This is a genomic window from Ligilactobacillus salivarius DSM 20555 = ATCC 11741, from assembly GCF_001435955.1.
Classification (GTDB): domain Bacteria; phylum Bacillota; class Bacilli; order Lactobacillales; family Lactobacillaceae; genus Ligilactobacillus; species Ligilactobacillus salivarius.
This window is the reverse complement of the sequence record NZ_AYYT01000008.1, coordinates 1-57,671: the sequence shown is the minus strand read 5'-3', so window position 1 is coordinate 57,671 and position 57,671 is coordinate 1. Positions and strand designations below refer to the sequence as shown.

The window sequence follows — 57,671 nt, the reverse complement described above, 5'->3', positions numbered from 1 at the left end:
ATGATGGTTCGTGTTTACATTGCTCAAAAACGTAAGTTACAAGTTGGGGATAAGATGGCTGGACGTCACGGTAATAAAGGTACTGTTTCTGTTGTTATTCCAGAAGAAGATATGCCATTTATGCCTGATGGTACTCCAATCGATATCATGCTTTCTCCAATGGGTGTGCCTTCCCGTATGAACATCGGACAAGTTTTGGATCTTCACTTAGGTATGGCTGCTCGTAAATTAGGTATTCACGTAGCTTCACCAGTTTTCGATGGTGCTCGTGATGAAGATATTTGGAGTGCATTACAAGAAGCTGGATTACCTGGCGATGGTAAGACTGTTTTATATGATGGACGTACAGGTGAAGCATTCGATAACCGTATAGCAGTTGGTGTTATGTACTACCTTAAACTTGCACATATGGTTGACGATAAGATTCATGCTCGTTCAATTGGACCTTACTCATTAGTTACACAACAACCACTTGGTGGTAAGGCACAATTTGGTGGACAACGTTTTGGTGAAATGGAAGTTTGGGCATTAGAAGCTTATGGTGCTGCTTACACATTGCAAGAAATTTTGACTTACAAATCTGACGATGTTGTTGGACGTGTTAAGACTTATGAAGCTATCGTTAAGGGCGAACCAATTCCAAAACCAGGTGTTCCTGAATCATTCCGTGTTCTTGTTAAAGAATTACAAGCATTAGGTATGGATATGAAAGTTCTTGATGCTGATAAGAATGAAATTGAATTACGTGATATGGATGACGAAGACGATGATATTGTTAACGTTGATGCATTGAAGAAATTCGCAAAGGAACAAGAAGAAAAGAAAGCTAAAGAAGCAGAACAAGAAACTGCTGAAAAAGAAGAAACTAAGACAGAATAGACAATTATAAGAAAGGGAGGTCGGTCCTTTGATCGATGTCAATAAATTCGATAGTATGCAGATCGGTCTTGCTTCTTCCGATAAGATCCGTAGCTGGTCTTATGGTGAAGTAAAGAAACCTGAAACTATTAACTACCGTACATTGAAACCAGAAAAAGATGGCTTGTTTGATGAACGTATTTTTGGACCTACTAAGGACTGGGAATGTGCCTGTGGTAAGTACAAACGTATCCGTTATAAAGGTGTTGTTTGTGATCGCTGTGGGGTTGAAGTTACTCGTTCAAAAGTACGTCGTGAACGTATGGGTCATATCGAATTAGCAGCTCCTGTTACACATATTTGGTACTTTAAGGGTATTCCAAGTCGTATGGGTCTTGTCTTAGATATGAGTCCACGTGCATTGGAAGAAATTATCTACTTTGCATCTTATGTAGTTACAGATGCAGGTGATACAGCACTTGAAAAGAAACAACTCTTAACTGAAGGCGAATATCGTGAAAAACGTGAAGAATATGGTGATGGCTTTAAGGCAGCAATGGGTGCTGAAGCTATTAGAACTTTACTAAGAGATGTAGATCTTGAAAAAGAATGTGCTGAATTAAAAGAAGAATTACGCGAAGCTACAGGTCAAAAACGTACTCGTGCAGTTCGTCGCTTAGATATTTTAGAAGCATTTTTGAACTCTGGAAATCGTCCTGATTGGATGGTTATGGATGCAATCCCAGTTATTCCACCTGATCTTCGTCCAATGGTTCAATTAGAAGGTGGACGCTTTGCAACTTCTGACTTGAATGATTTATATCGTCGAGTTATCAACCGTAACAATCGTTTGAAGCGTTTATTAGATTTGAATGCTCCTGGAATTATTGTTCAAAACGAAAAGCGTATGTTGCAAGAAGCTGTTGATGCTTTAATTGATAACGGTCGTCGTGGTCGCCCAGTTACTGGTCCTGGTAACCGTCCACTTAAGTCATTGTCACACATGCTGAAAGGTAAGCAAGGTCGTTTCCGTCAAAACTTACTTGGTAAGCGTGTTGACTATTCTGGTCGTTCAGTTATTGATGTAGGTCCTAAGTTGAAGTTAAACCAAATGGGTATTCCTCATGAAATGGCTTTGGAATTGTTCAAACCATTCATGATGAGAGAATTGGTTAAGCGTGAAATGGCATCTAACATTAAGAATGCTAAGCGTAAGATTGAACGCCGCGATGAAGATATTTGGGATGTTTTAGATGATGTTATCAAGGAACACCCAGTTCTACTAAACCGTGCCCCTACGCTTCACCGTTTAGGTATCCAAGCTTTCGAACCAGTATTGGTTAACGGTAAAGCTATGCGTCTCCATCCATTGGCTTGTGAAGCTTACAACGCCGACTTTGACGGGGACCAAATGGCTATTCACGTTCCTTTATCAGATGAAGCTCAAGCTGAAGCTCGTTTATTGATGTTAGCTGCTCATCATATCTTGGCTCCAAAAGATGGTAAACCAATCATTTCACCATCTCAAGATATGACAATCGGTAATTACTACATCACACTTGAAGAAGCTGGTCGTGAAGGCGAAGGTATGGTATTTAAGGATGTTAACGAAGTAAGAACAGCTTACCAAAACGGGTATGTACATTTGCATACAAGAATTGGTTTGCAAGCCTCTTCATTAGCTAAGTTAGGTACACCATTTACTGATTGGCAAAAAGAACGTATTTTAATAACTACAGCTGGTAAAGCAATCTTTAATGAAATTCTACCTGCTGATTTCCCATTCTTAAACGAGCCTACACAAGAAAACTTAACAGGAATGACTCCTGATAAGTACTTTGTAGAACCAGGAACAGATATTAAGGAATTCATTAAGAATCAACCTTTAGTAGGACCATTTAAATCTGGATTCTTATCAGATATTATCGCTCAAGTTTATAAAGAGTATAAAGTAACTGCAACTGCAGAATTACTTGACCGCATGAAAGATTTAGGTTATTACGAATCTACTAAATCAGGTTTAACTGTTGGTATCGCTGACGTTACTGTTTTGAAAGAAAAGCCAGAAATTATTGAACAAGCACACAAGAATGTTGCAACTGTTGCTAAGCAATTCCGTCGTGGTTTGATTACAGATGAAGAACGCTACAATCGTGTTATCTCTATCTGGAACAAAGCAAAAGATGATATTCAAGCTAAATTGGTTGAAAATATGGATCCATCTAACCCAATTCAAATGATGAGTGATTCAGGTGCTCGTGGTAATATTTCTAACTTTACACAGTTATCTGGTATGCGTGGTTTGATGGCTGCTCCTAACGGTAAGACAATGGAATTACCTGTTATTTCAAACTTCCGTGAAGGACTTTCTGTTTTGGAAATGTTCTTGTCCTCTCACGGTGCTCGTAAAGGTATGACGGATACAGCTTTGAAGACTGCTAACTCTGGTTACTTGACTCGTCGTTTAGTAGACGTTGCTCAAGATGTTATCATTCGTGAAGAAGACTGTCATACAGATAGAGGTTTGGATGTTACTGCTATTACTGAAGGTAATGAAATGATTGAACCATTATATGATCGTATTTTGGGTCGTTATACTATGAAAGAAGTTAAAGATCCTAATACTGGTGAAATTATTGTTCCTGCTAATGTATTAGTAGAAGAATCCGAAGCTCGTAAGATTGTTGATGCTGGTGTACAAAAAGTTACTATTCGTTCTGCATTCACATGTAACACACGTCACGGTGTTTGTGAACGTTGTTATGGACGTAACTTAGCTACTGGTGATGAAGTTGAAGTTGGTGAAGCGGTAGGTACCGTTGCAGCTCAATCAATTGGTGAACCAGGTACACAGTTAACAATGAGAAACTTCCACCAAGGTGGGGTTGCTGGTGGCGACGATATTACTCAAGGTCTTCCTCGTGTTCAAGAATTATTTGAAGCACGTAATCCTAAAGGCCGTGCAGTAATTACAGAAGTTACTGGTGTTGTTGATACAGTTGAAGAAAATCCTGCTGAACGTACAAAAGAAGTTACTGTTAAAGGTGAAACAGATACTAGAACATATAGCTTGCCATTTACTTCCGTTCTTAAAGTTAAGGAAGGCGATCAAGTTCATCGTGGTGATGCATTGACTGTAGGTTCTATTGATCCTAAGGAACTTATCAAGGTTCGTGATGTTTTATCTACAGAAAACTACATTTTACGTGAAGTTCAAAAAGTATACCGTATGCAAGGTGTAGATATTTCAGATAAGCATATTGAAATCATGACTCGTCAAATGTTACGTAAAGTACGTATTATGGATCCAGGTGATACAGATATGCTTCCAGGAACTCTATTGGATATTAGCCAATTCAAAGATCGCAATACAAGTGCAATCATTGAAGGTAGAATTCCTGCTACTGCACGTCCAGTTCTTCTTGGTATTACTAAAGCTGCTCTTGAAACAAACAGTTTCTTATCTGCTGCTTCATTCCAAGAAACAACACGTGTATTGACAGATGCTGCAATTCGCGGTAAGAACGATCCACTTGTTGGTTTGAAAGAAAATGTTATTATTGGTAAGACAATTCCTGCAGGTACAGGTATGAAGAAGTATCATGATATCGAACCAGAAGTTGTTAATAGCGATGTAACAGATGGTGTTTATTCAATCTCTGAATTAGAAGAAAAGATTAATGAACAACAAAATAATGTTGAATCTTCAAACTAGAATATAGAAGTAAAAAAATCAGGTAGTTTTTCTACCTGATTTTTTTTATATTATTGGAATTTTAAATATATTTGTTGCATAAAAAATAATTAAAATACTCAAACTTAAATATGGAATAAAGGGGTGAGAAGCAGAAAAATCCCTTTTGATTAAATATGAAATAATTCCTAAAATACATGATAAAAGAATTACTACTAGAGTATTGTAAAATCCTAGTAATAAAAAACTAAAAACAATCAAGATAGTATCTGCAGTACCAAATTTATTTAGAAGATTACAACTGATTAAAATAATTGTGAAAAGAATGATTATGAGGAAATTAGCTTTTAGATTAGTAATTACGGTATGAAATCTAAAAATGAGCAATATTAATCCTCCATATTCAAGAGTAATTGAATCAACGCTCAATGTGTAATAATCTTCTAAAGAGATTAAAGTAAGCCAGACTACTAGTAATGATGTAAAAATTAAATTAGTATTCGCTATTATGATCGTATTAAAAATAAATATGACACCAATAGCTAATTCAATAACAGTACTACTTAAAGGAATTTTTTGCTTACAGAAATGACATTTTCCTTTTTGAAGTATAAAACCAATAATAGGTATCAATTGCCAATGCTGCAAAGTTTGTGAGCAGTTATCGCAGAAAGACCTAGGATATATAATGCTTATTCCTAATTTATATCGGTAAGCAACGCACGAAATAAATGAACCTAAGCAAGTTCCTAATATAAATAATAGAAAAAATATGTAAAGCATAATAATTTCACCTCTTAATTATAAATTACGCTGAAAATAAATAAAATTAGCACAAAAAATATAAAAATTAAATTGACATCAGTGTATTAAGCGTGATATTCTATTAAAGGTGCTTTATGTGAACAGTTCTCTTGAGTTATCTCAAGATCGTGCTGGCTGTGAGCAGGTTAGCACATTTATTCTGACGTACATTGAGGCGTTATTTTTTTAAACTCAAAAAAGAAACTCCTGGATGTGTGTACTTAATTAATATTCTTAAAATAAGGAAGGAGGAAGCTTTAGAGATGCCTACAATTAACCAATTAATTCGTAAAGGTCGTAAATCTAAAGGTTCAAAATCTAATTCCCCAGCTTTAAACTTTGGGTACAATAGTTATAAGAAAGTACAAACAAACAACTCAGCTCCACAAAAACGTGGTGTTGCAACTCGTGTTGGTACAATGACACCTAAGAAGCCTAACTCAGCTTTACGTAAGTATGCTCGTGTTCGTTTATCTAACTTAATTGAAGTTACAGCTTATATTCCGGGTATCGGACACAACTTACAAGAACATAGTGTTGTTCTTATTCGTGGTGGTCGTGTAAAAGACTTACCTGGTGTTCGTTACCATATCGTTCGTGGTGCTTTAGATACAGCAGGTGTTGAAGGCCGTATGCAAAGCCGTTCTAAGTACGGTGCTAAGAAGCCTAAGAAATAATTTTAGTAACTAGTATTTGAGGAGGTTATTTTAAATGCCAAGAAAAGGTGCCGTTGCAAAACGCGAAGTGCTCCCAGATCCAATTTATAACTCAAAATTGGTTACTCGCTTAATCAACCGTTTGATGTTAGATGGTAAGCGTGGGACTGCATCAAAGATTTTATACCAAGCATTTGATATTATTAAGGAACAAACAGGAAATGAACCATTGGATGTTTTTGAAGAAGCAATGAAGAACATCATGCCTGTACTTGAAGTTAAGGCACGTCGTGTTGGTGGTTCTAACTACCAAGTTCCTATTGAAGTTCGTCCAGATCGTCGTACAACTTTAGGTTTACGTTGGTTAGTTCAATACTCACGTCTTCGTGGTGAACACACAATGTCCGAACGTTTAGCTAAAGAAATCATGGACGCAGCAAACAATACAGGTGCAGCTGTTAAGAAACGTGAAGATACACATAAGATGGCTGACGCTAACCGTGCATTCGCACATTATCGCTGGTAATTTTCACAAATGGCTGTTATATGGTTTGTTTAGTAAAGCCTATAATAGTCATTTTTTTGAAGGTTTACTTATTAATTCGATTAGTTATAATTTTTAATTTTGGAAGGAGAGAAATTCTCAATGGCAAACAAACGTGAATTCCCATTGGAAAAAACACGTAATATCGGTATTGTTGCTCATATCGACGCTGGTAAGACAACAACAACTGAACGTATCTTGTACTACACAGGTAAGATTCACAAAATTGGTGAAACACACGATGGTGCTTCCCAAATGGACTGGATGGAACAAGAACAAGAACGTGGTATTACAATCACATCTGCTGCTACAACAGCTCAATGGAAAGAAAACCGTATTAACATTATCGATACCCCAGGACACGTTGACTTTACAGTTGAAGTAGAACGTTCATTACGTGTTCTTGATGGTGCGGTAGTTGTTTTAGATGCTCAATCTGGTGTAGAACCACAAACAGAAAACGTTTGGCGTCAAGCTACAACATACGGTGTTCCTCGTATTGTTTTTGTTAACAAGATGGATAAGATTGGTGCTAACTTTGATTACTCTGTAAGCACAATTAAAGATCGTTTACAAGCAAATCCATTGCCTGTACAAATGCCTATCGGTGCAGAAGATAGCTTTGAAGGTGTTATCGACTTAATCGAAATGAAGGCTGATTTGTATGATGAAGACGAATTAGGTTCAAAATGGGATACAGTTGATGTTCCAGATGAATACAAAGAAGATGCACAAGCTCGTCGTGATGAAATGATCGAAGCTTTAGCTGACGTTAATGAAGATATCATGGACAAGTATCTTGAAGGTGAAGAAATCAGCAACGATGAAATTCGTGCTGCAATTCGTCAAGCTACATTGAACTTAGACGTATTCCCTGTATTTGCAGGTTCTGCTTTCAAGAACAAAGGTGTTCAAATGATGTTAGATGGTGTTAATGATTACTTACCATCTCCATTAGATGTTAAGCCATACAAGGCAACAGATCCTGAAACAGGTGAAGAAATTGAATTGAAAGCTGACGACTCTGCTCCATTCGCAGGTTTAGCATTTAAGATTGCTACAGACCCATTCGTAGGTCGTTTAACATTCTTCCGTGTTTACCGTGGTACTCTTGAAGCTGGTTCATACGTATTGAACGCTACAAAGGGTAAACGTGAACGTGTAGGTCGTTTACTACAAATGCACTCTAACCACCGTAACGAAATTCCAGAAGTATTCTCTGGTGATATCGCTGCTGCTATTGGTTTGAAGAACACAACAACAGGTGACTCCTTAACAGATCCTAAGACACCATTGATTCTTGAATCTATGGAATTCCCAGATCCAGTTATCCAAGTTTCTGTTGAACCTAAATCAAAAGCAGACCAAGATAAGATGGACGTTGCTTTACAAAAACTTGCTGAAGAAGATCCTACATTCAAGGCTGAAACAAACCCTGAAACAGGTGAAACATTGATCGCCGGAATGGGTGAATTGCACTTGGATATCATCGTTGATCGTATGAAGCGTGAATTTAACGTTGAAGCTACTGTTGGTGAACCTCAAGTTGCTTACCGTGAAACATTTACAAAACAAGTATCTGCACAAGGTAAGTTTGTTCGTCAATCTGGTGGTAAAGGTCAATACGGTGACGTTTGGATTGAATTTACACCAAACGAAGAAGGTAAAGGTTTCGAATTCGAAGATGCTATCGTTGGTGGTGTAGTTCCTCGTGAATACATCCCTTCAGTAGAACAAGGTTTGAAGGAAGCTATGCAAAACGGTGTATTAGCTGGTTACCCATTAATCGATGTTAAGGCTAAGTTATATGATGGTAGTTACCACGATGTTGACTCCAGTGAAGCTGCATTTAAGGTTGCTGCATCCTTAGCATTACGTAACGCTGCTCCTAAGGGTGGTGCTGTAATTCTTGAACCAATTATGAAGGTTGAAGTAATTGCACCAGAAGATAACTTGGGTGATGTTATGGGTCATGTTACGGCTCGTCGTGGACGTGTTGAAGGTATGGAAGCACGTGGTAACGCACAAGTTGTTAACGCATTTGTTCCATTAGCTGAAATGTTCGGTTACGCAACTGTATTACGTTCCGCAACACAAGGTCGTGGTACATTTACAATGACAATGGATCACTACGAACCAGTTCCAAAGAGCATCCAAGATGAAATTATTAAGAAAAATGGCGGTAACGCTGAATAATTCTTAGTAAATTAAGATAAAGAACTCAGACGAAGTCTGGGTTCTTTTTTTTTACATATAGGGTAAAATAAGATGTAGATATATTATAGAATGGAGGGATTTTCATGGATGAAAATATACTTAAATTAAAAAAATTAGTTTCAGAGAGTAGTAATATTGTCTTTTTTGGTGGAGCAGGAGTATCTACTGAAAGTGGAATTCCAGATTTTAGAAGTGAACAAGGAATTTATAATACAGTAAAGAATTTTGGTTATCCTCCAGAGCAAATTTTATCGCATTCATTTTTTATGAAAAATCCAGAAAAATTTTATGATTTTTATCGTTCTACTATGATATATGAAAGTGCTAAGCCTAATTTAGCACATTTAGGATTAGCTAAATTAGAGAAACAAGGTAAGTTAAAAGCCATCGTTACTCAAAACATAGATGGACTACATCAATTAGCAGGGAGTAAGACTGTTTACGAATTGCATGGATCAATTCATAGAAATTATTGCATGAAATGTGGCAAATTTTACCCATTAAGTACAATTACAGAAAGTAAGGGTGTACCACAATGTAAAGAGTGTGGTGGGATAATCAAACCAGATGTTGTTTTATATGAAGAAGGATTAGATGAAGAAATTATCAATAATAGTATTAAAGCAATAAAAAAAGCTGATATGTTAATTGTAGGTGGAACTTCTCTAAATGTTTATCCAGCTGCAAGTTTTGTTAATTATTATGATGGGAATAAACTAATTTTAATAAATAAAAGTAAGACACCTTATGATAAATATGCAGATTTATTAATCCATGATAGTATAGGAAAAGTTTTTAATGAAATAATAGAGTAAAGTTGAGAGGTAGTAGAATGTACAATTTTGATAAGGTGGCAAAGTTTCAAAATTCACTTAAGTGGCATGTTAATAATAGCGAATTACCAATGACACTTGGTGATATGGATTTTGAAGTAGCACCTGAAATAATTACTGAATTACACAAAAGAATAGAAAATAAGAATTTTGGATACGAATATATTCCGTACGAATATTATGTAAGTGTAGCTAAATGGTATAAAGAAATGCATAATTGTACCCTTGATATTTCCTGGATGTCTTTTTCTCAAGGAGTAGTAGCTACTTTATCAGCTATCATTACTAATTTAATGAATGAAGATAGTGTAATAACAGTTTTAACTCCAGGATTTGATAAATTTAAGAAAGTTGGAGAAGGAAAACAAAAAGTATTAGTAAGTGAACTTATTTATGATAAAGAAAAGCGCAATTATGGCATTAATTGGCTAGATTTAGAAGATAAATTAAAAAAGACTAATCTCTTTGTTCTTTGTAATCCGCATAGTCCAGTTGGGAAAATATGGTCTCAAAAAGATTTGGAAAAGATACTAAAACTAAGTTTAAAGTATGATTTTAAAATTTTTAGTGATGAGATTCATGGAGAAATAACATTTGATAAGAAATATACTCCATTATTTAGTTTAGACGAAAAGTTATTAAAGAATACGATTATAGCAGTTTCACCAAGTAAAGCATTTAATATTGCTGGAATTCAAACTGCAACAATAATAACGCCAAATAAAGAGTTGAAAGAGCAAGTAGATAACGCAATAAAAAGTTTCCATCTTAATGAAGCTAATAGTTTAGCAGTTCCGGCAACAATTGCAGCATATACAGAAGGAAAAGATTGGCTTGAAGAATTGAAAGATTATCTAAGAGAAAATCGAAATTTCATTGAACGTTTTTTAGAGCATAATGTTCCAGATGTGAAACCAAGTTTAAATGAAGCATCATACTTTCTTTGGTTGGATATATCATCATTAAATGTTGATGCACAAGAATTAACGGAATTTATTCGTAAAAAGACAGGTTTAATTTTAACTGCTGGAGATAAATTTGATGGAAATGGTAAACAATTCTTACGCATGAATATAGCAACTTCAACGGATTTAATTGAAGATGCATTGAGGAGATTGCAGCGAGCTATTGTACTATTTAAGCGGAAAGATGACGATTTAATGAACTTGATACTAAATAAATAATTAGGTTGTTACTTTAATAATTATTTAAGACATACTTCAAAAAAATATCAAGAATATTTATAGAAAACTTCAGTTGCGATAGCGCTTAACTTTGATACAATAGTATTATAAATCGTACACTATAATCTAAGTAGTGTACCTAAGGAGATAGAAAATGAAAATTTTAATTGTTGATGATGATAAAGATATTGTTGAATTATTAAGTATATATGTTGAAAATGAAGGATATGAAGTAGAAAAAGCATATAATGGTAAAGAAGCTTTGTCTAAGTTGAACATGAATCCTGACATTGCATTGATGATCTTAGATGTGATGATGCCACAAATGGATGGGATGGAAGTAATTCGTGAGGTAAGAAAAGAATCACAAATTCCAGTATTAATTTTATCTGCTAAAACGGATGACTTGGATAAAATTCAAGGTTTAGTACAAGGTGCGGATGATTATGTTACAAAGCCATTTAATCCTTTGGAAGTTATGGCACGTGTAAAATCATTATTGCGTAGAGCTGAACATAATGTTAAAAATAATGAACCAGATCAAATCGAAATTGGGCCACTCATTATAAAGAAAGATTCTCATGAGGTAAAAACTTTAGAAGGTAAGGAAATCAAATTAACTGCACTAGAATTTGGAATTTTACACTTACTTGCTAGTCATCCTAATCGAGTTTTCTCAGCTGATGAAATCTTTGAAAGAGTTTGGCAACAAGAATCTGTTGTATCAGCTAAGACCGTAATGGTTCATGTTAGTCATTTGCGTGATAAGATTGAAGATGCAACTAATGGAGAACAAGTTATCCAAACTGTTTGGGGTGTTGGATATAAGATAGAGTCACACTAATTTAGTAAGCTAAAGGGGAAAAGAACTGTGAAATTTCACATAACTGGTCGAGAAAAGAGTGAGCTATTAGGCGAAGGTATTTTAACAATTATATTGTTAATTCTGTTAAATATGTCGCTTTATGTGATTTTGAATCAATTGTTAGTATCTAATCCTGATTTAGCTTCAGGAATATTCCTAATCAAAACTTCCTTAGATTTTAAGTATGCACATATTCAATTATGGAGTTGGGGTTGGATATTCATTATACTTATGGCGGTAGTTGATGTTATCGTAGTTTATTGGAGATTAGTTCGACGACATCATCAAATGCAATTGAGACATATTATTAATGAGCTCCACTATATTGCAGATGGTCACTTTAATCACCGTATTCCTTTTCAATTAAAGGGACAAATGCAAAGAGTAGTAGCAAGTGTCAATGCACTTGTCGATAGTACGATTAAAGCAATGGAAGATGAAAGAGAGATTGAACGCTCTAAAGATGAATTAATAACGAATGTTAGTCACGATATACGTACACCCTTGACATCTATTATTGGATATTTGGGGCTTATTGAAGATAAACAATATCGATCTGAAGAAGATATTTTAAAATATACGCATACAGCATACCTAAAATCTAAGCAGATGAAATCATTGGTGGATGACTTATTTGAATATACGAAAGTACGTCAAACTGATGCACCATTACAAGTACAATCTCTAGAATTGAATGCGATGCTAGAACAAATAGGAGCTAGTTTTGAATTGGAAGCAAATAAAAAGGGTATGGAAATTAATACAATTTTACCCGATAGTCCAGTGAAAATTGAAGCTGATCCAGAAAAACTTGCTCGAGTATTTAATAATTTAATCACGAATGCCTTGAAGTATGGTAGTGATGGTAAAAACATTTACTTGCAATTAACAAAAGTAGATGAAAAAGAAATAGAAATAAGAATTTCTAATGATGGAGAACCTATTCCAGAAAAATCATTGCGACAGGTATTTGATCGATTTTATCGAGTAGAAAGTTCACGTTCTAAAGAAACAGGTGGGACAGGACTGGGATTGGCAATAGCTCAAAGTATTATAGAATTGCATCATGGATATATTTATGTAGAATCTAATAAAAATTTGACTAGTTTTATTATGAGATTACCTATTAAACATGATAATGTAGTAAAAAAATCTTAGCTTTAAATGGAAGTTAAGATTTTTTATTTTAATCATAAGTATAAATAAATTTGATATAATAAATTTGAATTTTAAAGTAGGGGGAATAAAGATGGCTGTAAAAATTGAAAATGAAAAATTATTTGTTACGATTAATGAACATGGTGCTGAATTAGCTAGTTTAATTAATAAAAGTAATGGTATGAACTATCTTTGGAGTGGCGATAGTAAATATTGGGGAAGAAAGTCTCCGGTACTATTTCCAATTGAAGGTGCACTAAAAGATGGAAAAATGTTTGTTGATGGGAAAGAATATCGTATGGGACAACATGGATTCGCTAGGGACATGGATTTTGAAGTTAAAAAACTTACTAAGGAATCTGTATGTTTTGAATTAAAATCCAATACAGAGACACTAGAAAAATATCCTTATGAATTTATTTTCCGTTTAGTCTACGAACTAAAAGAAGAAACTTTAGTTGTAAGGTATGAAGTAGAAAATCCTAGTGATAGTGAAATGTTTTTTGGACTAGGAGCTCATCCAGCATTTAGTGTTCCTTTAGGTGAAGCTGCTTATGATGACTATTATCTTGAAATTACACCGGAAAAAACGCGAAAAGTTTTGCCTTTAAAAGGTGGATTAGTTGATAACATTAATACTATTGATGGAGAATCCAGATTAGAAATTAGTCATGACGTATTTGCTAAGGATGCAATTATTTATGACTTGGGTGAAGAACCTACAAAATTTAGTTTGAAAAATACTAAAAATAATTACGGAGTAGAAGTTTTCACTCCAAATTCTAAGTTTGCAGGAATTTGGTCGTCTTATCCAGCTAAAGGACAATTTGTATGTATTGAACCTTGGTGGAGTTTAGCAGATACTGTATATACAGATGGTAATTTTAAAGAGAAATTTGCAACTAATAAATTAAATGGAAAAGAAAGTTTCGATGCGTATTTTGAAATTACAGTATTTTAAAATACTAATCATTCGATTTATAAGAATATAATTATTCATTTTATTATTAATAGCAATGAGCTATAATGTTTATTGGTTAATTTCAATAAATTATTTTATAAGTGAGAGGAAATGAATTTAATGAAAAAATCAATAAAACCAATAGTCTCATTAATCTTACTATATATAGGTTACATGCTTCTATTTGCTGATAGAACTGTAATGAATATCTCTATGGCATACATAGGAAAGGAATTTCAAATTAGTCCAGTCGCATTGGGTGCGACAGCTAGTGCCTTCTTTCTAGGATATACCTTAATGCAAATTCCAGGAGGTATAGTCACTGATATATTAGGTAGTAAAAAAACGGTTATAATATCTTTGATACTATGGTCTTTATTAACTGCTTTTACAGGCTTAGCTACATCATTAATGACATTAGTTGTGATCAGATTTTTATTTGGTTTAGCTGAAGGTCCTTATCCATCAGCAGCTCTAAAGCAAATTTCTGAAGAGTATGATAAGAGTGATCGTTCACAAGCTACATCAGTTACAATTTCATCAAACTATGCTGGTGCAGCTATTGCTCCATTAATTATTGTTCCAATTATTGCTAGTCATGGTTGGAGAGTATCATTTTATTTCTTGGGAATTCTAGGCTTGATATTAGTTGGTCTATATTATTTAATTGAGCGACCAATTAAATCTAAGAAGAAAATAACAACTGCTAAAAAAATTAATTGGCGTGAAATCGATAAGAGAATATGGATCTTTGTAATAATAGGTTTAGTATTGAATGTTATTACAAAAGGTTTAGAGACCTGGATGCCAATATATTTCTTACAAGCTCAACATATTAATTTAAAGAACTTAGCATGGTTGGTTCCATTGCCAGTAATAGCTGGTGGTATTGCAGCATTTATTAGTGGCTTTGTAATGGTTCATATTTTCCGTAAACGTGAACGTTGGATGATCTTTATTTCTTCATTGCTAACACTAATATTTATGTTTGGAATGTATAAATCAACTACACTAGTATGGATTGTCATTTTTGAAATTTTAGTATATTTCACAAAATCTCTAGCATTTACAGGAATTTTTAGTTTTGTCGCTCAGATCTTAGATGAAAAGACTTATGGATCTTCAATTGGAGTTGTAAACTTCGGTGGTCAATTAGGTGGATTTATAGGGCCTTTATTGATCGGATGGTTAGTTCAATTGTCAGGCTCATATAGCGTTGCCTTTGTAGGTTTAGTAGTATGTGCTCTAATCGCAGCAATAACAAGTACATTTATAAAAAATATTAAATAACAAAAAAATCATTGACTATCGGAGACGAGGTCAATGATTTTTTTATAATGCTTATTCCTTGACTTAAAGTTAACTTTAAGGTGTATGATATTTTTATCATTATTGAGAGGTGAAATTTTAAATGAATCAACATCCAGATTATATTTTAAATCAAATTAATAGTCCTAAAGATGTAAAGAATTTAACAATTGATGATTTAAAAAAAGTAGCTACTGAAATTAGACAATTAGTTGTAGAAAAAGATGCCGCTATTGGTGGACATGTTGGCCCTAATTTGGGCATCGTTGAAACAACTATTGCTTTTCATTATGTATTTGACTCTCCTAAGGATAAGGTAGTGTGGGATATTTCACATCAATCATATCCTCATAAAATGTTAACTGGACGTAAAGAGGCATTTTTAGATCCAGATCATTATCGCGATGTTACAGGATATAGTAATCAAGATGAAAGTGAACATGATTACTTTAAAGTTGGTCACACTTCTACATCTATTGCATTGGCTACAGGAATGGCTAAAGCAAGAGACATGAAGAATGAAAATGGAAATATTGTAGCTGTTATTGGTGATGGCTCTATGAGTGGAGGTTTAGCTTTAGAAGGGCTAAATAATGCTGCTAAGCTTAAATCTAACTTAATAATTATCTTCAATGATAATCAAATGTCCATTGATGATGTAAATGGTGGTATGTATAAGATGTTCGCCGAATTACGTGAAACAAATGGACAAAGTTCTAATAACCTCTTTAAGGCTATGGGCTTGGATTATCGTTATGTTGATAATGGAAATGATTTAGAAACAATGATTTCTGTTTTAGAAGAAGTAAAAGATATTGACCATCCTATTGTTGTTCATATCAACACTTTGAAGGGTGAAGGATATCAACCAGCAATAGAAAGAAAACGTGAATTCCATTGGCATGTACCATTTAATGTTGAAGATGGTTCAACTAAAAATGTGGCAACAGGGGAATCATATAATAAATTAATTCTTGATGAGTTAGGTAGACAAATTGATGATGGTAAACCAATTATGGCTATTAATGCTGCAATACCAGGTGCATTTGACTTAGTACCATTTAAGGAAAAATATCCTGATAATTATGATGATGTTGATATTGCTGAACAATATTCTATCACATATGCAACAGGATTAGCTGCTAATGGCGCAAGACCAGTAGTCTTCCATAATAGTACATTCCTTCAAAGAGCATACGATCAATTAGAACATGACATGGCATTAAATGGTTATCCAGTTGTTGTGCTCGTAAAAGGTGGGCACATTACTGAAAACTCCAATACACACCAAGGAATTTTTGATATAGGTATGATTTCTAGCATTCCTAATTTGGAATATTTAGCTCCAACTAATGCAGAAGAATTAATTTCGATGTTGCGTTGGGCATTAACACAAACTGATAAACCGGTTGTTATTCGTGAACCAATTACTGAAGTACGACATGGAGAAGCAGATGATGATTATACAGAGATAAATTATCGTGTAGCAAACCAAGGAGAAAAAGTAGCAATCTTAGGATTAGGTGCGTTCTATAAATTAGGTGAAGATGTTCAAAGAAAGTTGAAAGAAGATTTGAATGTTGATGCTACATTGATTAATCCGATTTCTGCTACAACATTAGATGTTGAAACTTTAAATAATTTAAAGAAGGATCATGAATTAGTTGTAACACTTGAAGATGCAAGCATGGTTGGTGGCTTTGGAGAAAAGGTAGATCACTTCTATGCTAATTCTGAAATGAAAGTTTTAAACTTTGGTGCTCAAAAAGAATTAACTGATATGGTTCCAGTTGAAGAATTGTATGATCGATATCATTTAAACCCTGAACAAATTGTAGATGATATAAAAAGAGTTATAGATTAATTGTGAAAATAGATCTCTATATAGAGGTCTATTTTTATTGCAATTATAATTTCAAAATGATATTATGACAATGTGTCATATGACAACTTGTCATAATAAATCTGAAGGGATTGAAAAAAATGCCAGTAATGGAATTAAAAAATGTTACTAAGACATATAAGATGGCTGGTGGAGGAACCTTTGAAGCCTTGCGAGGAATTAGTGCAAGTTTTGAAGCTGGAGAACTGGTAGCGATCGTTGGTGAATCAGGGTCAGGTAAATCTACCTTAATGAATGCAATTGGTGGATTAGATTCTGATTTTGGCGGAGAAATTATTTATGAAGGAAAGAATTTACGTAATTTTTCAACTCAAGAATTAGTTGACTATCATAAAAAGAGTATAGGATTTATTTTTCAGAACTTTAATTTGATCTCACATTTAAATCTAATAGATAATGTTTCAATGGCGATGACATTATCAAATGTAAGTGAAGATTTCAGAAAAAAACGTGCAAAAGAATTATTACGTAAAGTAGGATTAGAAAAACATATGTATAAAAAACCAGATCAGATTTCTGGTGGACAAAAACAGCGTGTAGCTATTGCGCGTGCATTGGTTAATGATCCTGATGTAATTATTGCTGATGAACCTACAGGAGCTTTGGATGCGGAAACGACAGATACCATTCTCGATATGATTAGGGGAATTGCAGAAGAAGGTAAATTAGTTTTAATGGTAACACATTCTGACAAGGTAGCCTCTCATTGTAGTCGAGTTTTGAGAATAGATAATGGTGAGTTAATCTCAGATGAGCACCAATTAGATTTGGAATACACAGAAAATACTCGTGAAGATATTAAAGTAAAGAATATGAGTATGTGGAAAGCAATTAAGCTAGCATTTCTAAATATGAAAGCCAAGTTAGGAAGAAATTTACTAGTAGCACTTGGGTCTAGTATAGGGATCATGTCAGTAGTATTGATGTTAGCCTTAGGTAAAGGTGTAACAAGCTATGTAAGTAGTACTATGAAGTCATATACTAACCCTAATATTACTGAAGTTCATAAGAAGAGTAGTACTCAACAAACGACAAAAAATCCACAAAATATGAGTCGTGAAGAGATAGCTAAGCAACAGCAAGAGAATATGGCTGCCTTAACGGGGTCAGGAACTAATACAGGTTTTACAAAAAAGGATATAGAAAAGTTAAGTAAGATAAAACATGTAGATAGATATCAAAAAGGTTATAGTTCATTTTCACTAGGAACTAATACAGTTAAATATAATAATAAGCAAGCTAGTTTAATGATGTTGCAGACAATGTCTGATAGTATTTCTAAATCAAGCATTGTGGAAGGAAAAGCTCCTAAGAATAATCATGAAATAATGTTAGATAGAGCTACTGCAGATTTACTAGGAAAGAATATTTTAGATAAAGAGGTTACTTTGACTTTGAAGATAGGTGAAAAGACAATTACACAAAACTTTAAAGTAATAGGTTTATATGAATCACAAAGTCAAAGTTCAAGTACAGTTTTCTTTACTTATGCAGGTTTACAAGACCTATATAAGACAAACCAAGAAAAATTATTGCCAAATGTAGTATATCTACATACAGCTAACAAAGACAACACTAAGATGATTAAGGACAAAGTAAAAGATCTTGGTTATACAGGTTCAATGCAAGAACAAATGACGGAAATGTTTACGAAAATGTTGAATATTATTACTTGGGTATTAACTGCTATCGCTGCTGTTTCATTAGTGGTTTCAGCAATTATGATATTGGTAGTTTTAAATATTTCTGTAGTTGAACGTACAAAAGAAATAGGTGTACTTAAAGCTCTAGGTGCTAGAAGAAAAGATATTAGAAGAATATTTGCTTCTGAGGCATTTTTAATTGGAATTACATCAGGAGCAATTGGCGTAGTTGTAACTTATGTTCTAGGTTTCTTCATTAATAACTTTACGAAAGCGGCTTTCGAAGTAAATGTTGTTTCCATGACTACTAAATATGCAATAGCTGGAATAGTTATTAGTGTTGTTATCAGTATGATTGCCGGAATTTTACCATCCAATAGAGCATCTAAGCTAGATCCAGTAGAAGCTTTACGCAAGGAATAGGGGAGATTTTATGCCAAAAGAAACATTTTTTGGAATTGATAAAGAAAAGCAGAATCGCATAATTCAAGCGGCAATTAAGGTATTCTCGAGTCATAACTATAACGATTCTTCAATTAATGAAGTTATAAAATTAGCCAAAATCCCTCGGGGAAGTTTTTATCAATATTTTGAAGATAAAAGAGATCTATATCTCTATATTACTCAAAAAATTATGCAAAACTTTAGAGATGACTTTTTTAAAGAATTAGATGAACAAAATGGAGATATTTTTGCGACTGTAAAAATAGTCTTTCCAAAACAGATTCATGAAGTACTAGGAGGAGAATATTCTAATTTTTATTACTATCTATTACAAGCAAGTTTTATGAAGGATTTTAGACAAAAGGAAGTTAAATCTAAGGATAATAGTAAGCATGGTTGGAATGTGAAACAAGATTTTGATGTTATATATAAAATGATAGATAAAGAAAAATTAAAAATAAAAAGTCGAAGTGACTTTGATATGTTTATCAGAATTTTAATTACCCCATTTATCATAGTAATAACCGATACATTCTTGCAAATGAAGCATGAATCAGACATTCCTAAAATAGATATTGAAGAAAAAAAGCAAGAATATTTACACAAATTAGAATTTATTGAGTATGGTTTTTCTAAATAATAAATAGAAAAGAGGAACAAAATGGTAAAGTTGATGCGACGAAATTTAGATTGGTGGGCAGTTATTACTGCTACTATCTTTTTAGGATTTCAAGTGGTTTGTGATTTAAGCTTACCTAATTTGACATCTAACTTAATAAATAACGGAGTAGCTAAAGGAAATGTAGGATATATTTGGCAAATAGGTCTTCAAATGCTGGGGCTGACTTTAGTTGGTATTTTTGCAGCAGCAGGAAATGTATATTTTGCTTCTACTCAAGCACAAAAAATGGGTGCCAGATTGAGAGGAAAGATATTTAAAAAAGTTTTATCCTTTGGAAATTATGAAATGGATAAATTTGGTTCTTCATCATTAATTACCAGAACGACGAATGATGTTATGCAAATTCAAAACGTTACAATAATGATGTTAAGAATGATGATTATGGCTCCTTTAATGCTAATTGGTGCAAGTGTAATGGCATATTTTAATGAAAAACGTCTAACTAGCATATTCTTAGTATCTATTCCAATATTACTAATCGCTATTGGATGTGCTATGTATTTTGCAGTGCCATTATTTCAAAAATTACAAAAACAAATCGATAGAATTAATTTAATCTTTCGTGAAGGATTAACTGGTGTAAGAGTAATTAGAGCTTTTAGACAAGATAAGTTTGAACAGGAAAGATTTGATAGAGCTAATAAAGATTATACAGAAACAGGGATTAAAGTTTTCAGCATTGTTTCCTTAATGTTTCCTATTATGACCTTAGTTTTGAATGTAACAAATATGGGAATTATTTGGTTTGGAGCTAAGTTAATAGCTAACCATGAAATGCAAGTAGGTAATTTAGTAGCTTTCATGACTTATGCCTCAATGATTTTATTTAGCTTTATGATGCTATCAATGATTTTTGTATTGGTACCAAGAGCGGAAGCAGCTGCTAAACGTATTAATGCTGTTTTAGAGATAGAAAATTCAATTAATGACGTAGAATCAGAAATAGGTAGTGACAGTGATAAACTACAAGCAAGTCTAGAATTTAAGAATGTATCATTTAGATATCGTGGTGCAGAAGATTTAGCATTGGATAATTTATCTGTAGATGTAAAGGCTGGAGAAACATTGGCTATTATTGGTGGGACAGGATCTGGTAAATCTACATTAATTAATCTTATTCCTCGACTATACGATGTAAATTCAGGAGAAGTATTGGTTGATGGAAATGATGTCCGAAAATATAGCTTACATGATTTGCATGATAAGGTAGCGTTCGTTCAACAAAAAGCAGTACTTTTTAAGGGAACTATTCGTTCAAACTTACTAATTGGAAATCCTGAAGCAACTGAAGAAGACATGTGGAAAGCTCTAGAAATAGCTCAAGCTAAAGATTTCATTTCAGACTTACCAGATGGATTAGATGCTGTTGTTGAACAAGGTGGGGATAATTTTTCTGGTGGTCAAAAGCAGAGATTAGCAATTGCACGTGCAATTATCAAACCTGCTTCAATTTATGTATTTGATGATTCTTTTTCTGCATTAGACTTTAAAACAGATGCTAAATTACGTTTAGCACTACGTCAAGATGAGAGAATTAGCAAAGCAATTATAGTTATTGTAGCTCAAAGAATTTCAACAGTTACTGGTGCAGATCATATTGTTGTTTTAGATGAAGGCAAGGTAGTAGGACAAGGCACACATAAGGAATTATTAGCTGATAATACTACTTACCAAGAAATTGTTGAATCACAGATGAAAGGAGCTGCAATCTAATGCAAGGACATGGCGGTAGAATGAAAGGACCAAAAGCGGAAGGTGCAAAGGATTTTTGGGGAACCGTAAAACGCTTAGTAGGATTTATGGGGCCTTGGAAATGGGCTTTTGTATTAGTATTTATATTTGCGATTGGGTCTGTAATTTTTCAAATTATAACTCCTAAGATCTTAGGTGGAGCGACGACTGAAATCTATATTGGAATAAAAAAAGGCTTAGCAAGTGGACAAAGTATCGGAAAATATCCAATTGATTTTGCAGCCATTAAACGAATTTTAATGACGGTAGCAGTTTTATACCTAGCTTCAGCAGCTTTATCTTTTATACAGCAGCTAATGATGGCTAATATTTCTCAGAAGGTAGTTTATCGACTTAGAAAGGCAATGAAATCTAAGATGCAGTATCTGCCAGTTTCATACTACGATACTCATTCTAATGGAGATATCATGTCTAGAGCTGTTAATGATATGGATAACATAGCGGGAACTTTGCAACAAAATTTGGCCCAACTTGTAACAAGTACAGTAACATTTGTAGGTGTCTTCTTCATGATGCTATCTATTAGTTGGAAACTAACTTTAATTGCTTGTATTACAATTCCACTAGGCTTAATCGTTGTTTCATTGGTAGCTCCCCGTTCACAAAAATATTTTGTTGCACAACAAAAGAGTTTAGGATTGTTAAATAATTATGTAGAAGAAAATTATGCTGGACACACAGTTGTTAAAACTTTTAATAAAGAAAAAAGTACAATTGAAGAATTTGAAGCTGAAAATGAAAGATATTATAAAAGTTCATGGAAGGCTCAATTTATCTCTGGTTTAATAATGCCATTGATGAATATGGTAAAAAATATTGGATATGTTTTTGTTGCAATAGTAGGTGGAATACAAGTCGCTAATGGAACTGTTACATTAGGAAATGTTCAAGCATTTTTGCAATATGTAAACCAATTTACTCAACCAATTACACAAATTGCCAATATAGCCAACACAATTCAGGCAACAGTAGCTTCTGCAGAAAGAATCTTTGAAATTTTAGATGAAGCTGAAATGGACACTAATCTAAAAGATAACAATGATAATAGTCAAAATAAGTATAAAATTAGTTTTAATCATGTGAACTTTGGATATACTTCTGATAAACAATTGATGAAAGATTTTAACTTGAATGTTAGTCCAGGTGAAAAAGTAGCAATTGTTGGTCCTACAGGTGCAGGGAAGACAACGTTAATTAATTTGTTGGAACGTTTCTATGATATCAATAGTGGTAGCATTAAACTTGACGGACGTGATACTAGGAGCATGTCGAGAGAAGAAATTAGATCTCATTTTTCGATGGTATTACAAGATACTTGGTTATTTACAGGTACAATTTATGACAATATAAAATATGGAAATGAGCAGGCTACGGAAGAAGAAATTATTGCGGCAGCTAAAGCAGCTCATGTTGATACATTTGTTAGACAATTACCAGATGGATACCAAACTATACTAAATGAAGAAGCTTCTAATATATCACAAGGACAAAGACAATTGATAACAATAGCTAGAGCGTTTTTAGCTAATCCAGAAATTTTGATTTTAGATGAAGCAACTAGTTCTGTTGATACGCGTACAGAAATTCTAATTCAACAAGCAATGGAAAAATTGTTAGCTGGAAGAACAAGTTTTGTAGTTGCACATAGACTTTCAACAATTAGAGATGCAGATAATATTATTGTAATGAATCATGGGTCTATTGTAGAAACAGGAAATCATGATACCTTAATGGACAAAGATGGATTTTATGCAGATCTATATAATAGTCAATTTGCGAGATAATAAAAAAGATGGGCGAATCGCTCATCTTTTTTGTTTGCAATCGTAATAAGATTAATTAATCGCGCAAGCTTTTAGCATCAGCGTCGATCTTAGCAAAGCCAGAACCATGTGATGACTTGTTAGGATTCTTAGCACGGGCTTCCATAGCCTTACGAGCCATAGCTTTACGTTCTTCCTTACTCAACTTTTGAGCCATACTTGTCGCCTCTTTTCACGATAGCTAAGTTAGTGTAATATATTATATATCTAACTACACGTTTATTATAGTTTTTATAATAAGTAAATTCAAGAATAATCAGAGGTAAATTATGTTTGAAGTAAAAAATTCTAATAAGTTAGATTCACAAGTTTATCGAGATAGTTTAATTATTAGAGAAGATGTTTTTGTTAAGGAACAAGGTGTTCCTATCGAAATAGAAATTGAAGGTGAAGAAGGTCCAAAGTATTATTGTGGATATGTAGATGGTAATTTTGTGACTTGCGCGAGAGTGAAAATAGAAGATGGTGGAGTTTGGCATATTCAAAGAGTAGCAACCTTAAAAGATAGTCGTGGAAAAGGATATAGTTCAAGTTTACTTCGTAGTATTGAGGAAGATGCGAGAAAAGCAAAGGTGCCATATTTAACATTAGGTGCTCAGGATACAGCGCAGGATTTTTATAAAAAGCTTGGATATGAGGTTGTAGGTGAAGGATTTCTAGATGCAGAAATGCCACATCATCGAATGGATAAGAAGCTAGTTTAAATTTGATTTTTAGTCTAATATAGGTTAATATAAAGTAGATGCGATGAGTCGAGAAGAATCAGACAACATTTTGTTGTTTCGCTGCGGCGACTAGTGATTATTTTCATTAAGGCAGAGTACAGATGTTACCGGATTGTAACGTACTTGCTTGATGTAGATGTGAACTGCATCAACTTATTCATATGAATACTGCCGCATAAGTCAGAGAAAGTAATTCTCTGGCTTTTTTTGTATAATCGAGGGTTTGGGGTGATTATTGTGAGTGAAACAATAGAAAATTGTATTTATTGTCGTTTCGTTTTTGAAGAAAATGGAAAAAGCTATTACTATCTAACAGATGATGAAGAAATAAAGCCTTTAGATTTAGTAGTTGTGCCTGTTGGTATTGATGGGCATGAAAAAATAGCACAGGTGATAAAAGTAGAAAAATATACCATACATACTGTTCCGTATCCTTTAGATAGAATAAAAAAGATTATTCGTAAATGTAAATTAACAGATTTTAGAAAATTAGAAAATAAATTAGCTGAAGATAAGTTAAAGCGTGAATCGGTAGATGATGAAGAGTTATCAATTAATTTATTGAACTTAGGAGTACAAGCTTATCGTCGTGGAGATTATGAAATAGCTAAAGAATATTATGAGGATGCGGCACAACTAGGAAATAGTCAGGCAGCCTGTAATTTAGGTTATATTTATGCTTATGGAAGAACTGGTGTAAAAGATAGTGAAAGAGCATTTTATTATTTTGTCCAAGCATCATTAGATGGAAATAGTAATGGTAGTTATAAAGTAGGCGATGCATATTTTTATGGTGATTTTGTAGAAAAAAATAAATTACTAGCATTTAAATATTATCAAATATCAGAAGAACAATTAGGGCCAGAAGATCTTGATATTCGTTCGGATATTTATTATAGATTGGCACTCTGTTACCACCAAGGCGCAGGGGTTGTTCCTGATGATATGGGTGCCTTAACTTATATTAATTTGGCTCAAACAAGTGCTTATTATGATAGGTTAATTGGAAAGTATAATTATGAAGAGTTAAAAAGAAAAATTGAAAATTTGCGTGAAAAAATTCTATTAAATTTAAATCATGTAGATAATAAAACAAAGATTAGATTATTGAAAGCAGACATAACAAAAGTTGATAATGTTGATGCAATTGTTAATGCTGCTAATACTAGTTTATTAGGTGGTGGAGGTGTTGACGGCGCTATTCATCGCGTAGCCGGGCCATTATTATTAAAAGAATGTCGCCAACTAAATGGCTGTGAAGTTGGACAAGCTAAAATTACATCAGGATATAATTTACCTGTGGAATATGTTATTCATACCGTTGGGCCTATTTGGAAAGGTGGCAATGCTGATGAATCCCAACTCCTAGCTGCTTGTTATAGAAATAGTCTACATTTAGCCCAAAAATGCAATATTAGAAAAATTGCATTTCCAGCTATTTCAACAGGAATTTATGGATATCCAGTTGTTGAGGCTACTAAAATTGCATTTCAAATTGTTAAAGAATATGTCCAAGATAATCCTGGAGACTTTGATTTAGTGGAATTTGTTTTATTTGATGATAGTACTTATAATGTCTATCTCAAAGAAACAGGAAGTAATTTGATAGAATTGTAATATTTTTGTAAAAAAGTACTAAGCTTAGTTAAAATTATTTGATGGGAATATATTTTTTGTTAAAATAATAGTTAAATAATATGATATGGAGGAATTTAAATGGGCTTAATAATCGTAATAGCATTGATTGTAATTGTTGTTGCTGTATATATATCAATGTACAACGGATTACAACGTGCAAAAGTAAATACTGATGAATCGTGGAGTCAAATTGATGTTCAATTGAAGAGAAGAAATGATTTGATTCCTAATCTTGTAGAAACTACAAAAGGATATGCAAAACATGAAAGAGAAACATTGTCCAAAGTTGTGGAATTGAGAAATCAAATGGTGGCACTGCCAGCAGATGTTGATCCACAAAAGAAAATGGAATTATCTAATCAGTTGACAGACTCTTTAAAATCTATTTTTGCTTTAGCTGAAAATTATCCAGATTTAAAAGCTAGTCAAAACTTCACTCAATTACAAGAAGAGTTAACAAATACTGAAAATAAAATTGCTTATTCACGACAATTATTTAATAGTAGTGCAGCTGTATACAATCAAAAGTTACTAACTTTCCCTTCTAATGTAGTTGCGAAGATGCATCATTTTACAAAGGTAAATTACTTGGAAATTCCTGCTGAAGAAAAGGAAGCACCAAAGGTATCTTTTTAAGAGGTAGTTAAATGTTATATCAACAGATAGCAAAAAATAAACGCAAAACTGTTCTAGTAATGGCGGGCTTTGTATTTTTAGCCGGACTAATAGGAGCAGCGATTGGATACGCCTTTATGGGCAGTGCTCAAACGGGAATTATTATTGCAGTTGTTGTCGGCATAGTTTATATGTTCGTGATTTTAGGTCAATCAACAGATGTAGTAATGAGTATGAATAATGCTCAGGAAATAACCGAGCAGCAAGCTCCTGAATTATGGCATATTGTAGAAGATATGGCGATGGTTGGCAAAGTACCGATGCCTAGGGTATTTATCATTGACGACCCTAGTCCTAATGCTTTTGCTACCGGGCCTGATCCTGAACATGCGGCAGTGGCGGCAACAACCGGGATTCTACAAAGACTTAATCGTGAGGAACTAGAGGGTGTAATGGCACATGAAGTTTCTCATATTAGAAATTATGATATTAGATTACAAACATATGCTTTGGCCCTTGCCTCTGTAATTTCATTCTTAGCAAATATGGGAATGAATGCGATGTGGTGGGGTGGAGGTAGACGTGATGACAGAGATAACGGTAATGCTGGTCAAGTTATAATGCTATTATTATCAGTTTTAGCAATTATCTTAGGACCGTTAGCGGCATCTATGGCTCAAATGGCACTATCAAGAAATAGAGAATATTTAGCTGATGCATCGGCTGTTGAACTTACTAGAAATCCTCAAGGTTTGATAAATGCTTTAAGAAAAATTTCTATGAGTGAACCAATGCAAAATGCAGATCCAAGTAGTGCTTCGATGTATATCGCTAATCCGTTTAAAGATGGCTCATGGACACATCTTTTTGACACACATCCACCAATTGAAAAGCGAATTGATAGACTAGAACATATGTAAAAATAGTTAAGTGCAGTAGTTCAATTGTGAGCTACTGTATTTTTTTGTAAAAAAATACCAGTCAATAAAAGACTGGTACATTATCATATTCAATTAATCATAAGAGCCACTTACCGGGCTTGAACCGGTGACCCCCACCTTACCATGGTGATGCTCTACCTACTGAGCTAAAGTGGCATCAGACTTACCAAAATAGTATATTATATTATACTATTTTTGGCAAGCATAATTTGTTACAGTAAAGATTATAAAGTAACGGTTGACTTAGTAGTGTATAAATCAGATGGAATACTCATAATTAAAGATGATGGCTTTCCACATGAAATTAAAGTTAGTCTGTGCATCGCACGAGAACAAATTGTGTATAAAATTCCAGTATCATTTATTCCAGAATAATTATCATGTGAAATATCATAAGCTATAACATCATCAAATTCCAATCCTTTAGCAAGATAAATTGGTAAAATAACGATACCCTTAGGCAATGAACGATCTTTATCTTCTAGTAAAGTGACAGAATCGAAACTTTTACGAAGTTTTTGATATAAGAAGTCACTTTCAGCTTGGTTTTTAGTTATTAAAGCAACTGGAGAACTTAAATCACGTTGCTTTAATTCAAGTTTCAATGCATGTAATCCATTTTCTTTAGAAGCGATAATTAATTCAGGCTTTTTACCTTGGCGTGTAAAAGCTTGAATTTCATTGCCATCTGGTAATAAAGCTTTCATAAAATTAGTTATTTGTTGTGTTGAACGATAACTTTTATTTAACTTGATGATGCGTGATTTTTTGACATTGAGATGTTTGTTAAAGTAATCTAGTAATTCTTGTGGTGTTCTAAATTCGTTGAACAATGCTTGTTCACTATCACCTAAAAGAGTGAGTTTAGCATTAGGGAAAATATACTTTAAATACATTAATTGTGGTAATGTGTAATCTTGCATCTCATCAATAAATAGATGTGCAATGGCTTGGTTACGCCCACTACCTGTTAGTAAATCACGTAAATATAAAAGAGGAGCAGCATCAACCAAATCTATTTTATGGAACTCCAAATTTTGATTAAAAAGGTCAACAGCTTCTGGTAATTTATTGGCTAAAAAATCAGAATATTGAGCATAGTAGTCAATAAAATAATTGTTATATAAAGCGTCATATACGGGAGCAAAGCGTTTTTTTACGATTTTTCTACCAATGTAAAATTCTTCATCATCAATTGCTTGAAAGGCATGACGTCTTTTAGTACCAAGTAAATCATAGTATTCTTCATCTGATAAGTTTTCAATTTCACTACGAACCCAATCAGTTTGAGCATTTTCTTTAATTTTTCTATTTAATTGTTTAATGAGTAAGTTTTTAGTTTCAGCAAATTTTTGACTAGGTTTCATAGCCTGTGGAAGTTGAGAATAGATATCATGAATTTCATTATGACTAAAGAAAATCTCTGAATCTAGCATAATGTCAGTAAATCTTAGTTGGGATGAGCTAACATTTTGGACATATTCTTCAACTGTATGCATAAATTTTGGATCTTCTTTAATACTTTCAATTGAATTCGTTTTTTTAGAAGAAGTGATCTTCTTTTCATATTTATCAAAGAGACTTTCAACTTGTAACCCTTCAAAACGATTATTAAGAAATTCTGCTAAAGTAATTTGGCGCATGTTTTTTTCACCTAAACTAGGCAACACTTCAGAAATATAGTGACTAAATAAAAGATTAGGTGAAAAAAGCACAATTTGTTCAGCGTTAAGTTTGTCACGACTGTGATATAAGAGAAAAGCAATTCTTTGTAAGATAGCAGAAGTTTTTCCAGAACCAGCTACTCCTTGAACTAGAAGCAAGTCATGTTTAACATCGCGGATAATATCATTTTGTTCAGCTTGAATAGTAGCAACGATATTACGCATGTATTCGTCAGAATGTTCTCCCAAAACACTCTGTAAAATTTCATCACCAATTGTTTCATTAGTATCAAACATATTAGTAATGACACCTTTTTTTATAGTAAATTGACGTTTCTTTTTTAATTCAGCAAATTGTTCTCCCATAGGTGTTTCATAAGATACAGGACCAAGTGTACCATTATAGTAAATAGAAGAAATAGGGGCACGCCAATCATAGATGAGGAAATCTTGATCTTCATCTACTAATGAAGATGTTCCGATATAAAGAGTTTCGGAATCTTCTTCTCCATTTTCATGGATATCGATTCTACCAAAGTAAGCAGAATCTTGTAGGATTTTTAGAGTGGATAATTGTTTCTTTAAAATTGTTTCGTTTTCAATCGTTTTTGCAACTAAGTTCTTTTGTTGTTGAATTTCGGCGTTTGTTTCCATTTGATCATCAACTTCATATGTATTGACTCTAGCGTTTTGAACATAATTTCTTTCAACCGAAGTAGTTTCCTTGTGAGCTTTATCATATTCAATTTGAGTAGCATCTAATTGCTTTTGAATTTCATTCATTACATCATCTACTCTTTTTTGTTCCAGAGCTTTTTCATTATCCAATTTTAATCACACCTTTTACTAAAGAATAATGCACATTATCTTAACATGTAGATAAGATTAGTAGCAAGTATTTGCCACCTAAAGAAAAAAAGTTCAAATTGAATTAATCAATTTAAACTCTTTTTAAAATTTATCCTTAATTTCATCGTCATCAATTGAACTCGGATCAGGAATAAAAGCAACATCAGTATCCATAATCCCAAATCTATGATGCATAATTCTTTCAATATTTTCTGCAATACGATAACTATCTAAAACGGACATTTTAGCATCAACCATAACAACAATATCCAAACTAACAATATTACCATTATAGTGCGCCTTCAGTTCAGAAAGATGAGCTACACCTGGAACACTTAAAACAACATTTCGATATTCTTCTTCAACTTCCGGATCAAAATAATCTACTAAATTAAGACTGCTATCCATAAAGATTTTAAACCCAGAATATAAAATGAATAAACCAACTAAAATACTAGTAGCACCATCAAGCCAGGTGATCTTAAATATTAAAGCACCGGAAATAGAGATTAGAGTACCAATACTAGTAAAAGCATCGCTTAAACTATCTTGAGCAGAAGCACTTAAAGCTGCATTTTGCAATTTTCTACCAGCTCTGCGATTAAGATACCAAACAATTAACATGATTACAGTAGCGATACCAGCCCCAACAAGAGCAATTGGTTCAGGAATGACACGTTTATCAGGTTTCCAAAGATTAATGATACCAGTGGAGATAACACTAATGGCAATCCCAATCATGACAACTCCAGTTACAAGGGTAAAGACTGTTTCATATCGAAAACGTGTAAATTGAACTCTTTGATCATTTCCTCTTTGCGACATATTCAATTTAGGCAAAGGAGCCATTCCAGCAATATCATCGTCATCAATGTCTCTAGCAATATGAATACCTATCATTAATAACATTGTAGATACGATTCCAGAAATATTATTAAAAGCATCAGCGCGTAAAGTTTGAGAGTTACTAATTTCAGCTAAAAAATATTCAATGATAGAAATTGAAAGATATGCTAAAACATTCAGAATTAAATGGCGCCAAGCAGCATTTAAACTGTGTAGTTGTTTTAGTTGTTCTCTTTCCCAATCTTCAAATTCTTCTTGTAAATGTTTCTTAATTTTACTCATGTATATCTTCCCTCGATTAAGAAAAGTAAATATATTTCTATTATAAAGCATTTTCATTTTACTGTTAATAATCCTTTACTTTAGTTGAATAGTAAATTAGAATGGAAGAGTAATCTTCGTTGAACAAGTAAAGTAGATGAGCAATGACAGAGAGCTTAGGTAGCTGAAAATAAGCAAGTAAATCGAAGTGGGACTTGGGAGAAGAAAGTAAATTTGATATTTAATTAAGTGGCATTTTATGCAAATTAGGTGGTACCACGGCTTTGTTCGTCCTATTCATATTTATGAATAGGACTTTTTTATTAAGGAGGATTTTTATGGCAAAAGAAATTATTTTAACAGGTGATAGACCTACTGGAAAATTACATGTGGGACATTATATTGGTTCGTTGAAAAAACGTGTTTCTATGCAAAATTCAGGAAAGTATGATTCATACATTATGATTGCTGATCAACAAGCTTTGACTGATAATGCACGTGATCCTGAAAAAATAAAAAATTCATTAATACAAGTAGCATTAGACTATTTAGCAGTGGGACTAGATCCTAAAAAATCAACAATCTTTGTACAATCACAAATTCCAGCATTAGCAGAATTGAATTTGTATTACTTAAACTTAGTAACTGTTTCACGTCTTGAACGTAATCCAACTGTAAAAGCTGAAATTCAACAAAAGCATTTTGAACGTTCAATTCCAGCTGGATTTTTCACTTACCCTGTTAGCCAAGCTGCTGATATTACAGCTTTTAAAGCTAATTTAGTTCCAGTTGGTGACGATCAAGAACCTATGTTGGAACAAACTCGTGAAATTGTAAGAACCTTCAATTCAATTTATGGCGAAGTATTAGTTGAACCTCAAGGTGTATTTGCACCTAAGGGATCTGGACGTTTACCAGGTTTAGATGGAAATGCAAAGATGAGTAAATCTTTAAATAATGCTATCTACTTATCTGATGATGCTGATACATTACGTAAAAAAGTAATGTCAATGTACACAGATCCTAACCATATTCACGTAGAAGATCCAGGAAAAGTAGAAGGTAATATGGTCTTCACATATCTTGATATTTTTGATAAAGACAAAGACAAGGTGGCAGAATTAAAAGAACAATATCGTGCTGGTGGATTAGGTGACGTTAAAATTAAGCGTTACTTGAATGAAGTCTTAGAAGCTGAATTAGGACCTATCCGTGCTAGACGTGAAGAATTTGCAAAAGATATTCCAGCTGTATATGCAATGCTTAAGGAAGGTAGCGAAAAAGCAAACGAAGTCGCTAATAAAACTTTAGAAGAAGTACGTAGAGCGATTGGTGTAAACTACTTCGATAATATTTAAGTAGAATTATCATATTTATTAAATTAAAATGAAATTACTATTATAAAATGTGTTACAATATGTGTATCTTAAATATGGGGTGGCAGAGATGCAGAATTTAGTAATTTTGGACTTTGGTTCTAATTCTACAAGGTTGTCGATTAATGAAGTTAGTGATGAAGGTAAGTACCAAGAAGTTTTCCGCGCTAAGGAAATGACGCGTATGGCAGAAGGTATGGGAAATTCTGAAAAGAAAGTGTTGCAAGCTGACGCAATTGAAAGAACGCTGGATGCTGTTAGAAAATTTCAGAAGCATTATGAGAATTTACCTAATTTAAAGATTAAAGGAATTGCAACAGCGGCAGTTAGAGTAGCTGAGAATAAAGAAGAATTTTTAGAGAAAATAAAGTCTTTGACAGGTGTAGAAGTAGAAATTTTATCTGGTTCTGCTGAGGCTTACTATGATTATGTAGGAGTAGCTAATTGTTTAGATGTTAAGGATGCTGTCATCTGTGATATGGGTGGGGGTAGCTTTGAGGTTATTTTAATGAAAAATAAAAAGGCCTTGAACCTAATCAGTATTCAGTATGGAGCAGTTAGTTTAACTGAAAAATTCCAAACACAAGATAAAATAAATGCTGGAAATTTATTTGAATTTGAAGTCTTTCTCCGAGAATTATTTACTAAAAAACTACCTTGGCTATCTGAAGCTAAAGATTTACCATTGGTGCTTTTAGGTGGTGCTAATCGTACTGTTGCGCGTAAAAAATTGGGCAAGTTAGATGAAAAAGATACTGCTAACATTCATAACTTCCGTGTATATAAAGAAGAATTTCAAAGAATATATCGTAAGTGGTTAGATATGGACAAAACTGAGAGAGCTACAGATTTAGGGGATGAAAGTAGCCGTGCAGATATCATAATAGGTGGACTTACTCCTGTTATGCAGTTAATGTTACAATGCGAAAGTCCATATGTGATGTTTTCTGAGAGTGGAGTCCGCGAAGGTATCATCTTTGAATTGTTAGCTGAAAAATAGTTACTTGAAGAGCTTTAAAAGAGTTTTTACTCTTTTAAAGTTCTTTTTTTATTGACAAGTGAGTAAACACTCACTATAATCTGGAGTGAATCAGTGAGTAAATACTTACTTTTGGAGGCGAAAAAATGAAAATAAATAACCAGAGAATACAATTACAAAATATAAAGAAGAAATTTGGAAATGATAATGTCTTAAATTCTGTTAATTTAACAGTAAATTCAGGAGAAATAGTAGGTTTGATTGGTCCGTCTGGCTCAGGGAAATCAACAACTATCAAAATTCTATTGGGTATGGAAAAAGCTGACAAAGGTGAGGCTTTAATTTTAGAAAAGAGAATGCCCAATCGAAAATTATTAGCAGATATTGGTTATATGGCTCAATCAGATGCGCTTTATGAATCAATGACAGCTAGGGAGAATTTAAGTTTTTTTGGTTATATGAAAGACGTTGCGAAGAAAGAATTGCCAAAAGAAATAGAATATGTTGCTGAAGTTGTTGATTTAACTAATTATTTGGATAAGAAGGTTTCAGGATATTCTGGTGGGATGAAACGAAGATTATCACTAGCAATAGCTTTAATAGCAAAACCTAAAATAATTATTTTAGATGAACCAACAGTTGGAATTGATCCTGCTCTGAGACTTAAAATATGGAAAGAATTAGCTAAATTAAGGGATGAGGGAAGAAGTATTCTTGTAACAACACATGTTATGTCTGAAGCTGAGCTGACAGATAGGGTAGCACTTCTTTTTGAGGGGAAAATCCTAGCCTTTGATAAACCTAAGAAATTAGAAGATGAATATAAAGTTAATAATATTGAAGAAGTATTTTTGAAAGTCGAGGGTGAGTAGCGATGAAGACTTTAGTGATTGCTAAAAAAGTTGTTATAGAATTGATTAGAGATAAGCGTACAGTATTGCTGATGTTTGTTGCACCATTGTTGATCTTGTGTTTGTTAAATTTGATGTTTTCTGCAAGTACAAAAACTAAAGTAACAATAGGGACAGTAGATGTTAACAATCAAATTAATCGAAAAATGGATCAAGTAGATGGGATTACCATAAAAAAATATGAAAGTGAAAAACATGCTAAAAAAGATTTAGATGCTAATAGCTTAGACGGAGTAATCAGTTATAAAAGTAAGCAGTATGATGTAACTTACGCCAATCTAGATGTTTCTAAAACTGTGATGACAAAGAAAGTATTAGAAAATGCCCTTATGAAGGATAATGTTTCCAAATTACAATCAATGGTGGTTAAACAAGAACAAGTAATAGCGAGATTAACTGGGCAACAAGAGTCTGTTAAAATGAATAAATCGAAAATAAGTATAAAAAATCATTATAATTATGGAAATAGTGAAACTAATTTTTTTGATAAGATGGCCCCAATACTAATAGGATTTTTTGTGTTTTTCTTTGTATTTTTAATTTCAGGAATGGCGCTATTAAAAGAACGAATAAGTGGTACTCTAGAAAGATTATTAGCTACACCTGTAAAGAGAAGCGAAATAGTTTATGGATATATGCTAGGTTATGGCTTAATGGCATTGGCGCAAGCAAGTCTGATAACAGTTGTAGGAATTAAATTATTAGACATTGAGATAATAGGCTCAATATTTAGTGTAATAATTATTGCAGTTTTATTGGGATTTGTCGCGCTAGCCTTTGGTATTTTGCTATCAACATTTGCTTCATCAGAATTTCAAATGATGCAATTCATTCCATTAGTAGTTGTTCCTCAGATTTTCTTTTCAGGTATCATTCCATTGGATTCAATGGCTGATTGGGCACAAAGAATTGGGAAAATTTTACCATTAACTTATGCTGGTGAAGCCTTATCTGCAATCATAATGCAAGGAGCTGGCCTAATAGATGTAGGAAAAGATATACTAGTATTGATAATCTTTTTAGTAGTTCTATTAATTTTGAATATTTTAGGCCTAAAAAGATACAGAAAAGTTTAATGGGTGAGAGTTATGGAAAACAAGACTATTTTAGAAGATTATGAAGAAATTTTAGGTAACAAGAAATTAACGAATGGACAGGAAAAAGCCTTATTATCGGCGATTAATTTGTTTGCTAAGCAGGGGTATGATGCAACATCAACAGCACAAATTGCAAAAAATGCAGGTATCAGTGAAGCAACCATTTTTAAATATTATTCAACTAAGGAAAAGTTACTGTTAGAAATCATAAACCTAATTACGACTGAACTTTTTCCAAAATTCCAACGTAAATTTTTTAGTGAAGTAAATGAGGTAAGTGATAAATCATTAAAAGAAATTGTAACTTTTATCGTGATTAATCGATTTGAATTCATGAAGAAAAATCATCAGATACTAAGAATCTTTATCCAAGAAAGTCTAACAAAAATTAAAATTAGACAAATGGTATCAGAAGGATTTGTTGAAGCTATAAAAAGTAATCAGGAAATATTTACGGAATTTAGGAAACTAGTAGGTAGCAAACATCCAGATTATGATGCAATAGTATTGGTTAGAATAATAATGGGGCCAATGATAGCATACTTTTTACAACGATTTATTTTTGCCCCTAATGCCCCTTGTGATGAAAAAAGAGATCTAGATCTGATTATAACTCAAATATTAAGTGGTTTAGAATAAAAAAAGATTGAAGTAATGAGGCTTCAATCTTTTTTATCATGGTTTGGTTAAATCCTGTGAAAAGTATTTTTGCGATAAGTCTATAATGTCATTACCATCTTTTAACTTATCTAAAGCTTGGTTTAGTTTAGTATTCCTCTTATCAGTAATTCCCACTAATTGTTGCGAGGTGATTTGAGGATCTTTTATGCGTGTTAAAGTCAGCTTAGGTAAATCAGATTTTTTGGTAGAATTAAGTGCTTGTAAATAAGCAGAAGTTAATTCAGGATGTTTATTAAGATAAGCTGTATATTCATAATCTGTGAGGATACCAGCTTTTATTTTTTTATTTTCCAATGCTTTCATTAATGAAGATATGCTGTTATAAACTTTAGGTTTCATTTGTAGGCTTGTTAAAAGCTGATGTTGATTACCATTAACTAGAATACCTACTTTTTTATTTTGTAAATCTTCAATAGATGAGATATGGCGATGTGTGCCAGTAAACAAGACATTTTGTGGATATAAATAAGTGTCAGTTGTGATCAATTTAGATGAAAGTGTAGTCTTATCAAATTGTCCCAAAGCAAGATCAATTTGATGCTCACTAACTAATTTTTGCAATTTTTTGCGATCTGAAACCTTAACAAATTTAATGTTAGCGTCCATTTCTTGAGCAATTTTTTTACTTAACTCTACTTCAAAACCAGTTACTTTTTTATTAGTCAGATAGCTATAAGGTTTATTATCAGCTAAAATGCCAACTTTTAAAGTATCAGCAGAAATATGTGTAGGTGCTGAAATTAATATAACCAAGGAGAGAATGATCCCTGATAATATAGAAATAAGAACTTTTTTCAAATTAATTCCCCTTAATCGAATATTTTATTTATCTATTATATAATAGATAATGTCTAATGTTTAGAAAGGTGCGAAAAAGATGGAAGGTTTTAAAAAATATTATAAAAAAAGTTGGTCTGAACGACTTGAGATACTTGAAAAACAAGAAATTTTGTTACAGGAAGATATTGATAGATTAAAGTCACAAGCGATAGATGTTAGTCTAGGAGAGACTCAAATTGAGAATTTTATAACACAGTATTTATTGCCAGAAGGATTGGCTTTAAATTATGTGATTAATGGTAAAGAATATTTGATTCCTATGGTAACTGAAGAACCTTCCGTGATAGCAGCAAGTAGCCATGGGGCAGGTATTGTAAAAAAGTCGGGAGGATTTAAAGCATCTGTAAAGCAAAGATTGATGCTAGGACAAGTCATTGTTGAAAAAATTGAAGATGTTGATAAATTCGAAGATGATATTTTAGAAAATGAAGCTGAATTGTTAGAAATCGCCAACCAGGCTCATCCCTCTATTGTTAGACGTGGCGGAGGAGCAAAATGGATAAGAGTGCGTAAATTAGATAAGAATATTGTCTCGATAGATTTAGCAGTAGATGTTCAAGAAGCTATGGGTGCTAATATGTTAAATACAATGCTTGAAGCAATTGCAGCTACGATTAGAGAGAAGTATGAACAAGATGTAGTTATGAGTATCCTATCTAATTATGCAACTGAATGTCTAGCAACGGCTATATGTGATATGCCAGTTGCTTCATTGGCTAAAAATGGAATGTCAGGAGAAAAGATTGCTGAGAAAATTGCTCAAGCAAGCTATATTGCACAAATCGATCCGTATCGTGCTACAACACATAATAAGGGGATCATGAATGGAATTGATGGAGTAGTTATCGCGAGTGGTAATGATTGGCGTGCAATTGAAGCTGGAGCTCATGCATATGCTGCCAAAGATGGTAGCTATCGTGGCTTAAGCACTTGGAAAGTTATTGGAGACACATTGCATGGTGAAATTACTTTACCACTACCACTTGGATCTGTTGGGGGATCAATAGGGATTGTTCCTTTAGTAAAGGTTAACCATAAATTGTTAGAAATAGAGAATGCAATTGAATTAGAAAAAGTTGTTGCATCAGTAGGGTTAGGTCAAAATTTGGCTGCATTATATGCTTTGGTAACAGAAGGAATTCAAAAGGGACATATGCGTCTACAGTTGAAATCATTGGTAAGTTCAATTGGGGCAACTGAAAAAGAAATACCATTAGTTGTATCTAAATTAGAAAAGTTAAATAAGCGAGATATGAGTACAGCTAAAGAAATTTTGGATAATTTAAGAAATGAGGGGAAATAATGACAGAAGAAATTAACTTCAGTAAAGCTACTAAAAGTTTAATGAAGAAAGTTGAGGCAATTTTTCCTGAAGGTGTAGGAATTAATGTAAAAAAAGATTCTAAATTAGGATATGTTCGCCATGACCAGGCTCAACAATATTTACGTGGTGGACAGTTGATGATTGATATATATGATATGACACGTCCTGACTATACTGTAGCCCATGAATTACTTCACTTTTTACACATGTTTAATGGAGCACCACAAATTTCATTTAATTTAACAACTAAAAAGAAAGACTTAGATACTAAGTTCATGGCAACAGGATTGGAATTGTACGATATTGTAATGCATGACTATGTCTATCGTGAACAAGCAGAACTTGGAATGATGACAGATGAAATTAAAGAATTATATTTTAAAGGTGTTCTTTCAGTTTTAAAACCAGAACAAGGAGAACGTGATCAGTGGATGGTTTTAAGAATTTTAACCTTACTTGATACCTTATTATTCTTTAAAGATGAGCAAGACTCTGTTAAGGATAAATTAATGGAACTTTATCCAATTTCATTCGAAGCTGCGCAAAGATTATACGAAATTTTAATTGAAAGAAGTTTGGATTCTGCTTTTGCAATTCGAAGAACAGTTGTTAAGTTATTTAAAGCTTTTGATGATGAATTGAGTAAATTGGGAATGGTACCAATGAATATGACAGAATTTGCCACTTTATCAGTTGTTTTAAGTGAAAGACAAATGAGATTGCAAGTTCGCCAATTATTTAATATTGTTCATTCTCCATTAGATGATAATTTAACATTTAAGTCAGCTTACGTTGGTCAATGGAAAAATGATGGGCAAAATTCATTTGTCTTGGCTGATCCAGGCAAAGATTCCGCTAAGAAATTTGTTGAATATTATAATATGAAAGTAACAGACTTCTTAGATTCAATTGGGATTGAATATTTAAAGCGTTAATTAAGATTAACTAACTAAAATCAAGGGTTTATATGCTATACTAAATCTAGCAAATATTTTTAGATCTAATTGAGATAAATTAATAAGGAGAGTTGATTCGTCTATGGGTGAAAAACCAACATTTTATATTACAACTCCAATTTACTATCCATCTGGTAAATTGCACATCGGAAATTCATATACAACAATCGCTTGTGATGTGTTAGCACGTTACAAACGACTTCAAGGTTACGACGTATTCTTTTTAACAGGTACAGATGAACATGGATTAAAAATTGAGCAAAAGGCTCAAGCATTAGGAATGCAACCACAAGAATACGTAGATAAGATGGCTGCTGATATTAAAGAACTTTGGAAAAAGCTAGAAATAACAAATGATAAGTTTATCCGTACAACTGATGATTATCATGAAAAAGCTGTTCAAAATATCTTTGAAAAATTATTGGCAAAAGGCGATATCTACTTAGGTAAATATCGTGGATGGTATTCAGTATCTGATGAAGAATATTTCACAGAATCACAATTAGCAGAAGTTTACCGTGATGAAGATGGAAACATGATTGGTGGTAAGGCTCCATCTGGACATGAAGTGCAACTTGTTGAAGAAGATTGCTACTTCTTTAAGATGAGTAAATATGCTGATAGATTAGTAAAATACTATGAAGAACATCCAGATTTTATAATTCCTGATACTAGAAAGAATGAAATGTTAAACAACTTCATTAAACCAGGACTTGAAGACTTGGCTCTAACTCGTACAAGTTTCAATTGGGGTGTTAAAGTTCCTTCTAATCCAGAGCACGTAGTTTATGTATGGATTGATGCTTTATGTAACTATATTACTGCTTTAGGATATGAAACTGGTGACGATGATAGTCTATTTAAGAAATACTGGCCTGCAGATGTCCACATGGTAGGTAAAGAAATCGTTCGTTTCCACACTATTTACTGGCCAATCATTTTAATGGCTTTAGATTTACCTTTACCAAAACATATTATTGGTCATGGTTGGTTATTAATGCGTGACGGCAAAATGTCAAAATCTAAGGGAAATGTTGTCTATCCAGAAATGATAGTTGAACGTTATGGTTTAGATGCATTGCGCTACTACTTAATGAGAGCCGTTCCTTTTGGAAACGATGGTGTATTTACACCTGAAGACTTTATCGGTAAGATTAATTTTGATTTAGCTAATGACTTAGGTAACTTATTAAATCGTACAGTTGCGATGATTAACAAGTACCGTGGTGGTCAAATCCCTGAATTGAAATCTGGAGTAACTGCTTTTGATAAAGATTTAGAAGACGTGGCTGCTAATACTATCAAGAATTTTGAAGAACAAATGGATAGTGTTCATTTCTCCAATGCTTTAGACGAGGTTTGGAAATTAGTTGCTCGTTCTAATAAATATATTGATGAAACAGAACCTTGGATTTTAGCTAAGGATGAAACTAAGAAGGATGAATTAGATAGTGTGTTAGCTCACTTAGCAGCTTCATTACGTTTAGTTGCAATCTTGATTCAACCTGTCATGACTCACACACCTAAGGAAATTTTTGCACAATTAGGCTTAAATAGTGATGATATGGCAATTCAAGGTGTTTCATACTTTGACCTACCTGCAGGTGCACAAGTAGTAGCTAAAGGGACTCCTATCTTCCCACGTTTAGATGTAGAAGAAGAACAGGAATATATTAAGTCTAAGATGACTAAGAATGAAAAGGCTAAGGGTCGTAAAGCTATGGCTGAAAAAGCTAAAGAAAACTGGGATCCTGAAAATACAACTTTAGTTTTGACTAAAGACGAAATCAAATTTGATAAGTTTGATAAAGTTGAATTGAAAGTTGCTGAAATTAAAGAAGTGTCTAAAGTTGAAGGTGCTGATAAGCTTTTGAAATTCAGATTGGATGCAGGCGATGAAGGTGACCGACAAATTCTTTCTGGAATTGCTCAATGGTATCCAAATCCAGAAGAACTAGTTGGAAAGAAAGTTATTGCTGTAACTAACTTGAAGCCTCGTAAGATGAGATGCGAAGTTAGCCAAGGAATGTTGTTGTCAGCAGAATTTGGTGAAACAGTTCAATTAATTACAGTTTCAGAAAATATTCCAAATGGTTCATTAGTAGGATAATGATTCAAGAAACACTAATTTGTAATTTAATTTACAAGTTAGTGTTTTTTTGTCTGCTGAAAATAATGCTAGTAAATAAAAAAGTGTGTTAAGATTGTAGAAGTAAAATAGAAGACTATGAGAGGAATTTAAAGTGGAAATATTTGATTCGCATACACATATTAATTCACATGAATTTGATAATGATATTCCTGACGTAATAGAAAGAGCCAAGGCACTTGATGTCACTAAAATGTTGGTTATTGGATATGATGACGATAGTAGAAAAAAATTACAAGAAATTATTCAAGAATATCCTCATATTTATGGTGCAGTAGGATGTCATCCTGAAGATGCATTAAATTACAATGCAGAGTATGAACAAGAATTAAGAAAATATTTGGAATTAGAAAAGTTTGTTGCTGTGGGAGAAATAGGTTTGGATTATTACCATGATTCCCCTAAAAAAGTACAACATGAAGTATTTGAAAAGCAAATAGCTTTGGCCCAAGAGCTTAAATTACCAATAAGTGTGCATAATCGCGATGCATTTGAAGATTGTTATGCAATTTTAAAGAATATGAATATTCAAAAAAATGGCGGAATTATGCACAGTTTTAATGGTGATACCACTTGGGCTGAGAAATTCTTGGACTTAGGTATGGAATTGTCATATAGTGGAGTAGTAACTTTCAAGAGTGCTAAGGGAGTTCAAGAATCAATGATGATGACACCATTGGAGCATATGTTAGTTGAAACTGATGCACCTTACTTAACTCCAATGCCATATAGAAATAGAATGAATGAACCAGCGATGACAAGATATACACTTGAATTTATTGCAGAAAAAAGAGAAATTTCAAGTGAAGAATTAGCTGAAATAACAAGAAAAAATACAGAAAGAGTTTTAAAGATTAATGAATGAGAACGACAAAATGAAGATAAAAGAAGTAATTGTTGTTGAAGGAAAAGATGATACAAAACGAATTCAAATGGCAGTTAATGCTGATACTTTAGAAACAAGAGGATCGGCAATAAGTGACGAAACTTTAGATCAAATTGAAGATTTATATGATAAACGTGGAGTAATTGTTTTTACAGATCCTGATTTTTCTGGAGAAAAGATACGTAAGATAATTACAGAAGCTGTACCAGGAGTAAAACATGCATTTTTGACAAAGCATGATGCAGCTCCTAGTCATAAAGGTAGTTTAGGTGTAGAACATGCTAGTCCTGAAGCGATAAGAGAGGCGCTTGCCCATCTATATACAGAAGTACCTGATGGAGAACCACTAATCTCAAGGGAAGATTTAGCAGTAGCGGGATTAACATCTGGACCACAAGCTAAAGAATATCGCAGAAGATTAGGTGAATATTTAAGAATAGGCTATACAAATGGGAAACAATTGTATAAGCGCTTGAAATTATTCCAAATAACACCAGATGAGTTTAAAAAAGCACTAGAATATATAAAGAATGAAGATAACTATTAAGAGGTGAAATAATGGCAAACGAATTACCTGAAATTGCTAATCCAACACGTACAAGAGCAATTATGGAAACATATGGATTGACGTTTAAAAAGAGTTTAGGTCAGAACTTTCTAACAGATATTAATATTTTAAAAAATATTGTAGCTGCAGCAGAAGTCAGTGAGGAAGATAATGTAATTGAAATTGGACCAGGAATTGGGGCTTTAACAGAGCAATTAGCAAAAAGAGCTAACAAAGTTATGGCATTGGAAATTGATGATAGATTACTACCAGTTTTGGCAGATACTTTATCGCCATATGAAAATGTTGAAGTAATCCATCAAGATATTTTAAAAGCAGACTTGGAGGCTTTGATAGCTGAACATTTTGAACCTGGTCATAAGTTGAAATTAGTCGCTAATTTGCCATATTACATTACTACACCTATTTTGATGCACTTATTAGATTCAGGAATTGAATTTGAAACAATTGTAGTAATGATGCAAAAAGAAGTAGCTGAAAGATTAGCTGCAAATCCTGGGACAAAGGCATATGGTTCTTTATCTGTTGCGGTTCAATATGAAATGGATTCAGAAATTGCATTTATTGTTCCTAAGACAGTCTTTGTACCACAACCCAATGTGGATTCTGCAATTATTGTTTTGAATAAAAAGAAAGTTAAGCCTAAAGAACCACAGGATGAAAAACATTTTAAGAAATTAGTTAAGGGTAGCTTTATGCATAGAAGAAAGAGCTTATGGAATAATCTTCAAAGCCTTTACGGAAAAGATTCTGAAACTAAAGAAAAAATGTTACAAGCTTTGGAAGTTGCAGATATTAAGCAATCTATAAGAGCTGAAAAATTAACAGTAGCTGACTTTATAAATTTATCAGATGCTCTAGAAAAAATGGGGATTAATTAAAATAATAGCTTGAGTCTAAAACTAAAATGTGATAAAATTGATTATTTTGATTGGCTATGGTATACTATCTTTCAAAGAGGTGGACATATGCCAATTACAATAACAAGCATTAAGGCTAAGTTGGATGGCAAAATTGGTGAACCACTAACTATAACCTCACGACTTGGACGTAAGAAGTCAAAAACTAAACATGGTGTCTTGCGTGAAACTTTTCCTTCGGTTTTTATAATCGAGTTAAATCATGATGAAAATGCAGTTGAAAGAGTATCTTATAGTTATACCGATATTTTGACTAAGAACATTGAGTTGAATTTTGGTTAAGATGACATCCAAAAAAGAGATAGAGAATATTGATAAATAATAGGGTTGGGATTTTATCCCAGCCTTTTTTACAGAACAAATGCGGGTGATGGGGTGTGAAAAAAATAATTTTAAAGATAGTATTGATTATTTTACTTGTATTAGTAGGATTTCAAATTACAAGTCTATTACCTAGTAAAAACAAACCATTGAGAGAAGATAAGTTACTCAATGATATAAATTATAGTGATACACCAACTTTATTGATTCCAGGTTGGGCAGGAAATAAGTGGACATATAATCGTATGATAGATACATATCAAGATGAAAATGTTGCACAAAAAACAATGACAATTCATGTTAGCCCAACAGGAAAAGTAAAAGTACATGGAACTGTAAAAAATAAGAAAAATACGATGATACAAGTTTTGTTTGATTGGAATTATACTGCTAGTTACCGACCACAAACAAAATGGTTAACTAATGTAATGCTAATTTTACATGATAAATATCATATAAATAAAATGAATGTAATAGCCCATTCTTGGGGTGGTAGTGCTTGGTTGCATGCCTTAGCTGGATCTAGTAAACTTCAAAAAGAAATAAAGTTTTCTCGAGTAATATTATTAGGTGTTCCAGTAGAGGAGAGCTTTGATGATATTAGTTATAAAAAAGCTAAGAAAATTCACTCAACTGATGGAAATTATCAAAAATTAGTAGCGCAAACTAAGTATTTGAGACTTAGAGCGAAGATAAAGTTCTATAATTTCCTAGGTGAGATAAAAAATGAGAATACTGATGGTTCGGTACCACATGTACAATCAGAATTTCTTCAGAAAATAGTAAATCCTAAATGGGCCTATTATAGCCAGATGACTTTTGAAGATACAAGTCATTCAGGTTTGCATAGCGATGAGAAAGTTTTAAAGGAAATAGAACAAATATTGTGGGAAAAAGAAAAATAAGGGGGATGTAAGATGAACCTTCCTGAATTTGGTGTAGAAGCCTGGTTAAATAAGTGGGAAAAAAGTGCTAAATATGATATATCTCAAAGTTCAATTGATTCTTTAACATTAGAAGAATTAATTGGTTTAGATGGTACAAAGGTGGAGGATTTTTTTGCTCAACATAGTACTGATAAATTAAATTATGGTTGGATTGAAGGATCACCTGAATTTAAAGAATTAGTAGCAGAACTATATCAAAATATGCCCGCCGATAATATTTTGCAGACTAATGGTGCAACTGGTGCTAACATGTTAGCAATATATGCTTTAGTTGAAGCTGGGGATGAAGTGATTTCGATGATTCCTTCATATCAACAATTATATGATATTCCTCGCTCTTTAGGAGCTAAGGTGAAATTGTTGAACTTGGATGAGAAACAAGACTGGAGTTTTAAAATAGATGAATTGAAGGAATTGGTAACTCCTAAAACTAAATTAATCTGCTTAAACAATGCCAATAATCCGACTGGAACAGTGTTTGACACTGATTTTATGGAAGAAGTTGTAAAAATTGCTAAAGAAGTAGATGCGTATATATTAGTTGATGAAGTATACATGCCTTTAGACAAAGATAGAAAATTTACTTCGATAGTTGATATGTATGATAAGGGGATTGCTACAAACTCTTTATCAAAGACATTTTCTTTACCTGGATTAAGAATAGGTTGGACAGCATCAAATAAAGAAGTAGCGGATATATTTAGAAAGTTCCGTGATTACATAGTTATTTGTGGTGGTGTATTAAATGATGTTTTGGCAGTCCATGCACTGAGAAATAGGGATAAAATTCTGCAAAGGAATGAAGAAATCGTCAAGAATAACTTAGAAATAGTAGAAAATTGGTTAAAAACAGAGCCTCGAGTAAGTTGGTGCACACCACATTCAGTTTCTACATCATTTATAAAGCTAGATATTCCCCAAGATGATTATTCATTTTGTGAAGATTTGTTGAGAGAAAAAGGTGTTTTGTTAGTTCCGGGAACTGCATTTGATAGACCACAACATGCAAGATTAGGATACTGTTGTAATCCTAAGATTCTACAACAAGGTTTAGAGAAGTTATCAGAATATTTGAGAAAATTTGACTAATAATTACTAACACTTAATTTGCAGGAAGGAAAGTGGTGTCAAAGTGAATAGAATAGCTAGAAGAGAATTAATGGAGCAACTTTTTGCTGATAATAAGATAACAACTCAAGAGCAATTGCAACAATTATTGCGTGCTGAAGGAGTTGAGGTTACACAAGCTACAATTTCAAGAGATATGAGAATTTTGAATATTGTAAAAGTAAGTGACCAAAATGGAAATACATATTATAAGCAAATGAAGGTAGAGGGAGAAAAAAATTACGAACGTCTATTTCAAGAAATTAATGATAATGTATTAGGAATCCAACGAATAAACTTTATTAATTTAATTAGAACAACTGTAAATTCAAGTTACGCAAATATTTTAGCTGCGAAGTTAGATGACCTAGAGTTAGCTGAGATTGCAGGAACCTTGGCGGGAAATGATACAGTAGTTGTATTCAGTAAAAATGAAGAAGATGCAGAAATTGTTTATAAAATGATCTATGAACATATGGATGATGACTTGAAATAATAGCAAATAAATAGGTTTGGCGAAGATGCCAAACCTATTTATTTTGTCGTTAACGAGTCTAATGCTCTGACAAGATAAACTTCCTTACAAAAACCACGTAAACTATTATAAATGTGAGTAGCACGGGATTTTTTTTGAGAAATACCAAAGACAGTTGGACCAGAACCACTCATCTGAGCAGCATCAGCTCCAAATTGTAACATTTTGTCTTTGATTTTAATAATGTCAGGGCACTTTTTCATGGTAATGGGTTCCAATGCATTCCCCATATGGCGACACATTTTATCAAAATTTTGTTGCTTAATTGCGGACACAACATTTTGAACTTCTTGATGATTTAAGTGTTGTTCATGAATTTGTCGCAATATTGTAGGAGTTGAAACACTAGCTTGAGGTTTAGCAATGACTAACCACATTGGTGGAAGTGGACCTATTGGAGTGATTTTTTCACCACGTCCAGTTACTAAGGCAGGTTCGCTATATACACAAAATGGAACATCAGAGTCGATTGTAAGAGCTAATTTTGCTAACTCCTCACGTGACATATTTAAATTCCAAATTTTATTTAAACCTCTTAAAACTGCAGCCGCATCGGCAGATCCACCACCCATACCTGCAGAAACAGGGATATGTTTATCAATCTCTATTTCCACGCCTTCTGGTTTGTCCAATTTAGATTGCAGAAGCTTTGCTGCTTGGTAAGCTAAATTTCGTTGATCACAAGGTAAAAAGCCGGTATTAGTTTGTACAGTTATCTCTTTGCTGTTAGGAATAGTTTTAATGTGAACATAATCAGATAAGTCGATTGCTGTCATAACCATACGCCATTCGGGCTCACCATCTTGATGACGGAAAGGGGTATCAAGACTTAGATTAAGTTTGGCAGGGGCTTTTTCCGAAATTTCCATAGTCTCACCTAATTTCTAATCAGTAATTATTACTTTATATTATACTTAGGAAAAATGAATTTTAAAAGTTAAATTACTTAAATAGAAAATAAGGAAAAGAATAGAATAATTTTAATGTTTTATGTCATAAAAAGTTACATATATCTAAAAATAAAGTTGATTTTACTTATTTTGATGTTATAATTTTTGACATCAAAGGTATAGGAGGGCTTTTTATGATTAATCAGGCAAACACTGCTTTTGTTCTCATTTCGACAATATTGGTATTTTTTATGACTCCTGGTTTAGCATTTTTTTATGGAGGATTGGTTTCTAAAAAGAATGTCGTTAATACTATGTTTTCGGTTTTTGTTATTAGTGGTTTAGCGATTCTTCTCTTTGTTTCTATAGGTTATGTAATTTGCTTTGGAAAAGATGTATTTGGAATATTTGGTTGGGGACATAGTTTTTTTCTAAATAGATATGAATTAACGAAAATGTATTCTAAAAGTTTAGGTATTGATAATGGTACATATCTAGTATTTCAAATGATGTTTTCGATTATTACCCCAGCACTTTTTGTTGGAGCTGTTGTTGGGAGGATGAGATTTAACTTTTTGATCTTATTTGTATCATTATGGTCAATTTTTGTATATTATCCAATGGTACATATGGTTTGGAGTCCTGATGGTTTATTAGGGAAAATTGGAATGCTGGATTTTGCTGGTGGAACAGTTGTACATATTAATGCAGGTATAACTGCATTGGTGCTATCTATATTTCTAGGACCTAGAATTAAATATAATATTGAAAACAGCGAACACTATAATTTACCTTGGGTATTACTTGGAACAAGTATACTTTGGATAGGGTGGTATGGTTTTAATGTTGGTTCAGCTTTAGGAATAGATAAAGTGGCCATTCAAGCTTTCTTAACAACTACGGTTTCCACTGGTGCTTCCTTAATAGCGTGGATGATATTGGATCTTAAATTTCATTCCAAACCATCGTTAGTAGGGATTTGTACAGGAGCATTATGTGGTTTAGTTGGGATAACTCCTGCAGCAGCATATATTTCAACTTTAGGAGCAATCATAATAGGAGTTTTGTGCAGTATTGTAAGTTTTATTTTTGTAGAAAAAATAAAGCCAAAACTTAAATATGATGATCCGCTAGATGCCTTTGGATGTCATGGAATTTCAGGAATTTTAGGTTCGATTTTAACAGGCGTGTTTGCGAATAAAGCAATAAACTCAAACATTTCTGAGAGTGGATTATTATATGGTGGGGTGCACTTGTTTTTAATTCAAGTTTTAGGAACTATTTGTACAATTGTTTTTGTAATTATTTTATCTACGATTTTAGTAGTTTGTTGCAAAAAATTAGTTAAGATGAGAGTTACAAGTGAAGAAGAATTGATTGGCTTAGATAAAGTTGAACATAATGAAAAGGTAGATTCTTATGTGAAGAGCGATGCCTCTGACGTTAGGAGATATCGTGCCGAATTTAGAGGGCAATTATCTAAGTTTGAAAAAAGAAGATAACTATAATAAAAAGCAGCAAGTTCGTCTTGCTGCTTTTTTCATGAAAAAAGATTATAAATTAAGTTGTTTTTTAGCGTTTTTAATTTGTAGTTTTACTTGATCAAAACCAGTACCACCAAGTGAATGGCGACGTTGAACTGCAACTTTAGATTGTAGGAATTGGTAAATATCCTCACCAATTTCGCTGTTAATTTCTTTGTATTTTTCAAGAGGAATATCTGATAAAGTTGTATTATTTTCAATTCCTTCAAATACTAATTGACCTACGATAGCATGAGCTTTTCTGAATGGAATACCCTTAGTTGCAAGATAATCAGCTAATTCAGTAGCGTTAGAAAAATCATGTTCAGTTGCATGTAGCATCTTATCTTTATTAACAGTTAGTGTATCTAACATACCAGCAAAAATCTTTAGACTAGGAATAACAGTTTTAACTGCATCAAAGACTCCTTCTTTATCTTCTTGCAAGTCTTTATTGTAGGCTAAAGGTAAACTCTTCATAGTTGCGAGTAGAGCAGTTAGATGCCCATAAATGCGTCCAGATTTTCCACGAATAAGTTCTGCCATATCAGGATTTTTCTTTTGAGGCATGATTGAAGAACCAGTAGAATATTTATCTGATAATTCAATATAGCCGAATTCGTATGAGCACCAGAGAATAATTTCTTCACAAAAACGTGATAAGTGCATCATGAGAATTGAGGCGTTACTTAGAAATTCTAGGACAAAATCACGATCGGAAACAGCATCTAAAGAATTAGCGTAAATATTATCGAAGTCTAATTCTTTGGCGGTAAATTCTCTATCAATAGGGAAAGTTGTACCAGCTAATGCTGCGGCTCCTAACGGTGAAATGTTAGTATGCTTTTTATTGAATTCGAAACGTTCAATATCTCTTTGGAACATTTGATAATATGCCATGAGATAATGACCATAAGAAATAGGTTGAGCATGTTGCAAATGTGTATAACCAGGCATAACAGTTTCAACATTTTCTTCGGCTTTCTTTACAATAACTTTTTGGAGATTTTTAATTTCGTCGATCACGATTTCTAAACGATTTTTCAAATATAAATGTAGGTCAGTAGCTACCTGATCATTACGGCTTCTAGCAGTATGAAGCTTTCCAGCAACATCGCCAATTTCTTGAGTTAGAAGAGACTCCATATTCATATGAATATCTTCTAGTTCAGTAGAAAAAGTTAATTCTCCATTAGCTAATTTGTCTTGTAAAATATGCAAACCAGCGATGATTTTATCAGCATCATCAGCAGATAAAATATTAGTATGTTTCAACATTTTTACGTGTGCTAATGAGCCTTCTAAATCTTCATAAGCCATGTGCTTATCAAATGAGATTGAAGCACCGAATTCATCAACTAACTTACTGGAACCTTCTTGGAAACGTCCACCCCACATTTTTTTAATCGCCATAAATCAATTATCTCCTTTACTAATTACTTATTGTTTTTCTCATTTTGTTGCATAACTTCAGCATAAACTTGTGTTGGTAATCCCCATAATTTGATAAAACCAGCTGCAGCTTCTTGGTCGAATTGATCAGCAGAAGTATAAGTAGCCAATTCTTCAGAATATAGAGAGTTAGGGGATTTTCTACCTTCGCAAATAACATTGCCTTTGAATAATTTAACTCTAACTACACCATTAACAACTTTTTGAGTTTCTGCTAAGAATGCTTGAATAGCGTCCATTAAAGGTGAGAACCAAAGACCGTTGTAAATTAATTCGCTTAATTTTTGTTCGATAATTGGTTTGAAATGAGCTAAATCTCTTTCGTGAGTTAAATCTTCCATATCCTTATGTGCAGCTAAAAGTACAGTTGCTGCTGGACATTCATAAACTTCTCTTGATTTAATACCAACAAGTCTATTTTCAACATGGTCAATTCTACCAATGCCATGTTTACCAGCTAATTTATCAAGTTTCATGATAAGTTCTTCAAGTGGTAATTCTTCCCCATCTAGCTTAGTTGGAACACCTTTGTCAAAAGTAATTTCAATAACATCAGGTGTGTCAGGAGTATCTTCTAGAGCGACTGTTCTGTCATAAGCATCAGCAGGTGCGGATTGCCATGGATCTTCTAAGATACCACATTCATTTGCTCTGCCCCAAAGGTTTTCGTCGATAGAGTATGGACTCTTCTTAGAAATAGGAACAGGAATGCCATTTTCTTTAGCGTATTCAATTTCTTCTTCTCTAGACCAATGTAAATCTCTGATAGGATCTTCAATTTTCATTTCAGGCACTAATGCATGGATTCCAACTTCAAAACGAACTTGATCATTTCCTTTACCAGTACATCCATGTGCAATAGCTGTTGCACCATGTTCTTTAGCAACTTCAACAAGTTTCTTTACAATTAAAGGACGAGATAAAGCAGATACTAAAGGATATTTATTTTCATAGTAAGCATGACCTTGTAATGCTGGAAGAACGTATTCTTCTGCAAATTCATGCTTAGCATCAATAACGATTGATTCAACTGCACCGACTTTTAAGCCTTTTTCTTTAATAGCCTCTAAGTCTTTACCTTCGCCTACATCAATACAACATGCGATAACGTCATATCCCTTATTTTTTAACCAAGCAATTTCAACTGATGTATCTAAACCGCCAGAATATGCTAAAACAACTTTTTCTTTTTCCATGTAAATTCCTCTTTTCATAAAATTAAAATATTCATAATCTATTCATTGACTACACTATACATGTATTTTTAATAAAAATCAATAAAAAGTGTAAAAATAATCAAAAATATTCATTTTTAATCACTTTTATGTATTAAATATACATATAAGTGTATGGCGGATGATGTGATTTATAAAATTAAATGTGAAAATAATTAATTTTAATGTTGACTTTTTAATCTTACATGAGTATATTATAGGTATTCAATTTGCTAAGGAGATTTTATTATGAGATCAGAAATTAAAAATCAACTAAAATTGAATAATTCTTATTTTTACTTTCGCTTTTGGAAGCAGTGATTGTATTCACAGAAATGCGGGTACAAGCACTGGACAGGAATTAAATGTTTGTACCTGTGAGTTCTAAGCGAAAGCTATTTTGTAGCACAGATAATTAGATCTCGCAGATTAATCTGAGGGATAGCTAATTATCTTAATTAACCTAAGATAACTAAATTTAGAGAATAGTAGCCCTCGAGGATTAAACATCTTCGGGGGCTTTTTTTGAAAGGAAGATTTAATATGGTAGATTTAACAAAATATATGAAGAAAGAATTAGAATTAGTTAAGCCATCTGAAATTTTGGCATTTGCTCAATATAGTAGTAAAATTCCGGATATTACAAAATTTACAGTAGGGGAACCGGATTTTAATACACCAGAGCATATTAAAGAAGCTGCTATTGCAGGGGTTAAAGCCAACCATTCTCACTATGCTCCTTCAAATGGAACACTTGGTTTAAGAAAAGCTGCAGCTAATTTCTTAAAAGAAAGATATGGATTGGAATATAATCCGGAAAATGAAGTGATTGTAACAAATGGTGCAACTGAAGCTATTTATACAGCTTTAACTTCAGTATTGAATCCTGGGGACAAAGTTGTAGTACCAACTCCAATTTTCCCATTATATATTGCAGATGCTTTATTAGTAGGTGCAGAACCAATTCTTGTTGATACATCTAAGAATGGATTTAAATTATCAGCTGACATGTTAAAAGAAGTGTTAGATGAACATGGCGATGATGTCAGAGTAGTAGTCTTAAATTATCCTTCTAATCCAACTGGTGTTACATATAGTCAAGAAGAATTGGATGAACTAGCTGATGTTATATGTGATAAACCAATTTTTGCTTTGTGCGATGAAATATATAGCGAATTATGTTATGACCAAGAACATGCTTCACTAGCTAAAAGTTTACGTGAACAAGCAATTGTATTGAATGGTGTATCAAAGTCACATGCAATGACAGGGTATCGAATTGGTATTATGACAGCACCTGCAGAGATAACAAAAGAATTATCTAAGATTCATCAATTTACAATTACTACAACAACTGCGATTGCTCAAGATGCAGCCCAAGAAGCCTTTGAAAATGGCTTGAATGATAGTCAAGAAATGAAGAAAGAATATCAAGCAAGACGTGATTATCTATATTCAAACTTAACTAAATTAGGATTTGAATGTGCTAAGCCTCAAGGAGCATTCTATATTTTCGCAAAAATTCCAGCTGGTTTAGAACAAGATGATAAGAAGTTTATTTATGACTTAGCCGAAAAAGCAAAAGTAGCAGTAACTGCTGGCTCTTTCTTCGGTAAAGGTGGAGAACACTATATCCGTTTAAGCTATGCAACAAGTATGGAAGAAATAAAAAAAGGTGTGGCTCGAATTGCCAAGTATGTTGAAGATGAAAGCAAATAAAACGAGGTAAGTATAGATGAAAAAAATTTTGATGATGTCAGTACGTGAAGATGAAAAAGAAGCCATTGAAAATTGGAGTGAGCGACATTCTGATGTAGAAGTTGGAATTGATGAAGGTGAGCTACATGCTGATACAGTAGCTAAACTTAAAGGTTTTGATGGTGTTGTTATTCAACAAAGAAGTTTAGTTGAAAATGAAGTATATGCTGAATTGAAGAACCTAGGATTAAAGCAAATTTCCACAAGAACTGCTGGCTATGATGTAATTAATGTTAAATTAGCTCATGAAAATGGTTTGAAAGTAACGAATGTACCTGCATATTCACCAAGATCAGTTGCAGAATTAGCCTTAGCACATACCATGCGATTAATTCGTAATTTAGAATTGTTTGATGAAAGAGCTGAGGAACAAGATTTTAGATGGATTGGACTTAAAGGAAAAGAAATCCATACTTTGACAATTGGGATAATCGGTGCTGGTAGAATTGGTGGTACTGCAGCTAAATTGTTTAATGCTTTAGGTGCTAAAGTGATTGCTTATGATATCAAGCAAAATCCAGAATTAAATGAGGTTTTGACTTATAAGTCATTGAACGAAGTGTTACAAGAATCAGATGTTATTAGTTTACATGTCGACTTGAATGAAACAACCAAAGGATTAATTGGAAGTGAAGAATTGGCATTAATGAAACCAACTGCATTTCTAATTAATGAATGTCGTGGCCCAGTTGTAGATACAGATGCTCTAATCGCTGCTTTAAAAAATAAGAAGTTAGCAGGAGCAGCTTTAGATACACTTACAGGCGAAGAGAATTTCTTTAATTTTGATTTACGTGGTAAAGAATTACCAAGTGAGCAATTAAAAGAATTAAGAGCGATGAATAATGTTATTTTGACACCGCATGTTGGCTTCTATACTAATGTTGCCGTTCAAAATATGGTTGATATTAGTTTAAATGATGTATTAGCTATTATTTCAGAGAAAAGAAGTGACCATGAAATTTAATAAAATGAGGTAAAGGATATGAATAAAAAGATTAGCTTAAAAACAGGGACAATGAATATTTTAAATGGTATTAGTATGGGCGTTGTGGTAGCTTTAATTCCTTCTGCATTAGTTGGTCAATTAATGAAAGCTTTGATGGGAGTGATGCCACATATTGCAAGTCAGGTGATTGATATTACTAACTTTGCTGCAAGCCTATTGCCGGCAATGGCTGGATTCTGTGTGGGATATCTCTTTAAAATGAATATGATTCAAATGAGTTCAATTGCAGCAGCTACAACAATTGGATCAGGTGTAGTGAAGAAAGCTGGGACAACTTATGTTCTTGCTGGAACAGGCGATGTAATTAATGTCGCCGTAACAATTACATTTGCAGTAATCATTGCTAGTGTTATTGGAAATAAATTGAAGAATTATACAGTTCTGTTGATGCCGGTTCTTGTCTTAGTACTGGGTGGTGGACTAGGATTAATGACTCTCCCTTATGTCAAGTTAGTAACAGGATTTGTAGGAGCGATGATAAAGACTTTTACAATTCTTCAACCAGTTTTGATGGGAACATTGATGGGAATATCATTTGCAGTTCTGATTGTATCTCCGATTAGTTCAGTGGGAATAGCTACTGCCATTGGAATAAGTGGGATTGCCTCTGGTTCAGCTAATCTAGGAATTACAGCTGGTGCTTTCACATTAGCGATTATGGGAAGTTCGGTTAATAGTTTAGGAACAATCCTTGCTCATTTTATTGGAACTCCTAAAATTCAAATGGGGAATATGTTAGAAAGACCGAAATTATTCATTCCAGTGATAATTAGTTCAGGAATTATGGGTGCTTTAGGAGCTATCTTCAAAATCCAAGGAACACCTATGAGTGCAGGATTTGGTTTCGCTGGATTGATTGGACCAATGACAGCATATGAACAAATGGATCCTGGAGTAGATAGTATGATTTTACTAACAACATTGTTTGTGGTATTGCCAATTATTTTAGGTTTGGCGATGAAATATATTTTTGTTGGTGAAAGTAAATTTGTTAAAGCTAATGATTTATTAATTGAAACTGAATAGTATTTTATCTAAAACTCGTATCTGTGAAGTTTTATTAACTAAACAGGTACGAGTTTTTATTCGGTAAAAAATAGATATTAATTAATTTAATTTAATTATTTGGTTTTATACTAAAAAATATATTATTTTTTTATATATAAAAGTTATATCCAATTGATTTAAATCTTGTTTTAATAAGGTTTTTATTTGTGTTAAACCAAAAAAATTAAGGGGGAGGGGGGAGGGTAATAATTTATATAATCTAATAAAGATTTTTGAAAATGTATCTTGAAATTTTATTTTATATTTCATAAAATGTACATAGTTAATTAAACAAAGGAAGTTGATAACTAGATTTTAAATTTGCTTTATTTTTAGAAAAATAGAAATAGAGAAAAAAGAGAATTAGATTAGAAGAATAAAATTGGTTGTTGTTTTTAATTAAAGGTCATATGTTAGAGAAAGGAATGGGAGAAGTCATGTCAAGAAATAATCTAAACAGAAAGTTAAAGTATTCTATTAGAAAAAAGAAAAATGGTGGCGGTGCTGCTTCATTTATCGTTGGTAGTGTCGTTTTAGGTGGATTGATGTTAGGCGGAGCAACAACAGTTAATGCTGATGGACTTACACAAACTGGTACAGGAACAGATACAAGTGCAAAACCTGGCGGTAGTACAGATATTTCTGGTACGGAAGTAACTTTATCTAAATCAAATACTGTAGGAACTCCTGCAAATCAGAAGGAAGATGTTCCTGCGGTAAGAGGTGATAATGCGGTAAGAAGTGATAATGTAGTAAGTACACCAACGATGAATCAAAATGAAAGTGGCTCTACAGAAAATAGCGAAAATCCAGTAGATCCTACAAATGAGAAACAAACAGCGAACGAAACTACTGGTACAAAATCAAGTGATACAGATGTTAAAAATGATAATTTAACTCAATCTCCTACAAATGCAAGAAAGCTTGTTGCGACAGCTGCTACAGTTCCTGAAAGTCAATTAGCTAACAATAAGATAACAATTAGTAATTTTAAAGTTAATAAACATGTTATTAGAGAGTCTGAAGGCTTAGATATAAACTTTTCTTTTGATTGGTCCGGTCAAGGATTAGTTAAAGGTGATACTTTAGTAGTACCATTATCAGATGCATTTACTTCTGTTACTAGACAAGTACCAACTTATTTTGGATCAAATGGACAACAATTAGGAACTATGGTGTTAGACTATGATGCTAAAAAAATTTATACAACATTTACAGCTGATATGGATCCAAATAAAATTTATAATGGAACCATCAATGTAGGTACATTTGTTAATCGTAACTATTTTAAAAACAAAGATAATAGAAATATTGTTGAATTAGATTTGCCAAACGGTCAAAAAGAAGCTGTTGATCTACAAGTTATTTTTGACGCTAAAGATAAAGCTCCTGAATTAGGTACTATTACAGTTCAAGCTAATAAAACTACAGATAATCCAGATGGTTCAACTAATATAACGTGGGATGCAATCGTGAACTCTGATAAGGTAAAAATGTCTGAGGCGGCAATTTATGTAACACCAGATGTAATAAAGGATATTAATCCTCAATTTGAAGTCCCTGGTGATAATTATTCAATTTGGACAGATATGAATTTTAAATATGATTCTAATAGTACATACTCATTGAACGAAGATAGTTTTAGAGTATATCAAGCTAATGTATATGCAAGTATGTATGGGATATGCTAAAGAAAAAGAATTAGTTAAAGATAAGGATTATAAAATTGTTAAATCTGGTGTGATGCCACATGCCTATGTAGTAGACTTAATTGGAGACTATGCAACAACATCTTCACCAATAGTAGTGGAATATTCAGGAACAGTACCAGCAAAAAATGGTGAAAGAGCAGTTGCTGACCAGGCTACTACAGATGTTTTCGTAGCATATTACGAAGGAGATATTGTAAGAAGTAATGAACGTTACACAGGTCCATTTTCAGCTAATTGGGCAGAGGGCGTAATTAATGTAAATAACTCTTCTGTTACAAGTAGTTCCCAAAATGTTTTAGGTTCTGTATCTGTAGTTCATATTGATGCAACCACCGGAAAATTGTTAAAACCAGAAGCATATGTGTTGGAAAAAGATGGCACACCATTACACAATGTGGAACAAGGAACTAAATATAAAACTACTTCAGAAACATTTTCAGGGTATAAGTTTACAACTATGGGATATGATTCAGCACCGGCTGAAGGAACTGTTAAAGAAGGGCATCAACGAGTAATTTATCTCTATGTTCCAGAGGTTAAACAGAAGGGTAATGTAGATGTAACTTACGTTACAGAAGATGGTAAAGTTCTAGAACCAACA

The 57,671-nt window shown here is 33.1% G+C and carries 49 protein-coding genes, 1 tRNA gene and 1 pseudogene (1 of these 51 running past the window's edge); 42 read left to right on the top strand and 9 right to left on the bottom strand.

Annotation, left to right across the window (positions count from 1 at the left end):
- Together rpoB and rpoC are read left to right on the top strand one after the other, a co-directional pair.
- Nucleotides 1-879: the 3' end of a DNA-directed RNA polymerase subunit beta gene (gene rpoB / locus FC55_RS05315; protein ID WP_003699705.1), read on the top strand. Its footprint begins 2,721 nt before the window's first position; only the last 879 of its 3,600 coding nucleotides appear in the window; its start codon lies beyond the left edge, outside the window; the stop codon is at nucleotides 877-879.
- Nucleotides 880-907: 28 nt separating this feature from the next.
- The gene (gene rpoC, locus FC55_RS05310) at nucleotides 908-4,573 is read left to right on the top strand and encodes a DNA-directed RNA polymerase subunit beta' (protein ID WP_003699704.1); all 3,666 of its coding nucleotides are present in this window, start codon (nucleotides 908-910) and stop codon (nucleotides 4,571-4,573) included.
- A 45-nt stretch (nucleotides 4,574-4,618) separates the two neighbouring features.
- Here the strand turns inward: rpoC and FC55_RS05305 are convergent, their stop codons facing one another.
- The gene (locus FC55_RS05305; RefSeq protein ID WP_035149593.1) at nucleotides 4,619-5,335 is read right to left on the bottom strand and encodes a prepilin peptidase; all 717 of its coding nucleotides are present in this window, start codon (nucleotides 5,333-5,335) and stop codon (nucleotides 4,619-4,621) included.
- A 284-nt stretch (nucleotides 5,336-5,619) separates the two neighbouring features.
- Between FC55_RS05305 and rpsL the strand changes: the two genes are divergently transcribed.
- The 14 genes from rpsL (at nucleotide 5,620) to FC55_RS05235 (ending at nucleotide 23,290) form a co-directional block, all read left to right on the top strand.
- Nucleotides 5,620-6,033 (top strand): 30S ribosomal protein S12, encoded by a 414-nt coding sequence (gene rpsL / locus FC55_RS05300; RefSeq protein ID WP_003703807.1) that lies wholly within the window; start codon nucleotides 5,620-5,622, stop codon nucleotides 6,031-6,033.
- Nucleotides 6,034-6,067: 34 nt separating this feature from the next.
- Nucleotides 6,068-6,538 carry a 30S ribosomal protein S7 gene (rpsG, locus tag FC55_RS05295; RefSeq protein WP_003699701.1) on the top strand — a complete coding sequence of 157 codons (471 nt, stop codon included), beginning with the start codon at nucleotides 6,068-6,070 and terminating at the stop codon, nucleotides 6,536-6,538.
- Nucleotides 6,539-6,658: 120 nt separating this feature from the next.
- Nucleotides 6,659-8,752: an elongation factor G gene (gene fusA / locus FC55_RS05290; protein ID WP_003699700.1), complete on the top strand. Its 2,094-nt coding sequence runs from the start codon at nucleotides 6,659-6,661 to the stop codon at nucleotides 8,750-8,752.
- A gap of 104 nt (nucleotides 8,753-8,856) precedes the next feature.
- Nucleotides 8,857-9,588: an NAD-dependent protein deacylase gene (locus tag FC55_RS05285; RefSeq protein ID WP_003699699.1), complete on the top strand. Its 732-nt coding sequence runs from the start codon at nucleotides 8,857-8,859 to the stop codon at nucleotides 9,586-9,588.
- Between the two features lie 17 nt (nucleotides 9,589-9,605).
- Complete coding sequence (locus FC55_RS05280) at nucleotides 9,606-10,790, top strand: MalY/PatB family protein (RefSeq protein WP_003699698.1); 1,185 nt, start codon at nucleotides 9,606-9,608, stop codon at nucleotides 10,788-10,790.
- A gap of 154 nt (nucleotides 10,791-10,944) precedes the next feature.
- Nucleotides 10,945-11,634: a response regulator transcription factor gene (locus FC55_RS05275; RefSeq protein WP_003699697.1), complete on the top strand. Its 690-nt coding sequence runs from the start codon at nucleotides 10,945-10,947 to the stop codon at nucleotides 11,632-11,634.
- A 27-nt stretch (nucleotides 11,635-11,661) separates the two neighbouring features.
- Nucleotides 11,662-12,813 (top strand): sensor histidine kinase, encoded by a 1,152-nt coding sequence (locus FC55_RS05270; RefSeq protein ID WP_003699696.1) that lies wholly within the window; start codon nucleotides 11,662-11,664, stop codon nucleotides 12,811-12,813.
- A gap of 91 nt (nucleotides 12,814-12,904) precedes the next feature.
- Entirely contained in the window at nucleotides 12,905-13,774 is an 870-nt protein-coding gene (locus FC55_RS05265; protein WP_035149586.1) for an aldose 1-epimerase family protein, read from the top strand.
- 120 nt (nucleotides 13,775-13,894) lie between these two features.
- Nucleotides 13,895-15,064, top strand: a complete 1,170-nt coding sequence (locus tag FC55_RS05260; RefSeq protein WP_081036608.1) for an MFS transporter — start codon at nucleotides 13,895-13,897, stop codon at nucleotides 15,062-15,064.
- Between the two features lie 121 nt (nucleotides 15,065-15,185).
- Entirely contained in the window at nucleotides 15,186-16,946 is a 1,761-nt protein-coding gene (locus FC55_RS05255; protein ID WP_003699693.1) for a 1-deoxy-D-xylulose-5-phosphate synthase, read from the top strand.
- A 119-nt stretch (nucleotides 16,947-17,065) separates the two neighbouring features.
- A complete protein-coding gene (locus tag FC55_RS05250; protein WP_003699692.1) occupies nucleotides 17,066-19,051 on the top strand; it encodes an ABC transporter ATP-binding protein/permease in 1,986 nt (661 codons plus the stop codon).
- A gap of 10 nt (nucleotides 19,052-19,061) precedes the next feature.
- Nucleotides 19,062-19,712 (top strand): TetR family transcriptional regulator, encoded by a 651-nt coding sequence (locus FC55_RS05245; RefSeq protein WP_003699691.1) that lies wholly within the window; start codon nucleotides 19,062-19,064, stop codon nucleotides 19,710-19,712.
- 21 nt (nucleotides 19,713-19,733) lie between these two features.
- Nucleotides 19,734-21,467: an ABC transporter ATP-binding protein gene (locus tag FC55_RS05240; RefSeq protein ID WP_003699690.1), complete on the top strand. Its 1,734-nt coding sequence runs from the start codon at nucleotides 19,734-19,736 to the stop codon at nucleotides 21,465-21,467.
- Complete coding sequence (locus tag FC55_RS05235) at nucleotides 21,467-23,290, top strand: ABC transporter ATP-binding protein (RefSeq protein ID WP_003699689.1); 1,824 nt, start codon at nucleotides 21,467-21,469, stop codon at nucleotides 23,288-23,290. The genes FC55_RS05240 and FC55_RS05235 overlap by 1 nt, the downstream gene beginning before the upstream one ends.
- A gap of 55 nt (nucleotides 23,291-23,345) precedes the next feature.
- Here FC55_RS05235 and FC55_RS10025 read toward each other — a convergent pair whose 3' ends face one another.
- Complete coding sequence (locus FC55_RS10025) at nucleotides 23,346-23,486, bottom strand: hypothetical protein (RefSeq protein WP_003699688.1); 141 nt, start codon at nucleotides 23,484-23,486, stop codon at nucleotides 23,346-23,348.
- Between the two features lie 112 nt (nucleotides 23,487-23,598).
- Between FC55_RS10025 and FC55_RS05230 the strand changes: the two genes are divergently transcribed.
- The 5 genes and pseudogenes from FC55_RS05230 (at nucleotide 23,599) to htpX (ending at nucleotide 27,227) form a co-directional block, all read left to right on the top strand.
- Nucleotides 23,599-24,033, top strand: coding sequence for a GNAT family N-acetyltransferase (locus tag FC55_RS05230; protein ID WP_003699686.1), 435 nt, complete (start codon nucleotides 23,599-23,601; stop codon nucleotides 24,031-24,033).
- Between the two features lie 249 nt (nucleotides 24,034-24,282).
- Nucleotides 24,283-24,888 (top strand): annotated as a pseudogene (locus FC55_RS10300) (O-acetyl-ADP-ribose deacetylase); the annotation flags it as partial.
- 264 nt (nucleotides 24,889-25,152) lie between these two features.
- Nucleotides 25,153-25,671, top strand: coding sequence for an O-acetyl-ADP-ribose deacetylase (locus FC55_RS10295; protein ID WP_371824758.1), 519 nt, complete (start codon nucleotides 25,153-25,155; stop codon nucleotides 25,669-25,671).
- A gap of 99 nt (nucleotides 25,672-25,770) precedes the next feature.
- Nucleotides 25,771-26,328, top strand: a complete 558-nt coding sequence (locus FC55_RS05220; protein ID WP_003699684.1) for a LemA family protein — start codon at nucleotides 25,771-25,773, stop codon at nucleotides 26,326-26,328.
- Between the two features lie 11 nt (nucleotides 26,329-26,339).
- Nucleotides 26,340-27,227, top strand: a complete 888-nt coding sequence (htpX, locus tag FC55_RS05215; RefSeq protein ID WP_003699683.1) for a zinc metalloprotease HtpX — start codon at nucleotides 26,340-26,342, stop codon at nucleotides 27,225-27,227.
- A 104-nt stretch (nucleotides 27,228-27,331) separates the two neighbouring features.
- On the opposite strand, the gene FC55_RS05210 is transcribed toward htpX, so the two are convergent.
- The 3 genes from FC55_RS05210 to FC55_RS05200 all read right to left on the bottom strand — a co-directional run bounded on the left by FC55_RS05210 (nucleotide 27,332) and on the right by FC55_RS05200 (nucleotide 30,889).
- Nucleotides 27,332-27,404, bottom strand: a tRNA-Thr gene (locus tag FC55_RS05210).
- A 68-nt stretch (nucleotides 27,405-27,472) separates the two neighbouring features.
- Nucleotides 27,473-29,740: an RNA polymerase recycling motor HelD gene (gene helD / locus FC55_RS05205; protein ID WP_003699682.1), complete on the bottom strand. Its 2,268-nt coding sequence runs from the start codon at nucleotides 29,738-29,740 to the stop codon at nucleotides 27,473-27,475.
- Nucleotides 29,741-29,863: 123 nt separating this feature from the next.
- On the bottom strand, nucleotides 29,864-30,889 hold the full coding sequence (locus tag FC55_RS05200) for a cation diffusion facilitator family transporter (protein ID WP_003703818.1): 1,026 nt from the start codon (nucleotides 30,887-30,889) through the stop codon (nucleotides 29,864-29,866).
- A 317-nt stretch (nucleotides 30,890-31,206) separates the two neighbouring features.
- Between FC55_RS05200 and trpS the strand changes: the two genes are divergently transcribed.
- The 5 genes from trpS (at nucleotide 31,207) to FC55_RS05175 (ending at nucleotide 35,870) form a co-directional block, all read left to right on the top strand.
- A complete protein-coding gene (trpS, locus tag FC55_RS05195) occupies nucleotides 31,207-32,226 on the top strand; it encodes a tryptophan--tRNA ligase (protein ID WP_003699680.1) in 1,020 nt (339 codons plus the stop codon).
- Nucleotides 32,227-32,314: 88 nt separating this feature from the next.
- Nucleotides 32,315-33,244: a Ppx/GppA phosphatase family protein gene (locus FC55_RS05190; protein ID WP_035149583.1), complete on the top strand. Its 930-nt coding sequence runs from the start codon at nucleotides 32,315-32,317 to the stop codon at nucleotides 33,242-33,244.
- 125 nt (nucleotides 33,245-33,369) lie between these two features.
- On the top strand, nucleotides 33,370-34,095 hold the full coding sequence (locus FC55_RS05185) for an ABC transporter ATP-binding protein (protein ID WP_003699677.1): 726 nt from the start codon (nucleotides 33,370-33,372) through the stop codon (nucleotides 34,093-34,095).
- A 2-nt stretch (nucleotides 34,096-34,097) separates the two neighbouring features.
- Nucleotides 34,098-35,210: an ABC transporter permease gene (locus FC55_RS05180; RefSeq protein ID WP_003699676.1), complete on the top strand. Its 1,113-nt coding sequence runs from the start codon at nucleotides 34,098-34,100 to the stop codon at nucleotides 35,208-35,210.
- A gap of 12 nt (nucleotides 35,211-35,222) precedes the next feature.
- Nucleotides 35,223-35,870 carry a TetR/AcrR family transcriptional regulator gene (locus FC55_RS05175; RefSeq protein WP_003699675.1) on the top strand — a complete coding sequence of 216 codons (648 nt, stop codon included), beginning with the start codon at nucleotides 35,223-35,225 and terminating at the stop codon, nucleotides 35,868-35,870.
- A 36-nt stretch (nucleotides 35,871-35,906) separates the two neighbouring features.
- On the opposite strand, the gene FC55_RS05170 is transcribed toward FC55_RS05175, so the two are convergent.
- Nucleotides 35,907-36,710, bottom strand: coding sequence for a substrate-binding periplasmic protein (locus tag FC55_RS05170; protein ID WP_035149581.1), 804 nt, complete (start codon nucleotides 36,708-36,710; stop codon nucleotides 35,907-35,909).
- Nucleotides 36,711-36,789: 79 nt separating this feature from the next.
- Here FC55_RS05170 and FC55_RS05165 point away from each other — a divergent pair, with 79 nt between their 5' ends.
- The 10 genes from FC55_RS05165 (at nucleotide 36,790) to FC55_RS05120 (ending at nucleotide 46,426) form a co-directional block, all read left to right on the top strand.
- Nucleotides 36,790-38,055: a hydroxymethylglutaryl-CoA reductase, degradative gene (locus FC55_RS05165; RefSeq protein ID WP_003699673.1), complete on the top strand. Its 1,266-nt coding sequence runs from the start codon at nucleotides 36,790-36,792 to the stop codon at nucleotides 38,053-38,055.
- Nucleotides 38,055-39,011 carry a hypothetical protein gene (locus tag FC55_RS05160; RefSeq protein ID WP_003699672.1) on the top strand — a complete coding sequence of 319 codons (957 nt, stop codon included), beginning with the start codon at nucleotides 38,055-38,057 and terminating at the stop codon, nucleotides 39,009-39,011. Before FC55_RS05165 ends, FC55_RS05160 begins: the two co-directional genes overlap by 1 nt.
- 103 nt (nucleotides 39,012-39,114) lie before the next feature.
- Nucleotides 39,115-41,142, top strand: a complete 2,028-nt coding sequence (gene metG, locus FC55_RS05155) for a methionine--tRNA ligase (protein WP_003699671.1) — start codon at nucleotides 39,115-39,117, stop codon at nucleotides 41,140-41,142.
- 133 nt (nucleotides 41,143-41,275) lie between these two features.
- Complete coding sequence (locus FC55_RS05150; protein WP_003699670.1) at nucleotides 41,276-42,046, top strand: TatD family hydrolase; 771 nt, start codon at nucleotides 41,276-41,278, stop codon at nucleotides 42,044-42,046.
- A 10-nt stretch (nucleotides 42,047-42,056) separates the two neighbouring features.
- Nucleotides 42,057-42,614 carry a ribonuclease M5 gene (gene rnmV / locus FC55_RS05145; RefSeq protein WP_080767637.1) on the top strand — a complete coding sequence of 186 codons (558 nt, stop codon included), beginning with the start codon at nucleotides 42,057-42,059 and terminating at the stop codon, nucleotides 42,612-42,614.
- Nucleotides 42,615-42,625: 11 nt separating this feature from the next.
- Nucleotides 42,626-43,516, top strand: coding sequence for a 16S rRNA (adenine(1518)-N(6)/adenine(1519)-N(6))-dimethyltransferase RsmA (gene rsmA / locus FC55_RS05140; RefSeq protein ID WP_003699668.1), 891 nt, complete (start codon nucleotides 42,626-42,628; stop codon nucleotides 43,514-43,516).
- A gap of 87 nt (nucleotides 43,517-43,603) precedes the next feature.
- Nucleotides 43,604-43,837 (top strand): Veg family protein, encoded by a 234-nt coding sequence (locus FC55_RS05135; protein WP_003704867.1) that lies wholly within the window; start codon nucleotides 43,604-43,606, stop codon nucleotides 43,835-43,837.
- Between the two features lie 95 nt (nucleotides 43,838-43,932).
- Nucleotides 43,933-44,781, top strand: coding sequence for an alpha/beta hydrolase (locus tag FC55_RS05130; RefSeq protein WP_003699666.1), 849 nt, complete (start codon nucleotides 43,933-43,935; stop codon nucleotides 44,779-44,781).
- A 12-nt stretch (nucleotides 44,782-44,793) separates the two neighbouring features.
- The gene (locus FC55_RS05125; protein WP_003699665.1) at nucleotides 44,794-45,912 is read left to right on the top strand and encodes an aminotransferase; all 1,119 of its coding nucleotides are present in this window, start codon (nucleotides 44,794-44,796) and stop codon (nucleotides 45,910-45,912) included.
- A gap of 43 nt (nucleotides 45,913-45,955) precedes the next feature.
- Nucleotides 45,956-46,426, top strand: coding sequence for an arginine repressor (locus tag FC55_RS05120; protein ID WP_003702207.1), 471 nt, complete (start codon nucleotides 45,956-45,958; stop codon nucleotides 46,424-46,426).
- Nucleotides 46,427-46,464: 38 nt separating this feature from the next.
- Here FC55_RS05120 and ispE read toward each other — a convergent pair whose 3' ends face one another.
- Nucleotides 46,465-47,334, bottom strand: a complete 870-nt coding sequence (gene ispE / locus FC55_RS05115) for a 4-(cytidine 5'-diphospho)-2-C-methyl-D-erythritol kinase (protein WP_003699663.1) — start codon at nucleotides 47,332-47,334, stop codon at nucleotides 46,465-46,467.
- Nucleotides 47,335-47,549: 215 nt separating this feature from the next.
- Between ispE and FC55_RS05110 the strand changes: the two genes are divergently transcribed.
- Nucleotides 47,550-48,857, top strand: coding sequence for an ammonium transporter (locus tag FC55_RS05110; protein WP_003699662.1), 1,308 nt, complete (start codon nucleotides 47,550-47,552; stop codon nucleotides 48,855-48,857).
- Nucleotides 48,858-48,908: 51 nt separating this feature from the next.
- Here FC55_RS05110 and argH read toward each other — a convergent pair whose 3' ends face one another.
- Nucleotides 48,909-50,291, bottom strand: a complete 1,383-nt coding sequence (gene argH, locus FC55_RS05105) for an argininosuccinate lyase (RefSeq protein ID WP_003699661.1) — start codon at nucleotides 50,289-50,291, stop codon at nucleotides 48,909-48,911.
- Nucleotides 50,292-50,314: 23 nt separating this feature from the next.
- A complete protein-coding gene (locus tag FC55_RS05100; protein ID WP_003709272.1) occupies nucleotides 50,315-51,526 on the bottom strand; it encodes an argininosuccinate synthase in 1,212 nt (403 codons plus the stop codon).
- A 561-nt stretch (nucleotides 51,527-52,087) separates the two neighbouring features.
- On the opposite strand from FC55_RS05100, the gene FC55_RS05095 reads away from it, so the two are divergent.
- The 5 genes from FC55_RS05095 to FC55_RS05075 all read left to right on the top strand — a co-directional run.
- Nucleotides 52,088-53,263, top strand: coding sequence for an aminotransferase class I/II-fold pyridoxal phosphate-dependent enzyme (locus FC55_RS05095; RefSeq protein ID WP_003699659.1), 1,176 nt, complete (start codon nucleotides 52,088-52,090; stop codon nucleotides 53,261-53,263).
- Nucleotides 53,264-53,279: 16 nt separating this feature from the next.
- Entirely contained in the window at nucleotides 53,280-54,269 is a 990-nt protein-coding gene (locus FC55_RS05090) for a D-2-hydroxyacid dehydrogenase (RefSeq protein ID WP_003699658.1), read from the top strand.
- A gap of 18 nt (nucleotides 54,270-54,287) precedes the next feature.
- The gene (locus FC55_RS05085) at nucleotides 54,288-55,337 is read left to right on the top strand and encodes a PTS sugar transporter subunit IIC (protein WP_003699657.1); all 1,050 of its coding nucleotides are present in this window, start codon (nucleotides 54,288-54,290) and stop codon (nucleotides 55,335-55,337) included.
- A gap of 407 nt (nucleotides 55,338-55,744) precedes the next feature.
- Nucleotides 55,745-57,049 (top strand): Ig-like domain-containing protein, encoded by a 1,305-nt coding sequence (locus FC55_RS05080; RefSeq protein WP_035149576.1) that lies wholly within the window; start codon nucleotides 55,745-55,747, stop codon nucleotides 57,047-57,049.
- Nucleotides 57,018-57,671: MucBP domain-containing protein (locus tag FC55_RS05075; RefSeq protein ID WP_191979889.1), on the top strand; the 654-nt coding region annotated here is incomplete at its 3' end. The genes FC55_RS05080 and FC55_RS05075, both read left to right, overlap by 32 nt.

Excerpts from the sequence above, each read along its gene's own strand:
- FC55_RS05110 (WP_003699662.1), top strand. The coding sequence starts at position 47,550 with ATGATTAATCAGGCAAACACTGCTTTTGTTCTCATTTCGACAATATTG.
- ispE (WP_003699663.1), bottom strand. The coding sequence starts at position 47,334 with ATGGAAATTTCGGAAAAAGCCCCTGCCAAACTTAATCTAAGTCTTGAT.
- FC55_RS05245 (WP_003699691.1), top strand. The coding sequence starts at position 19,062 with ATGCCAAAAGAAACATTTTTTGGAATTGATAAAGAAAAGCAGAATCGC.
- FC55_RS05125 (WP_003699665.1), top strand. The coding sequence starts at position 44,794 with ATGAACCTTCCTGAATTTGGTGTAGAAGCCTGGTTAAATAAGTGGGAA.
- trpS (WP_003699680.1), top strand. The coding sequence starts at position 31,207 with ATGGCAAAAGAAATTATTTTAACAGGTGATAGACCTACTGGAAAATTA.
- FC55_RS05185 (WP_003699677.1), top strand. The coding sequence starts at position 33,370 with ATGAAAATAAATAACCAGAGAATACAATTACAAAATATAAAGAAGAAA.
- FC55_RS05200 (WP_003703818.1), bottom strand. The coding sequence starts at position 30,889 with ATGAGTAAAATTAAGAAACATTTACAAGAAGAATTTGAAGATTGGGAA.
- FC55_RS05250 (WP_003699692.1), top strand. The coding sequence starts at position 17,066 with ATGCCAGTAATGGAATTAAAAAATGTTACTAAGACATATAAGATGGCT.
- FC55_RS05180 (WP_003699676.1), top strand. The coding sequence starts at position 34,098 with ATGAAGACTTTAGTGATTGCTAAAAAAGTTGTTATAGAATTGATTAGA.
- FC55_RS05260 (WP_081036608.1), top strand. The coding sequence starts at position 13,895 with ATGAAAAAATCAATAAAACCAATAGTCTCATTAATCTTACTATATATA.
- FC55_RS05100 (WP_003709272.1), bottom strand. The coding sequence starts at position 51,526 with ATGGAAAAAGAAAAAGTTGTTTTAGCATATTCTGGCGGTTTAGATACA.
- FC55_RS05175 (WP_003699675.1), top strand. The coding sequence starts at position 35,223 with ATGGAAAACAAGACTATTTTAGAAGATTATGAAGAAATTTTAGGTAAC.
- FC55_RS05085 (WP_003699657.1), top strand. The coding sequence starts at position 54,288 with ATGAATAAAAAGATTAGCTTAAAAACAGGGACAATGAATATTTTAAAT.
- FC55_RS05255 (WP_003699693.1), top strand. The coding sequence starts at position 15,186 with ATGAATCAACATCCAGATTATATTTTAAATCAAATTAATAGTCCTAAA.
- FC55_RS05240 (WP_003699690.1), top strand. The coding sequence starts at position 19,734 with ATGGTAAAGTTGATGCGACGAAATTTAGATTGGTGGGCAGTTATTACT.
- FC55_RS05230 (WP_003699686.1), top strand. The coding sequence starts at position 23,599 with ATGTTTGAAGTAAAAAATTCTAATAAGTTAGATTCACAAGTTTATCGA.
- htpX (WP_003699683.1), top strand. The coding sequence starts at position 26,340 with ATGTTATATCAACAGATAGCAAAAAATAAACGCAAAACTGTTCTAGTA.
- fusA (WP_003699700.1), top strand. The coding sequence starts at position 6,659 with ATGGCAAACAAACGTGAATTCCCATTGGAAAAAACACGTAATATCGGT.
- argH (WP_003699661.1), bottom strand. The coding sequence starts at position 50,291 with ATGGCGATTAAAAAAATGTGGGGTGGACGTTTCCAAGAAGGTTCCAGT.
- FC55_RS05220 (WP_003699684.1), top strand. The coding sequence starts at position 25,771 with ATGGGCTTAATAATCGTAATAGCATTGATTGTAATTGTTGTTGCTGTA.
- FC55_RS05090 (WP_003699658.1), top strand. The coding sequence starts at position 53,280 with ATGAAAAAAATTTTGATGATGTCAGTACGTGAAGATGAAAAAGAAGCC.
- FC55_RS05165 (WP_003699673.1), top strand. The coding sequence starts at position 36,790 with ATGGAAGGTTTTAAAAAATATTATAAAAAAAGTTGGTCTGAACGACTT.
- rnmV (WP_080767637.1), top strand. The coding sequence starts at position 42,057 with ATGAAGATAAAAGAAGTAATTGTTGTTGAAGGAAAAGATGATACAAAA.
- metG (WP_003699671.1), top strand. The coding sequence starts at position 39,115 with ATGGGTGAAAAACCAACATTTTATATTACAACTCCAATTTACTATCCA.
- FC55_RS05135 (WP_003704867.1), top strand. The coding sequence starts at position 43,604 with ATGCCAATTACAATAACAAGCATTAAGGCTAAGTTGGATGGCAAAATT.
- rsmA (WP_003699668.1), top strand. The coding sequence starts at position 42,626 with ATGGCAAACGAATTACCTGAAATTGCTAATCCAACACGTACAAGAGCA.
- FC55_RS05285 (WP_003699699.1), top strand. The coding sequence starts at position 8,857 with ATGGATGAAAATATACTTAAATTAAAAAAATTAGTTTCAGAGAGTAGT.
- FC55_RS05280 (WP_003699698.1), top strand. The coding sequence starts at position 9,606 with ATGTACAATTTTGATAAGGTGGCAAAGTTTCAAAATTCACTTAAGTGG.
- rpsL (WP_003703807.1), top strand. The coding sequence starts at position 5,620 with ATGCCTACAATTAACCAATTAATTCGTAAAGGTCGTAAATCTAAAGGT.
- rpsG (WP_003699701.1), top strand. The coding sequence starts at position 6,068 with ATGCCAAGAAAAGGTGCCGTTGCAAAACGCGAAGTGCTCCCAGATCCA.
- FC55_RS05275 (WP_003699697.1), top strand. The coding sequence starts at position 10,945 with ATGAAAATTTTAATTGTTGATGATGATAAAGATATTGTTGAATTATTA.
- FC55_RS05095 (WP_003699659.1), top strand. The coding sequence starts at position 52,088 with ATGGTAGATTTAACAAAATATATGAAGAAAGAATTAGAATTAGTTAAG.
- FC55_RS05160 (WP_003699672.1), top strand. The coding sequence starts at position 38,055 with ATGACAGAAGAAATTAACTTCAGTAAAGCTACTAAAAGTTTAATGAAG.
- FC55_RS05235 (WP_003699689.1), top strand. The coding sequence starts at position 21,467 with ATGCAAGGACATGGCGGTAGAATGAAAGGACCAAAAGCGGAAGGTGCA.
- FC55_RS10025 (WP_003699688.1), bottom strand. The coding sequence starts at position 23,486 with ATGGCTCAAAAGTTGAGTAAGGAAGAACGTAAAGCTATGGCTCGTAAG.
- FC55_RS05190 (WP_035149583.1), top strand. The coding sequence starts at position 32,315 with ATGCAGAATTTAGTAATTTTGGACTTTGGTTCTAATTCTACAAGGTTG.
- FC55_RS05265 (WP_035149586.1), top strand. The coding sequence starts at position 12,905 with ATGGCTGTAAAAATTGAAAATGAAAAATTATTTGTTACGATTAATGAA.
- FC55_RS05305 (WP_035149593.1), bottom strand. The coding sequence starts at position 5,335 with ATGCTTTACATATTTTTTCTATTATTTATATTAGGAACTTGCTTAGGT.